The organism is uncultured Ruminococcus sp. (genome assembly GCF_947301925.1).
Classification (GTDB): domain Bacteria; phylum Bacillota; class Clostridia; order Oscillospirales; family Ruminococcaceae; genus Ruminococcus.
Window position 1 is genome coordinate 1 of record NZ_CAMYUE010000005.1, and the last position, 57,108, is coordinate 57,108.

Below are 57,108 nucleotides of genomic sequence, written 5' to 3' on the forward strand. Positions count from 1 at the left end.
CTCAGCAGCAGGGCTATCCTCAGCAGCAGGGCTTCCCTCAGCAGCAGGGCTATCCTCAGCAGCAGGGCTTCCCTCAGCAGCAGGGCTATCCCCAGCAGCAGGGCTTCCCTCAGCCCGCTCCCTACGGCGGCGGCGCTATGCCCAACTCTATGTATCAGCAGAATATGAACGCGGCTCCCTACAGACAGGGATATACAGGTCATTCATTACACGGCGGCAATGTTTACCAGCAGCCTCAGAGCGTGAGCGTTACGCTTACCTCAAAGCCTACAGGCGAGAGCGCTTTCAAGAAGCGTCTCAATAATTTCCTTGGCGACGATATTGAAACTGAAACAGGCGACAGTATGTCGAAGGAGGATATGCTCAAGCAGGCAAAGGACAGGAAGAAAGTCGCAAAAGCTAACCTGAACTTCAAGAAAAAGATGTGATACGCGGATCGGGAGCATATATATCAGGAATATGGCTCCCGCCGATCTGAACTGCCGCATCTTCGTGACTTTGAACGGCATGGTTATGCGGCATGACCATCTGATACCAATGTAGCATTTTTAGTATTGCATTTCATTCTGATCTGTGCTATAATTATTTTATATGATTATAGTCAGGTACTTTACATCAAAGTCATTGACCTGTTTTATATTCTCAGATGCACAGTTAAATTTCGTGTTAAGGAAAGGGATAGCTATGAATTATTTGCTCAATATTGATGAAGCGATAGACCGAAAGTTCCTTGTGACCAAGGCTATGAAGGGTCAGGCTGAGGTAGGCACCATAATCCACGTTATGGACGCTGAGCAGCAGGGACAGTCTGTTATAGTTTACTACCGCGTCACAAGATACAACGAGAAATTCCATGATTATCAGGATTATACGGCAAAGTTCGAGAATCTGTCTGCGTTCTGCAAGTGGGCGCAGCCCGATAACTTCATTGCCCGTAACTATGAGTGCTTCAGTCTCAGAGACATTCAGCACTACATAAAAGTCAAGAACAAGAACTTCACTTCCTTCTGCCTCCCGATCATTCTGATCGCCGCTATTATCATCTGGGTACTCGCACTCTTTGTACTCAAGGGCGTTGTGGGAATAATCGTAGGCGTATTCCTGACATTACTGGCTGCATTTGCAGCACTGTATCTGCTCAAGAAGATCAAGAAGAAGGAAAAGATGCGCCTGTACCGGAAGGTCAGCGCAGGCTGGGGCGTAGTTTTTGAATAAAAGCCCCTTCGCAAGGCTTCATCATTGACCTGATACTATAATTTCCCTTGAACTGTATCATCAATATCAATGCCCCTTTAAGGAGCTATGGTCTCATGCCATAACTGCTTAAAGGGGCATTTTGTATGCATCTGTTCTAAGCTTTCCTGACCTTCATTCCCTCGGCCAGCTTCTTTGAGCTGCTCCTCACCAGCTTTGTATCGGGCGGCAGGGCAAAGTCCGTGACCGCGTAGACATTGTCGTTTTCCTCCACTATCTTCACCGAAGCGGTATGCACCACATACTGCTTCCCGAGAAAGCCCTCTGTCTCCTCAAGGTAGAATATACTTCCCCTGTTGTCGCCGCTGAGGGTCACCGTATCCACGGGCAGACAGGTATACCTTTCCTCGGATATGCAGCTCTTTGTCATCTCGCCGTTTTCTCCCGGCTTCACATCGTCGCTGTCCACTGCAGCCTCTATCCTGTAGCCGTCGCCGTCCTTACCCGTCAGCAGAGTGACTTCGCAGTCCTTCAGGCGCTGCTTGCCGCCGCTGAAGGATATATTCACCTTATCGCCCACGGAGATATACTTCACCTCGTCGGGATCCACCATTCCCGAGAATATCTTCCCGGAGCTCTCATCGGATATGATGAATGCCGCTGTCTCGGCAGTCACGTCTCCTGCACGGAGATTCACCTCCGTCATAAGGCCTCCCACGGGACTGTTTATGTAGCCCTCGTGCTCAGCCGCCTCTTTCAGGGCGTCAATCCTCCGCCGGAGCTGCTCCGCACCGCTGCTGAGCTCGGGAGAGCTGCTGACCAGCGCAACTGCCTGATCGGTAGTCATATCCCCTGCGCCTGCCGCCATGTCCGTGACCACACCTGCTATGGGACTGCAAACCGCGCCGCCGCTGTTATATACGGCATTATAGCGGTCAAGCTCCCGCTGCTTCTCGTCTATCCGCAGGGACAGAGCCTCGGCGGAGCGCTGATCCTCCACTTCGTACATACCGTCGCGGCTGAGCCTGTCCGCCGCAAGCTCGTCCTCCATATCACGGATATGGCTGAGCAGATAGTCGGTATCCAGACGCATGAGCACCTGTCCGCCGTACACGGTATCCCCTTTTCTGACGCAGACCTGCGCCACTCTCAGCCCCGACTCAGTGAATACGGGAGTTTTGCTGCCGCTGTAGGGCGAGCCGTTCTCCATGAACTCCGCCAGCTCCTTTTCCGCAGCTGCGGTCATATCGGCAATATACTCCTTGTCAAGGCGCATGAGATGAGCTCCCTTGCCTATCCTGCCGCCCTGCTTCACGAAGACCTCGGCCACTCTCAGCCCCTCCGCCACAAAAACAGGTGTCTGCCTTTCGGTGGTAAGGGAGCCGCTGCACCTCACCTTGTGGACGATGCTGCTCTCCTTTATGCCTTCGGTAGTTACCACGGGCATTTTCTCGGTTGTCACCATACGGGAGATAAAAGTCATCGCCAGCATAGCCCCGAGGAATATGAGAAAGAGCTTCACAGCTCTGCTTTTTATATTGTTCTTCATAGCTATTCCTTGAGCGCCGAGGCGATTATGCCCCGCTCAAGCTCCTCCTGTCCTATAACGAATACGAACGCCGCAGGTATCAGCGTTACCGCTGCCGCCGCAAGGAGTATCACTCCGTTGCCTGCTCCCAGAGTCGGCAGATAAAGCGACAGCGGATAGAGTCTTTTGTCCCTGAGAAATGTCAGCGGCTGCTCCACCATGTTCCACAGGTCGAGAAAGCATATGACCATACACGAGAGTATCCCCGACTTTCCCAGCGGAAGCCCGATGTACCTCAGCACCTGCCATTCATTTGCACCGTCTATCCTTGCGGAGTCCGCCACATCACGGGGGATATCCGCAAAGCCGCGGTATATGAGGAATACGGGAAATGTCGAGAACACCGCGGGAAGTATCACCGCCAGCCTTCTGTTCATCAGTCCCAGACCGTCTATGACCAGATACTGGGACAGCATGGTGACCTGAAACGGCATCAGCATGAATATGACGTATATATTGAAAAGCAGCTTCCTGCCCCTGAACTCCGCCCGTGCAAAGGCCCATGCTGCAGGCACCGCCGTAAGAGTCTGGAATACAAGTATAGTCCCCACCATGAGCAGCGAGTTCCAGAACACTCTGTAGAATTCGGGAGAATACACTAAAAGCTCCCTGAAATTGGCTATAGTCGGGTACTGAGGGAGAAAGTCCATCTGCGAATACCTGCCGCTGAAGTTCACAAGTGGAGCAAGTGTGTCTCTCAGCTCCTCCTCCGCCTGAAAAGGCAGTATCACAGCAAGCAGCACGGGAAAGAGCACAGCTGCGCACAGCGCCGCCATGACCCCATATACCGGAAAAGCTGCTATACGTTTTTTCATGGTCATGTCTCCTCTCTGTCCCATGCTCTCTGAAGCAGCACTATTGCCGCAAATATCACCGAGAACACTGCCACCGCCGCCGCGGCCATCTTGTCCAGATCCATATTCACGAACCAGTTGTTGAACAGGTGCTGCAACAGGTATATGCTCTTGTGGGGATAGGCTCCTGCAACCAGATATGCCTCGCGGAACACCTTGAAGGAGTTCAGGAAGGATATTATGGTAATGGTATAGAGCGCAGGCTTCAGCTCGGGAAGGACTATCCTGAAAAGTATCTGCCTCTCATTTGCTCCGTCCACCCTTGCGGCGTCCGTAACAGCTGTGGACACGCTCATTATACCTGTCAGCCACAGCAGCACCGTATACCCCAGGTTCTTCCATATATAGCTCCCCACCAGCACCCACAGAGCCTTTGACGAGCCCAGAAAGCTCACCGCCTCATGTCCGTGTGAGGTGAGGATATTGTTTATCCAGCCCGTATCTCCGAAAAGTATCTGCCATATGAGCACAAGAGCCGCCGTAGGTACAGCCAGCGGAAACAGCAGAGCCGACTTTATCAGAGCGATGTGCCTAAGCCTGCTGAGACCGTAGGCTATAAAAAAGGACAGCACTATCAGCAGCGGTATGCAGACCGACGTGAAGAGAAGTGTATTCTTCACGGCAAGACGGAAGGCCTCGTTGCTGAATACTGTCCTGTAGTTGTTTACCCCGACAAATTCTCCCGTCACCGCCGCACAGAAGGATCTGCGCACCGAGTCTGCAAAGGGCAGGAAGGTGAATATGAGGACTCCCGCCATGCTTGGCAGCAGGAATGGTACGAACCATAGCCTTCTGCGCGGTATCTTGCCTTTTATCATAACTATTCCTTCATTCTCAGTTCAAGCTGCTTCACCGTATCCTCCGCAGCCTGCTCCGCAGTCACAGTGCCCTCTATGCACTTCGTTCCTGCGGTTTCTATTATCTCTCTGTCGGCATAGTTTATATATACGGGCTTGTCAAGGCTCCTTATATAACTGTCGAAAGTCTTTACCTCGTCGTTGTCCATACATTTTACCTCTAACGACTCATAAGCGTCGGCAGCCTCGCCGTCCATGCTACTGGATATTCCCATGAAGAAGTCGTTATCCACGTTCATGTTCTTGTCATAGAACCATTTCAGCGCCTTTTCGTTGACTGGGAAGCCGTCATAGTAGTTGCCTGTTTCCTGCGCATCTTCGTCAAAGGCATAGGCCAGGAATTTCAGTGCGGCGTCTCTGTTCTTGCATGACTGAACTATGCCCAGCTGACATACGGGCAGGAAGCTGCGGCTGTCCTCGCCGATACCAAACCTGTAGGCTGTCTTTATAGGAGCATCAGCCTCATCGGACGATGTCAGCACATTGATATCATCCGTTATGCTGCTGACAGCTCCCGTGGCAAGAATATAGTCATTGTAGAATCCCAGCGTGTATCTCGAAGTAAAGATGCAGTCCGTGGTCATATTCTCATCACCGGCACTGGAATACCATATAGCTTTTTCATCGGACAAACACTTATCATTATTGTAAAGACGCTCGCAAGTGTCGAAGAACTCCGCCAGCTTCTCCTTGTCGGGACCATTCCCCAGAAGCTCATTCCCCTCATACATAAGACCTATGCGGATAGGATCGGTCATATCGAAATAGTCCATCAGGGTATACTTCGGGTCATGCTTTTTTCTGTTTTCCTCGCAGATATCAGCAAGATCCGCGTAGCTGTCTATCTTTTTCAGCACCGACTCCTCCGCACCCACAGCAGGAATACGGAACCTGCAGGCAGCGCTGTAAAGCTTGCCGCTGCGGCTGTCCCAGTCGGTGATATTTGTGAGGAGCCCGCCCTCGGGACGCCATTTGTCCTCACAGGCAGCAAGGTCCTCCAGCATATTCTTCTCCGCCAGATTGTCTGTATCCAGTCCGTCAAGTATCATGATGTCGGGAGCGCTTCCCGAAAGTATCTGAGTAGTCAGCTCCTTCATGGCGTCGCTGTAGGTCATACCATCTTTCATGCCCACCTGATGATCCACCTTGATATTCCTGTTATCGGCGGCAAAGTTGCTTATGAGCTTATTCACCGTGGCGCTGTCCTCAAGACTGTAGACCTTCAGCTCCGAGGTTATGGCCGTCTCCAGCTCAGGATCAAACCTGTAGCTGTACATACCGCTGAAAAAGGCTCCGAAGACCGTACCGTCCTCACCGCAGGTAATTGATACCAGGGTATCCGAAGGGTCTCCGAAGCGGCTGATGTAGCCGTCCATGAGCTGCTCCACAAGATTGCCGCCGTTGATATAGCGATACAGACCGTCAGGGCAGCCTATATATATATCGTTATCCCTGCCGCTGCACATATCCATCAAAAGCTCGGTGCCGCTGCTGCGAGGCTTGTAGCCGCTGAGGAAGGACTCCAGCGCCTCGGGGAGCTCCTTCGCGGTGCCGCCTGCGGTATCGCAGCAGTGGGCTCCGTCGCCGTCTATGTAGATAAGATCGCCGTTTATTATATCAAAAGCGGATATCCAGTCCTTGATATCGGCTATCTTGGCAGTGCTGCCATTTTCCGTGTCTATCTCATAGATCGCATCATAGGACGAAGCAAAGAGCTTCCCGTCCTCTGTGAACTCCGCGGTCTGAAAATACGGAAATCCGCTTATCTGCTTTGTGCTGCCGTCGCTTCCGATGAAGAAGGGGCCGCTTTCCTTCTGCACAAGGAAGCCGTGCTCCGAGGCTGCATAAATATTGTATATATTATCGTCATTCTCGCTGTCAAGTCCGTCAAGCACGTCCCTGAACACTCTGTCCCCTTCCTTTGAGATATAGCAGAGCTCATTTGTATAGGGCATTATGGTACCCGTCTTTCCGCCTATATTCACAAACTCGGAAACGTTGCCCAGATCACCGTAGGCGAACTGCATCTTTTCCTCCACATATCCGCCCTTTGAGGTGAGAGCAGTCGCTGCCGCAGGCTTTCTGCCGCTGCACGAAAATGCGGAAGCCGCCATTACAAGTGCTGATATGAATGCTGTTATCTTTATCATTTTTTTCATTTTGCATTACCTCCTGTCCTTATGCTTCTATAATAACACATCAATCTCTAAATCTCCTCTAAATATTCTCTAATTTTTCTCTAATTCTTTCCAGTTTCAGAATTATGTGTTATAATATACATGACAAACCGAAAGGAATGAGGTATATGCGTATACTTATTATAGAGGACGACAGGGAGCAGTGTACTCTTTTGCAGTTCCGTCTGGAAAAGGAGGGCTACTCCTCGGATATATGCTGCGACGGCGACGACGCGGCCTATTATCTAAGCAGCAACGCCTATGATCTTATACTCCTTGACTGTATGCTGCCCCACAAGGACGGCCTCACCATTCTCAGGGAGCTGCGCACGAGCGGTAATACCGTTCCCGTTATAATGCTCACCGCTCTGGGAGAGCTGGGCGACAGGATATCGGGACTTGACTGCGGCGCTGATGACTATATCGTCAAGCCCTACGAATTCGGCGAGCTCATGGCAAGGATACGCTGCCGTCTCCGCAGGAGCTCCGGCATAGAGAGCCTTGACAGGCTCTGCGTGGGGGACATCAGCTTCTCCGCTGAGGAAAAGGTGCTGACAGGTCCCGCGGACAGCTGCACCCTGTCCAACAAGGAGGGCGAGCTCATGGAGCTCTTCCTGCGCAATCCCGACCAGACCATATCCCGCTCCACCATATTGTCAAGGATATGGGGCGCGGACTATGAGATAGAGGACGGCAACCTTGACAATTACATCTATTTTGTCCGCAGACGCCTCAGAAAGGTCAGCAGCACCCTTGCCATAAAGACCGTTCACGGCGTGGGCTACCGCCTTTCAACGGAGGGCTGACCATGTTCAGGAAGGTACACATAAGGCTGACCCTGCTGTTCACGGCGGTCTGCACCCTTGTGATAGCCGTCATGTCGGGGCTTTACCTGTATATCAGCCGCGTAAGCCTGCGGGACAGCGGCTACATGAGCTTCCGCACGGATATAGCTTCATTCAGCGCAAGTCTCTCTGACAGCCGCGTGATATCACAGAACCGGATCAATTCCGTCAGGAACAATTACAGCTACGGCTTCTACATATACGATAACGACAGGCCCCTGCAATTCACCGCCGACGCTGCCGCCTCCGACGGCGGCCTCATAGACAGCATCAGGCAGGAATTCTCTGCAGATATCATGAAGCTGCGCTACACGGGCTCCGTCAGCAGCGAGATCGTATCCTTCAGCCGCGGCGGAAAGAATTACTATGTGGGCATTATATGCCTCAAGGGCGATAACAGCTTCACCGAGATATATATAACGGACTCTCTTGACAGGGAAACAAAGCAGTTCCGCTCCCTGCTGAGCAAATTCATTGTGATAATACTGTCGGCGGCGGCAGCTCTGTTCATATTCTCATACTTCTTCACAAGAAGGCTGCTGCTTCCCATAAAAAAGACCCATGAGCAGCAGGCACACTTCATAGCGGCCGCCTCCCATGAGATACGGAACCCCGTGAATACCATAATCTCTGCCCTTGACGCCATGGACAGCTCAGAGGGACAGCAGCAGAAGGATTTTGCGGATATCGCCCGCAAGGAGGGCAGACGCCTTACCCTGCTCACCGAGGATCTGCTCACGCTGGCAAGATCCGATAACGGCAGCCTTACGGCGCGAACGGCTCCCACAGAGCTGGACACCCTGCTGCTGGACTGCTGCGAGGCATTTACGGCTCCCGCAAGAGAAAAGGATATCAGTATAGATATAAAGCTCCCCGACGAGAACGTGCCCGAGGCAGAGGTGGACGCCGAGCGTATAAAGCAGGTCATATCCGTGATACTCAGCAACGCCGTCAGCTATACTCCCCGGGGCGGCAGGATAGAGGCAGTGTATACCGCCGACCGCTCATGGCACAGGATACGCATATCCGACAGCGGCAGCGGCATTCCCGATGAGGACAAGGAGCGTATATTTGACCGCTTCTACCGCGCCGACCCCTCCCGTGAGGACCGCTCTCATTTCGGGCTCGGTCTTGCCATAGCAAAGGAGATAACCGACCTCCACAACGGCACCATTACCGCAGAGGACAGCCCACTGGGAGGAGCCTCCTTCGTGATATCCCTCCCTGCAAAGGAATAAAACAGACAGCCGCAGAGACAGTGAAAAGTCTCTGCGGCCGTTTTTCTGTAAAAGCAAAAGCTCCGCGTCATGCGAAGCTTTCGGAAGGAATATCAAAGCCCAAGGATATTTCCCCAAGCCTTTTATCATTAATATGCTGCCCCTTGGTTCAGGGAAGGGTCAAGGCGCAGCATGGAGGGGTATCATGCAAAAGCGGTCTTTCTTGCAGACAGCTCCAGGTGCTTGTAAATATCGAGCCAGATGTTCTTGCCGGGCTCGGTCTTTCTTATGCGCTCTCTGCTGGCTGGATCGAAGAACCTCTTGAACTCCGTCAGCTCGTTGAGGAAGCTGTCATTGTACTTGCTGAGCATTATGTCAAGGTTGTTCTTCCACTCGCTGTAGCGCTTGCTGTCAAACTTCTCCTTCTCATAGAGATGGAACACGGCCACACCGGGATTATACTCTATATCCACGCCGTTCTTCATCATACGGTAGCCGAATTCCCAGTCCTCCACCTCATTGCCGAGGTAGTTCTCGTCGATACCGCCGTAGCGTCTTATGCACTCCATGGGTATGGAGAGATTGGAGGTCTGTGTGAATATCATCTTATACTTCACCTTATCGAAGTCATAGCGATAGGGCTCCAGCATTTTCAGACGGATATCCTTGATATAATAATAGCTCTTATGCTTGTCGAGACCGTAGGTCTCGGGCTCTGTGAGCCAGTAGCGTATGCCGTTCTTCAATAACTCGCGGTTCTCAAAGAACACCTCGTCGTTGTCCTCGAACACCTGCTTGGTAAGGCCGAACTGCATAACAGGTCTGCCGTACTTCTTGTATGTATCGTAGTGACCCGAAATGAAGTCCTTTGTAACTATCTCGTCGCCGTTGAGGAAGATGAGAAGCTCTCCCGAGGCACGCCTGATACCCTGATTTTTTGCCTGACCCTCTCCTGCTCCCGTTATGGTGAAGCAGCGCACCCTTACTCTTGAAGGATGCTCCGAGATATGCTCCGAAAGCCCGTCTTTTTCTCCGTAGTTTACAAAAATAAGTTCATACTCATCATGCGGAAAGCGCTGATTCTCCAGCGAGTTATACAGCCTTTCCACTCTGTCGGCAGAGCATGAATAGGATATGATTACGCTGCATTTCATTTTGATTCTCCTGATTCTCTTTGTGTTTTTTGCGGTATCCCCATACCGCAGGCCCTTTTCCCCTGCTTTGAATGCAGACCGGTTTTATCTATGACCAAGTAAAATTATAACTCAATACCCTTGTTAATTTCAAGTAAAATGCGCCAAGTGTAATTTTTGTGCGTGAAATGCATCTTTTTGTTCATGAAATATTCATTTTTACCCGAAAATCTCCCTGTAACCGATTGACAAACTATTTTTTTTATAGTATAATTAATCCGTTACATGTTTTAGCGGAGATGACCGTTCTGCGTTGATTCGTCAGAATTTTAAACATCACCGCGTTCTTACAAGGGGGGATAGGTGCATTGAAGATCGCTGTATGCGATGACGAGAGAAAATTTTTAACTAAAATCAAGGAGGATCTCTCTTCCCTTCAATCCTATGAGGACGAGTTTTCCTTTGACGAATTCAGAACAGGCAGAGATCTCCTTGCCGAGTTCACACGGGACAAATACGCTATCATCATTCTCGATATCGAAATGCCCGGTCTCAACGGTCTGGAAACTGCTGAATTCATCAGAAAAATAGACGATAAGGTCATTATCATATTCCTGACCAGCTATGAAAAATTCGCCTGTCAGGGCTATGCGGTAAGAGCCTTCAGGTATATCCTGAAGAATCAGCCGCACTCCATCTATATGAAGCAGCTTGACGACGCTGTCCGCGAGTATTACCGCAATACGCGCTATATCATCGCATCTGACGGCGACAAGGAGGAAAAGATCCCCACCGACGATATACTCTATATCGAGGTATTCTCCCATAAGCTGCTCATACATACAAAAAACGGTGACTATTTCACCAAAGGCACCCTTTCCGAGCTCGAAGCGCAGCTCTCGGATCTGCTTTTCGCGCGTCTTGACAAAAGCACTCTCGCCAATATCGCCAATATCGACTATATCCGCAAAAACGAGGTCATACTCACCAACGGTGACACTCTTTTTGCAAGCCGGAACCATATCAAGAACATAAAACAATGCTTTATGGACTATAGCAGGAGCAGGTGGAGCTGATGTTTACATCCGAAACTATCATTGAAACTATCAATTGCTTTATCGAGGCAAGTATAGTTGTATTCTATCTTTATCAGATAATGAAGCAGCATTGCAGGTATTCGCCGAAGCTGCTTATACTGCCGACAATCGCAATGTACATCATAATCGAAGCCATGACCGTCACCCACACCAATCCCTGGGTAAAGCTTTTCGTCATGTTCGCCTCGATGATGATAATTGCCGTCACGACATTCAAAAGCAAGCTGCGAAGCATACTTTTCTACTGCCTGATGTTCATTGTGGTCATAGTGGCCTCGGAGATAATACCTATGGGAGCCGTTATGCTGCTGAATCTGGGAACGCCGCAGGAACAGCTTAATTCAGGCATGGGAAGATATATAGGCATGGCCTGTTCAAAGCTGTTCTGCTTCTGGATATGTATTTATATCGCAGAATATCTCAGGCCGAAGCAGAGAGAGCTGCCCTTCAAGAACTGGCTGCTCATCATATTCGTCCCCCTGCTGAGCCTGATAGTGCTCAATGGTATCTTCGTTTCACACTCGCTTTCCCCCAGAAGGACCATCGTTTACCTTATGTCGGTGGCGGGAATATTCCTTCTGAATATATTCGTTTTCGACTTCTTCGATACCTACTCCAATACCATAAAATTGCAGGTAATGGAGCAGCGCCTTAAATCGGAGGAGGAGAATTACAGACTGATAGAGACAAAATACACCGAGATACGCCAGCTCAAGCACGATATCAGCAACCAGCTGGCCGCCGCAAAGCGAATGTTCAGACAGGGCTCGGGCCCAGAGGCCGTTGTGCATCTGGACAGGCTGTATTCAAAGGTCTCTGAGGCCAGCGGTGTGTGCTATACAGGCATATCCGCCGTTGACGCCATAGTCAATATGAAATGGAGCCAGTCACTCAAACTGGGTATCCCCTTCTCATGCAAGGTAATGGTCACCGACCAGATGGATATCGACGAGCTCCTCCTTTGCAGGATAATCGCAAATCTCCTCGATAACGCCATAGAGGGCACTCAGCGTTATGAGAGCGATGATAAATACGTATACATATCCATCATACAGAACAATAAAAAACTGAGGATATGTGTGATGAACCCCTCCGACGAGGTGGACGCGGACAACCTTACCACAAAGAAAGAAGGCTACGGCCACGGTATAGGAGTCAACAGCGTCCGCGAGGCCGTCAGGAAGCTTGACGGTATCCTCTCCTTCAAATGGGAGAAGGGTATCTTCACGGCCGACATTATGATAGCATACTGAAGTAAATGCCGAAAGGCATTTACTTTCTGCTCATTATATTAACAAAGCGTGAACAAAAGCATACATTTCACGCTCAAAACCGACATTTCACGCTTAATACTTGATTTTCTGCTTTCAATGAGGTAATATATTTTTTAGGCCTGTTCCGTCTGTAAACAGGCTTATATCTGCGGCCGTCTGCCGCAGGTAACTCCGCTTAAATGGGCTTTTGTCCCCTGCGGAGACTCCTTTTTGTCATGCAGATGTATTAACCCCCCATACCGAAAAGGAGTCTCCGTGATTGGAAAATTATCGCTGAAAACTGCGGTTTTCTTCTCAGATAACAATATAATAAGCTCTGAGGACGTAGAGGCTTATGCCTATGGACTGGAAATACTTATCTCCACCGTGATAAATTTCATGGCGGCGATTTTTATTGCCCTGCTGACAGGCGAATTCTTCGCCTTCGCTGTATGTCTTACGGCATTCATCACCCTCAGACTCAACGCAGGCGGCTACCATGCCAAGACCCATGCGGGCTGCATATCCGTACTTGTGATCTTTCTGCTGGTGTTCACTGCCGCAGTAAAGCTGCTGCCTCCGCCTGCAAAAACAGTATTTTCTGCAATATTCATGATCGTATCTCTAATTACGATATCATTCTTTGCACCTGTTGAACATCCTAATCATCCTCTTTCCCTGAAATCAAAGAAAAAGCTGAGATCAAAGACACTTATTCTTCTTGGTATGTGGCTCGTTTTATGTATCGCTTTTTATTTTTTAATGCCTGAGATAACATTCTATGCCGCTTCGGGCGTGTTTACCGCTGCGGCTACCATGACAGCTGAAAAACTCAGATCCATTAAGAATAAATTAATAAAGGAAAGGAATATATAAATTGAAAAGGATCAAGACATTTTTATTGAAGCACGGAGCTCTTATTGCTGCAATGGCAATGGCAGCAGGAACTGAATCCATGTCCAAGGCCTGCTGGTTCTGGTTCAATCAGCCCAAGGTACCCGAGGGCATGAAGAAGTTTGCTAAGGAAGAAGCATAATATCAAAACAGGACGGCTTAAAAGCCGTCCTGTTTTTTATTCCTCCGTCATGCTGTCCAGTATCATTGAGGGGATATTGTATCTGCCGTAGGTACGGCGCTCATAATGAGCATACTTCACGTCGTTTATCTCCTCTGCGGTAACTGCGCCCTCGTTAAGAGCGGCAAGGAGACCGTCATCGGACATATTCAGTATGGCGTCGGTATCAAGCTCCTTCAGCTGTCCCGAGCGGTACATCTCCGTGTTGTACTTTGCTATTATCGCCTCGGGACGCGAGAAGCAGAGCACTCCGAACATTATGGTGAATATCACGCATAAATGCTTTGCGAACTTCATGTCAAAGCGGAACTGCTTTATTATCACCATAACGAATATCAGGCTCAGCAGTATCATGAACCAGCTGGTGTAGACTCTCAGCTCTGTAAGACCGTATCTGTCTATATAAAGCACCATCTTGCTCATCGCCGTAGCTATAAGTATAATAGTGAATACGCTTATGATAATGCTGTAGAACTTCAGAGCCTTCGGCTTTTCTCTGCCTGCCTTCTTGGAGTGGAGGCTCATGAAGCAGAGAACGCCCAGATTGATGAGGGCTACCACAAAGAGCTCAAAGAAGCCCTGTCTTGCGTAGTCCGCGTAGGTGAAACCATCGGGCAGATTGCCTGTAAAGGCCGAGAGGAAGTAGTTTGCCTGTGATATGAAGAACATCACATAGAGTATACATATGGGAGTAACTGCCGTATATACTATAAGATTGCTGACAAAGCGCATATTGAATATCTTCTGTGTGCATACATTGGGATCAAGAGCCTTCAGCGGATCGCGGTGGGTATTTGAGTAGAGCATACCGAAAATATACAGCGAGCAGGGCAGAGCCAGACACAGCTGAAGTATGACCGTCCAGATATTCTCGCTGAACAGCCTGTCGAACAAGCCGACAAGCATATCGTTAAGGGCGTCATCTGCGGACATGAGCAGAAGAGCTACTACGATAGTAAGGGGGATCGTCAGTAAAAGTCCTATGATAATGTACTTTATGTTTGAAGCGGTCTTTGAGTCCGAAAGAGAATCCGAAGCTATATCGGTCTGCTTGGTGAATGCGGAGAAGGGCTGGCCGAACAGTGACTTTGCCAGTGCAAAGGGCAGGAAGCGGTCGACCTCCTTGTTGCCTGCTCCCACGGAGTAGACCAGATATGCTATGGCTCCCACAAGGAACATGGAGTCAAGGGTCTTTATGAAGTTATTGGCGGTTATCGAGAAAACGAAGCTGAAAACATAGAGTATTGCCGTCAGCAGCCTGTTGAATCCCGAAAAGCTGCACTCTCTCTTCTTCATGTAGATTATTGCCGCGGTAATAACGGCTATGAAAAGTCCTGTTGTGATAAAGCCCATTGCGTGGAACACAACGTACCTGATGAAGCAGAAGGCTGCTATCATAACAAATACCGAGAGCACCTTTTCCTTCCTGTCATATACCGGCTTTTCCTTTACCCTTTTCACAGGCTGAGCCCCGTACTGCGGATATCGCGGAGGGTAGGGCTGAGGATATGGCTGCGGATAGGGCTGAGGGTAAGGCTGAGGGCAGGGCGGCGGACAAGGCTGTCCCTGCATGATATCGTTTGTGTTGTTATTGTTCTCCATGATCGTTTCCTCCTTGGTCTTTTTCCTTTCTTCTGCCCCTCAGGTATGCAAGAGCTGCGATACCCAGCGCAAAGGGCACTATGAATATAAATGCGGATATAACTTTTCCCGCTATGATATCGCGCACATCATATCTTAGCAGATCATGAGCGGTGATAAGCGTAACTGCGGCAGCTATCACTACAGCTGTTATTGAAAATGGTATGTACGGCCTTGCATTGCGCTTTACCGTTAAGGATATGGCTGCTGTCAGATGACAGATGAGCATTATCCCCGAACAGCAAACCGCTATCCAGCACATGGGGAACATTATCAGCATGACAGCGCATACCGTCAGAACGTACCATATACAAGTCTTTTTCCACTGCTGTTTCATTGCTGCTGCCTCATGCTATGAGAAAATAGTCCGTACCGAACATAAGGAGCATTATCTGGGCAGCTCTGAGGACTGCCGTAACAGCTCCCACTGACGCGGGTACCTGCTCGTCCTTGTAGTACATACGCTTTGCCGCAACAGGCACCAGAGCCATGATGAATGCGATGACTCCCGCAATGTTCAGCCAGGGGCTGCCACCTGCACAGAGCACAGTACATATGAGGAAATTGAGCACACAGAGAGCTATATCCAGCCCGTAGGTGAATTTCAACTCACGCTTTTCAAATACAGCTGTCTTTTTCATAATAACGCCTCCTTATCATATTAAGAATATCTGTATAGTATGTATTGGATTTGCTGCGGTGTGCGGAGGATACCCCGTTTCCCCCTGTCCGGACCTATTCTATTGTCAGGTACACATCACAGGAAATGTCCCTGCTTTCCCCTGCTGCCCATATCGTGACGATGAGCCTTCCTTTTCTGTCCCCTACTATGATCGTTCTTCCGCCGCTCATCAGCGTCAGCTTTTCGTAGGTTCCGCCCTCCCAGCGAACGCGAGTTATCTCAGGATCGGAGCAGTTTTTAAATGTGGCTATGTCGCTTAATTCTATCTCCGATCCCGGGCTGAACACCAGTGACTCATTAGCTATGATAAGCGGCTCCTCTTTTTTGAACCTTGCTATCTGCACTGCGGTAAAGCCCAGAATGATCATTCCGGCGATAAAGATCATTACGACCGTAAGCTTCAGGCATCTCCATATCAATTTCATAGAAGCCTCCTTTACTCACGCTTGAACTCAAGTATATCACCCGGCTGGCAGTCCAGCTCGTCGCATATCCTTTCAAGAGTTGAGAAGCGGACCGCCTTTGCCTTGCCTGTTTTCAGTATGGACAGGTTAGCGGTAGTGATACCCACCCTTTCGGCAAGGTCCTGGGAGGATATCTTCCGCTTAGCCATCATTACATCAAGATTTACTACTATCGGCATGGAAAACACCTCCGTTATATGGTAAAGTCGTTTTCCGACTTTATCTCTACTGCCTTTTCAAATACGTTCTTCAGCACTCTCATGATGAGTCCGAACATTATGGCTGCCATTCCCATGAATGCGAATATGGAGCTCCAGAGGCCGAATAATACCAGTACAGCTCCCGCCCCCATACACAGCCACGATATCCTGCGCAGGCAGGCTGTGTTCTTGGGTATGAACACCTCGTCCCTGCTGATGTTCCTGAGCAGAATATGCAGGTTCCACAGTGCCGCAAGTGCAAGCACTATACATATATAGAGGGTTATGCACATGGGTATCACAATGGTGCTCCTGTCGAATATGCTCACAGTCTCGTATGCCATTTCGTATTTGTACCACTCTGCAATAGTGGGAACGAAAAATGCAACGAAAATGCACACACCTGCTGCCGTTACGGTAAGTATCCTCGAAAGAAAAAGCGATTTATCCTTTGTCCACATAAGTATAAACTCCTTTATAGTATTAATTCAGCGCCATAGATCATAGTCAAGGCTAAGGATATAGTCCGGAGTATCTATATTCTTTCCTATGGTATCCTCTGCCCTGTAAAATATGGGCTGCTGCATTTCGCCGTTTATAAATATCTCCGTAAGATAATTGTCTGTCTCTGTAAGCTGATATATCCTTGCGTTTTTATCCTCAACGCCGTCCTGAACGATATATCCCAGACAATCGCCTACATCTTCGCCTTTCAGCGACCTGCGTATCGTTCCGTAAGGTATAAAACGTCTGCCGCTGTACTCTATGATCTGGTAACCATCGTCCTTGTCTTTTGGGGAAATATAGCTCTGCGTATAGAATTTTATTGGATCATCCGGCAGATCGTAGTTAATGCCTTTTCCGCAGCCCGTCAGGAGAAACATCGTTCCCAGCAGTGCCGCAATACGTTTTATTGCCTTCATATGGCGCTTTCCTTTCTTTTTATCCTGTGTCACATTTCTTACTGTGACTATAGTATATCACATAAAATATCATTTGTCAATAGAAAATTATTGTTTTTCAATAATTTTTTTCTGTTTTTCAAAAGACTTGTACTTTTACGGAAAAAATGCTAAAATAATGTGTCTGATTTTTTCTCTCACTAACGATTATATTAGTGAATGCATTCAATAAAGGAGGAATCCCTGATGACGGACATGGAGCTGCGCCTGCTTATGGGGGAATCTGTGCAGAAATGCCACAGAGCTCTGTTTGACAAGTACTGCAACTATGTTTATGCCATTGTTATCAATATACTCAGAAACTGCGGCAGCCGCGAGGATATGGAGGACTGCGTCAGCGATGTGTTCTTCAAGCTCTACAAGCAGCTTGACTCGGGCATTGAATTTTCAGGCGACCTGAAAAACTATATCGCCGCAATTGCAAGGAATACCGCAATAGACGCCTTCCGTAAAATAAGTCACGGCAGCAGCAGGAACGTTTCCATAGACGACGATACCGTGACCGAGCTCCCCTCGGATGAAAGAGTGGAGGAGAATGCGGATAAGAAAGAACGCTCACGCATTATACTGAGTAAGATAAAACAGCTTGGCGAACCCGATACCACTATTATAATACAGCAGTATTTCTATGACCGTACAGCAAAGGAGATCGCAGAGAGCGTTTCCATGACAGCTGCCGCAGTTCAGAAGCGCAGCAGCCGTGCAAGACAAAGACTGAAGGCCATGCTTTGCGAAGCAGGTCTTGGTAAGGAGGATCTGATATGAAAGATTTTTATCTTTTTGACGACACAGATGATGTGACTCTCGAATCCCTTGCTCAGGACTTTCCCGTACTCACCGATGAAGAAAAGGAGAGGATCTACGCCATGAGCGAGAGAAAGTACAATAACGATACAGAGAAGAAAACAGATGATATATTCGATAATGAAGAAGAAGTCAAGGGCGTTGAGCGCTACAGGCGCCCGAAAATGAGAACGGCCTCCATTGCGGCTGCGGCGGTGCTGCTTATCGGCGCAGGCTCGTTCGGCGGCTACAATATAGCACAGCAGCTGAAAGACGGAAAGGACGGCGACAACGATAACGTCACCACAACTATTGCCGTTGATATTACTCAGTCGGGAACAGAAGCTCCCGAGGATCCCCTTACAGAGGAATACCGCGACGCAGCAGAGGAGCTTCTGGCGGAATACAATGATTTTCTTGTACCATATAACGTTGACGAACTGCCGCAGAGAAAATCAGCCGCTTTAATGCCCTCCGACGAGGAGATCGCAAGTATGACCGCCGAGGAATTTGAAGCCTATGTGGAAGAACAAAACAGAATATCAGACGAGGTGGAAGCGGATTACAACGCCCACCATGACAGGATATGGTTCGATCTTGGTATAGGCGATCCCTATGACCATGTGAATTATGTATTTATCGGCAATTGGAACTACTCTTACTTTGATACGGGAATGAAGTTCAGCAGTACCGATGAAGTGCAGGAAAAGGCCCTTTCCTTTATGTCACAGAGCTGTATCGACAAGATGTTCCCCAAGCTCATCGGCGAGGACCTTACAGGCTATGAACCCGACCGAATCTACAGACAGGATATTGAGAAGTGTCCCGACTTCGGAACATATGCCATGCGCGACGGAAAGCTCTATTGCACCTGCTCAAACGACTTCATTGATGATATGTTCATTGCTGCCTCATACTATTTCTTTAACCGCAAAGACGAGCCTGTAGTTATCACCGATATCACCGAGGATTCATTCACAGCCTGCGTGAAGTACGAATCCACCAGCGTCCCCAACAAGTACGATATGACCATGAAGGTGGTAAAAAACGGCGAAAACTGGATAATAGACGATATTGAACCCACGGGTCCCGAGCTTGACGCGCAGAAGCTGGAAATCGTCAACAAGATGATGAACAGCTGCGATTACTATGACAAAATAAGCGCTAAAAAAGCAGACTTCTACGCTCTCCGCGACGACAACGATCCGGATAAAGGAAAATGCACCGTTCAACTTGAATCCATATACTGCGATAACAGAGCTCCGAAGGAATACAGCTCCGGTTACTATGCAGATGATCTCATCAGCATGGACAGCCCCGAAAATATGGCGAACTCCGCAAGGAAGATATATTCGCCCAAACACGAAAAGGAAACCGAGACCTACTGTGACGGCACAAGATACTATTACTGGAACAATCCCCTTGATCTTGACGGAGACGAGTCCAACGGCAAGGAATACAGCTGGTACGACTGGAACGATGATGTCCCCCATGACGGCGACGCTGAAAAATACAGCAGCTTTGAAGATCTCATGATGACAAGCTACCACCATCTGATATATAACTCATCTTCTTTCAGACCTATGATCTGTCCCAACGGCCGCAGCATGGTGATCAACTATCTCTATGACTTCAGCGCATGGAATATCACAGGTGAGACGGTATTTGAGGGTGTGGACTGCCATATAATAGAATATCATATGCCTTCATACCTGTATAAAGAGAGTGATGAGATATACGGCATCAGTTCCTTTACGGCATATGTTTCAAAAGAAACGGGCATACCCATGGCTACACTTTACTATGGCAGCGACGCAGATGTACAAAGCATGGAAATACTCTATGACGTTAAGTTCAACGGCGACGCAGAACCTGTTCCCGATGTGGATATGAACGCTGTGGGCCTTGAAAAATTCAATTACAAATAATAAATACAATGCCCCTGAGCGCTTCAAAACGCTCAGGGGCTAAACTTTTATATGCACTTTCTTGTACAGGCGCTTATGCCTGCCATGGGATCCTTGTTCCTTACGCCGCTGATTATAGCCTCTATTATCTCGGGCTGTGTGGGTTTCAGCGCCCGCCTGTCAAAAAGACCCAGACCGAATTTTCCGTTGAAACCGTTGTCCCAGTATACGGGAGTCAGACCGTTCTGTGCGGCAGTTCCCGCAACAAAGCCGTCATAATAAGCGCGGTTCTCGTTTATCCTCTCGGGGATATGAGGAGCGCTGTCTGCTCTGTCGATACAGCCGAATTCGCCTATAACAACGGGTATGCCCATATCCACATACATCCGCTTCAGCATCTCGAACTGCGCCCTGATGTGAGCCTCGTCGCCCCAGTCCGCCTTACAGCAGGGATCTGCGCTTTCAAGGTCAACTATCTCCTGCCCCTTTTCGCCCCAGAGGAACACGGTCTTTTTCTCCTCGCCGCAGTAGTCCCAGGGGTCGTAGCAGTGAACGGAGAGAATGAGCCTGCCCTCGGCGCAGGTATTGCCGCTGTCCTCGGGGAAGCGGAAGCCGTAACCGCCGCAGGTATAGTTTATATCGGTGTTCCAGCCTGCGGTCATCAGCCAGCGGTGGGTATTGTTCCCTCCTGTGCTTCTGACCGTATCAACGAATATCTGGTTATAGTCGTTGATATTCTCATAGTATTCCGCAACGGGAGTATGGTATATCCCGTCAAAGACCTCGTTCATGCTCTCAAAAATGAGATGCTCGTCATAGTCGGCAAAGCGGAGAGCTATCTGCCGCCATACCGCGCCGTATTTCTCCTTTATGTAGTTCTGGTCGGTGCTGTCGCACAGCAGCCAGCCGCCCTTTATGGTATGATAGCCGTCGCCGTGTATATTTATGATAACGAACAGATCACGGTTATAGCAGTAGTCAACCACCTCGGCTATCCTGTCCAGCCATTCCCTGTCCACTCTGAAGCCGTTGCTGTCGTCAATCTTGCTGAGAAACGAAACAGGTATCCTTATAGTCCTGAAGCCCGCATCGGCTACGGCGTCCACCATTGCCTGAGAGGCCTTGGGATTGCCCCATACCGTCTCATCGGGAGTTCCCCCGAAATTCGCTTCAAGGGTGTTTCCGTAATTCCACCCTGCCCCCATTTTTCCGGCGATCTCCGCAGCTGAAACAATAAATCCGCCGCTCACATTCTCACCCCCTGCCGCCTTGTAAAAGTTACACTAATTATAGCATAGGAAACTGCTCATTTCAACCGAATACAGGCCATAGAAGATTATATGCAACAAAGAAGCGTTTTTTTTACCCATGTATTGACACGGCATAAAAAAATATGATAATATAGTATAAATCAGCATTTATAATTGCATGAACCGGTGTTTCCGTGCAGGGGACGCCGCCATCTGCGTCACGCTGCAAATTATGATTTACAACAGGAGGTCTTTATGTCATTCTGGCTGATCTTATTCGCCATACTTCTGATACTGGCCATCAGCGGCACAATATATCTTTTCACGCGCTTTCACCGCTTCAGCTTCATCGAAAAGCTCGGCAAAAAGCATAAGCTGCTGTCCTGGCTGGTCTGCCTGATACCCTTCGGCGGACTCGCCTGCTTCGGCTTTATCAACTACTTCACCGTAATAGTGGTGCTTATCCACCTGATGATATTCTGGCTCATAGCCGATATCATCGCCGCCATTATCCGAAAGGCCGCAAAAAAGAAGCGCCGCCTCTATATCGAGGGCGCTGCCGTCGTTCTGTTCACGGCAGTTTATCTTGCTGTGGGCTGGTACAACGCCCACACTGTAAAACGAACAGCCTATGAGCTCCGCACTGACAAGCCCATTGCAGGCGGGAGCCTCCGCATAGTAGGCATAGCGGACTCTCATCTGGGCATCACCCTTGACGGTGAGGACTTCGCCCGCGAAATGGAGCGCGTTCAGGAAGAAAAGCCCGATATTGTCGTTGTGGCAGGAGATTTCGTGGACGACGATTCGTGCAGGGCGGATATGGTCCGTTCCTGCAAGGCGCTGGGGCAGCTCGACACTAAATACGGAGTCTACTTCATATTCGGCAACCACGACAGAGGCTATTACAAGGGCTACCGCGATTTCAACGTCTCCGACCTCTGTCGGGAGCTGGAAAAGAACGGCGTCACCGTCCTTGAGGACGAGACCGCCGAAGTCACCGAGGGCTTCAATATAATAGGCCGCCTTGACAAGAACGACGAGGGACGGCTGGAAATGCCGGAGTACGCAGAAAATATCTCCCCTGCTGCCTTTTCTCTGGTACTGGATCATCAGCCCAACGACTACGCTAAGGAAGCAGAAGCAGGCGCCGACCTTGTATTCTCGGGACATACCCACGGCGGACACCTCTGGCCGTCCGGATATGTGGGACTTCTTCTCGGTGCAAATGATTTCGTGTACGGACATACAAAACGGGACAATACCGATTTTATAGTGACCTCGGGCATTTCAGGCTGGGCTATCCCCTTCAAGACAGGGACCTGCTCCGAATATGTGGTCATTGACGTAAAAAACTGAAAGAGGTGCTGATATGAATAATATAGCTATCGCAAACGAAACCATAAAGATAAACGCCGACGGCTTTTATGAAAAGGACGGAAAGCGCATCGATCTTCCCGGAAAAGGCTATTCCGCAGCTGAGGTATGGACTCCCGTAAAGGGTGCGGAGCTTGCAGGCAGTACTGTGATCCCCGACGGAGAGATGTGCAGCATCACCGTAAATAACTACGATTCGTTCGAGGCTGCAAGCCGTTACGAGAACCCCTTCGTTATGAACTTCGCCAACGCTCACAAGGCAGGCGGCGGCTTCCGTCTGGGCGCAAATGCGCAGGAAGAAGCCCTTTGCAGGTGCAGCACCTTGTATGCCTCCATAACCTCGGAAGCTGCAAGGGAGATGTACCATTATAACAACACTCACCTCAGCGCTGTGGAATCGGACTATATGATATATTCTCCCGAGGTCTGGGTATTCCGCGGCGAGGGCTGCTGTCTCAGGAGCATTCCCTTCAGGGCTTCCGTTATCACGGTGCCTGCTCCCAACAGACGGGGTGCGGCGCTGTTTGCCTCCAATAATAAAATAGCCGAGGCTATGACAGGCCGCATACGCATAATGCTGGCCATTGCGGCAAAGCACGGTCACAGGAACCTCGTTCTCGGAGCATGGGGCTGCGGAGCTTTCGGCAACAAGCCCGATGAAGTGGCGGGATATTTCAGAAAGGTACTTGTGGACGAGGGCTACGGCAGACTCTTTGACAATGTCTGCTTTGCAGTCTACGGCAAGGAGGACGGACGGAATTATCTCAGCTTCAAAAAAGCATTCACCTTATAAATATCCGGTCTGCAATAACATCATCACTTACAAAAAAACGGGTACAACAGTACCCGTTTTTTTATTCTATAGTCAGCATTACGGGGCAGTGATCGCTGCCCATTACATCTGTGAGTATCACGGAATCCTTCACGCGCTCCATAAGGCGCTCTGACACAACGAAATAGTCTATACGCCAGCCTGCGTTCTTTTCGCGTGCCTTAAAGCGGTATGACCACCACGAATATGTAACTGTGTCGGGATAGAGCCTGCGGAAGGTGTCCGCAAAGCCTGCGCCGAGAAGCTCCGTGAACTTGCCGCGCTCCTCGTCGGAGAAGCCTGCATTTCCGCGGTTGGACTTCGGGTTCTTCAGATCTATCTCCTCATGTGCAACGTTGAGATCTCCGCAGTAGATAACCGGCTTTTTCTTATCGAGCTCCGAAAGATAGGCTCTCATGTCGTCCTCGAACTCCATGCGGTAGTCGATACGCCTGAGACCGTCCTGAGCGTTGGGAACATAGCAGCATACAAAGTAAAAGTCCTCATACTCGCAGGTGATGACGCGGCCTTCGTCCGTATGGGTGCCGTTAATGCCGTAGGTCACGGATATTGGCTCTGTTTTGCTGAAAACGGCCGTTCCCGAATAGCCCTTCTTTATAGCGCTGTGAAAGTATATATTATAGCCCTCGGGCCTGAAATCAGCCTGATCGGGCTGCATTTTTGTCTCCTGCAGGCAGAATATATCGGCGTCCGCAGCCCTGAAGAAGTCCTCAAAGCCCTTTTGCAGACAGGCGCGGAATCCGTTGACGTTCCATGATATGAGCTTCATTGTTATACCTCCGGAAAGAATTTCTCCGCAGTCACGACAACTGCGGAGACTTTCCTATATTATAGCATAGTTTTTTATAAATTTCAACTTTCTATCGTTCAATTATCCTGTATTTCTATATATTTATCAAGTATCCCGCGGAGCTTCTCTATATCGCTGTCGTTTTTCAGCTTATAAGAGATATTGCTCTGACTGCCATTCTGAGGATAAACGTAACCATTCCGGCTGATAACAGCTCCTGCAATGTAGAAATCATTGTATACATTATCCATTTCGTCCAGGCAGAACGTCCATTCAAGGTCTGAGATCTCTTTTTTCAGTCTGTCAAAATCAGTTACGGTACACTCCCTGCTTTCCGTGAACTGTCCGTCGTCAGCACGGAACTGGGCCTCACCGCCCTTATAGGATTCGGGGAAGGCGTCCATTATATCATACTTTGAAGCATCCACGCCGGACTCCAGAGGTATAAGATGCTCGTCGCATATCTCTCTGAGCCTTTCAATGCTGCTTTCATTTTTAAGCTTGTATGCGTACTGCCTTGCACCGTCAGTCTTGGGAAGGATATATCCGTTTCTGCTGATAAGCGAGTCCATAGAATAGAAGTCCTTATATATCTCAGCCTCGTCCGTCTCGCAGCTCACCCACTGAAGTGAGGATATTTCCTTCTTGAAGCCGTTGCTGTCCCTGAGGACATATTTCGTGCTCTCTGTGAACTGTCCGCTGTCGGGATAGAAGTCCACCGTTATGCCTTCATACTGGGTAGAAAATGCACGCTTTATGGTGGAGCTGTCAATGGTCCAGTCATACTGAGCCAGACTGAGATGCTTTGCAATGACCAATGACTTGAATGCCTCCAGATCGCTGCTGTTTGCCAGCTTGTAGGTACCGCTGAAGCTATCATTTAACAGCACAAGATAACCCATGTCACTCATCATGAAGTAGGAATTCATTTTATTCAAATTGATCATATACATATTCTTTCCGTATACCGCATATGATGTTTTCCAGTCAAAGCTGAGGATATCCTCCAGCAAGCCGTTGCTGTCGACTTCATATTTGATGTCCCTGCTTTCCTCGGCGCCTTCAGTCAGAGTTGCCTGTCCTGTAACACTGTCAACGATATCCTTCAGATTTTTTTCCAGGTATTCTTTTGAGACCTGTCTCATCTCTTCCATGATCTCACTGCCGACAAACATCTGACCAAATTCGCCATAGTGATTAATTCCGTCATCATAGCTGTAATAAGCTGTGCTTTTCTTGCCGTTTTCGGTCTTTCTCCAGTTAAACGTATCGTTTTCGGAAATTTCAAACTGATATAAGAGATCTTTATCAGTATCTACGGGAGAAAACACTACAGAAATACTGTTTCTGCTTTCGACAACGTAAGGCAGTTCGTAATAGACGTTATTATTCTCCATATAGCTGAAAAACTGATCCTTGTTGATATCAACTATGGATGTATTGCCATTTGTAGGATTCATTACTATCAGCTTTGCGTCATAATCGTCTTTATGCTCCTTGAGCTCATACAAAATGCTGTCACCGGCCTGTGTTTCCTCGATCTTGGTATCCTCATTTATATTTGCAAAGTGGTAGGCTCCGCCGCCTGCGACTCCGCCTATAAGGACAACAACCGCAGCTGCCGCAGCAAATCTTCCCCATCTGCTTTTCTGTGTTATTACCTCTGTACCGCTTACTGTTTCCTCATACTCCGCTTCCTTTGCAGGAGCTTCCTTCAGTTTTTCCTGCATACGGCTGCGGAACTCGTCGCTGCATTTTATCTTGCACAGGAGGTCGTTATACTCGTTAGGTCTCATATACATACCCCTCTCTTTCAAGTTCTGTTTTGAGCTTTTTTCTTCCGCGCTGCAATAATGAGCTGACCGTATTCTCGTTCTTTCCCAGTATTTTTGCGATCTCCCTGATGTTGTACTCCTCAAAGTAGTAAAGGAATATCACCGAAGAATACTTTTTGGGCAGCTCTGATATCATTTCTCTTATCTCGTTGTCCCTCGGTGTGAACTCACAGCTGAGGGTGTTTTCCAGCACCTCGTCAAGTGGAGAGTTTCTCATCATACGGGCGCTTTTCCTGAGATTTTTGCAGCGGTTGATGGCTGAACGGAGCAGCCATGCCTTCATATGTTCATCGGACTCGAATTCCTGCGGTTTTGAATGGAGGTTCAGAAAGACCTCCTGGGTTATATCCTCTGCTTCCTGATAGTTTCCCGTCATAGCAAAGGCCGTTCGCAGGACTGTATCGCCGAATCTGTTGAATGCGTACAGCGCTGAGTTGTCATTCATAGGTTATTCCTCCTTTCTTCTGAAAGCGTCGCTTCATAGATATATACAACGCAGGAGAGTATTTCCGTGCAGAAACAAAAAATTTTTTCTGTATTAACAGCAAAGCTCACCGGTATTCGCGGTGAGCCTTGTTTATCAGAGTCCTAACATATCTATTACGGCTTCCTTGGGGCGAAGGCCTACTGCCTGCTTTACTATGGCGCCGTCCTTTACGACCACCAGCAGCGGTATGCTCTCAACTCTGAAAGCTGCCGCAAGCTCGGGCTGCTCGTCAACATTGACCTTGCATACCTTTACCCTGCCGTCGTATTCGTCGGCTATCTCCTCAACTATGGGAGCCAGCATCATGCAGGGACCGCACCAGCTTGCCCAAAAGTCCATGAGCACAGGCATACCCTTATAGTTGCGTACTTCCTCGTCAAAGTTTTCCTTTGTGATAATTACTTCGTTCATAATAGACCTCCTGTCTGTAAATCCTTGACATAAAGACGGTCAGTGCCGCCTCCGTAATTCACTATATCACGGACATAGCTGTATCCGTATTTCTCGTAAAATCCCGTATACTCCGTGGGAATATAGGTTTTCGTGAAGCCCAGCTCTTTCGCGTATCTGTTGGCGTGCTCTATGAGCTGCCCACTGATACGCTGTCCCCTTGCGCTCTCCGTAACGAAGACGCAGGATATCCAGGGGTAAATATCCGGCAGAGGGTAGTAGTCCGTCTTCATTACAGAAGCCATACCCACTATCTCGCCGTCATGCACAGCGGCAAACATACACTCCCAGTCCGTGAACTCCCACGACCTGAGCATATCAGCGATGTGCTCCTTGACCTCATACCATGAGCAGTTCTCCACGAACCGAAGAAGCTTCTCCGCAAGAGCGGAGCCTCTTTCCACTTTGCTTACAGTAATCAGACCGAAATGCTGTGCAGCCAGCTGAACAGTTTCCTCGACTGTTTTTCCGTTTTTGCGGTCAATATAAAAATAATCGCTGTTTTTTATACTGCTTATGCGTTCTCTGCTCAGTGAACAGAGCGTTTCATTGCAGACCGCCTTTGCCTTCTCCACATCGGATGCACTGTAAATGAAGTCCCTGAAATCTGTATGGTCTATGCGGTCACAGTAAGCATTCACAATATCGGGCGTATCATTTATCAGGAATATCACCCTTGACGTTTCTGTTATCCTTTCAGCTTCCTCGGGAGTCAGATGACAGTCGCATATCACCTTTTTATCCTGCGAAAGTCTCATAAGATCAAGCAGAACAAAATCAAGCTGTTCCCTTGTGTTGTTTATCAGCCATTTTTTATATTCATCTGCACTGCGTCCGAAAAATTCGTCTGCGTCTCTGAACTGCCTGCACATATTCGGCTGATGTTCACTGTCGCAGATCTGCTGATGAGCGGCAAAGGCTTCGTCGATATCATATACGTGGATACCGTATCTTCTGCCAAGCTCCCGTGAAACAGTGGTCTTGCCGCCGCAGGCTGTTCCCGAAATGAAATATACGTTTTTAAGATACTCTTTTACAACATTATCCTGAAATATCATAACAATATTCTCCTCAATAAAATAGTTTTGCTGTGAGAAGCATGAAACTATTTATCAAGTCTCATGCTGTTATGAATTTCTTAATCTGAATAACCCGTTCATGGTCATATCTCCTTTATTTCTGTCATTAGTCTTCAAGCGACTTATAATAGAGCATACAGTGGCAGAAGCCCTCAAATGTGGGATCTGCTATCTGGTCGCGGAACTCCTTGCACATACACTTGTTCTCGGGAGTTTTCGCCAGTCTGCACGGACAGTAGCCGTCCTTCATTTTAAGTCCCTCTTTTACTCTGTCAACAACTTCTTTATCGGGATTGAGCGTAATTTTCATATTCAGTCCCTCCTTTTTTTGATTACCCCGCCTGAGGCGGGGTAAGTAAATATCTGTATTCTTATTTCACAAGTTCGTCTGCAAGAGCCTCTATCTGCTCGATGTTTGCAGCCTTTACCGCAGACTTGATAGATACAGTGGTATCTGTCCATGTGATGTTCTTGGACTTTTCAAACATACCCTTTACTACCTTTGCGGCAGTTGCAGCCCAGCTTCCGTTCTCGATGATACCGATGGTCTTGTTCTGATAGTTTCTCTCGGTAAGGTCGAGAATGAAGTGCTTCATGAAGGGGAAGATATCGGCATTGTACGTCGTTGTTGCGATGACCAGCTTTCCGTAGCGGAATGCGTCCTCAACGGACTCTGCCATATCCTCTCTTGCAAGGTCTGCTATAGCTACCTTGGGGCAGCCCTTTGCCTCCAGTCTCTCCTTGAGGAGCTCTGCTGCCTTCTTTGTGTTACCGTAAACAGAAGTGTAGGCGATGAAAACGCCGTCCGTCTCCACACCGTAGCTTGACCATGTGTTATAGAGTCCCAGATAGTAGTCAAGGTTCTCGGTGAGTATGGGACCGTGAAGTGCGCAGATTATCTTTATGTCAAGAGCAGCTGCCTTCTTCAGTACAGCCTGTACCTGCATACCGTACTTGCCCACTATGCCGAAGTAGTAACGGCGAGCCTCGCAGGCCCAGTCCTCCTCCACGTCAAGTGCGCCGAACTTTCCGAAAGCGTCAGCGGAGAAAAGCACCTTGTCTGTGCTGTCGTATGAGAGCATTACCTCGGGCCAGTGTACCATGGGAGCAAGTATAAATGTGAGCTCATGGCTTCCGAGGCTGAGCTTGTCCCCTTCCTTTACCTCAAGCTTGTTTGCGATGGTGAGATCCTCGAAGAAATTCTCTATCATTCCGAAGGTCTTTGCATTGCCTACAACTGTAGTTTCGGGGTACTTCTCCAGGAAGCTCTTCAGGTTAGCGGAATGATCGGGCTCCATGTGGTGTACTATTATATAGTCGGGCTTGCGGTCTGCAAGCACCTCTGTGATATTGTCCAGCCACTGAGCTGTGAAATTACCGTCAACGGTATCGCATACCGCAACCTTTTCATCGAGTATGATATATGAATTATAAGCCATGCCATTGGGCACGTCGTACTGTCCCTCAAAGAGATCGACCTCGTGGTCATTGACTCCGATATAGTAAATGTCGTTGGTTATCTTATTCATTGGTAATTACCTCTTTTCATCATTCTCAGCTTTTAAGCCTGATATTATAGCATTATTATAACATAAAGACAACATACTTGAAAAGTGGCATTTGCAACAAATTTAAACTTTTTTCTTGTACCTATTTCACTTCCCTCACTCCCCTTATTTTGTTAATTCAAAATCACTATAGCGGTATATGCTGTTGCAGCTCCTACGGAAAACAGCCTTATTCTCCGACAGGGGAGTCCCTCTCTCGGTCATTCTGCGGCGGGGGAGGGGGCGTTTTTTCATAGTCTTTGTGTATTATTACTATTTGAAGATCCTTCTGAAATATTCAGGATCATTCCGCAGCGGATAAGGCATTTTTGTTTCAGAATAACTCATAAAAAAATCATATATCCTACGTTTTCATATTTATTGACATTATTTTTGCCATGTGATAAGATATGTTTATCATCTGAAAAGGAGGAAATGCCATGGCATCATACAAGAAGAAAAACAACCACAAAGACGATAATCAAAGCGATAAAAGTCAGACAAGTAAAGAGAATATCCAACCTCAAAATGACAGCACCGAACAAAAAAAAGCAGAAAAAACACCTCCCGATTATCCGTCAAGCAGCATCATCCTTGACACGATGAAAAGCGAATATGACTATGAGCTCAAGAGGATAACCAAAACTGATACCAAAGTCAATCTGGGTATCACACTTTGCTCTGCTATGTTTCTTTTCATTGTTAAGTTCTTTGATTTTTCAGAGCTGACAAAAATGCTTAACGATGATATCAGCTTGCAGCTCCCATTCAATTTCTATTTCACATTCTGGATAGTAATGACAGTAGCATATGCAGGGGCATTTGTTTTTTTATTTCTCAGTATCAAATCACGACCTTACTCCCAGATCTGTACCGATAAACTGATACGACAGGATCTTCACAAAACCAGCTCAGGTGTCTCTGAGGTCTTCATAGCCGGCTCTTACAGCAATGCCACAAACAAGAACAGAGAAATAACAAACAAAAGAATGAAGTATTTCAATATTGCATTGGTCCTCATCATGACAGTTATTATATGCTCTGTTATTTTAAGCGGTATAAAATATAATTTTTTTCAGTAAAGGAGTTTTTACTATGTGCAGCAATGATTTTTTGGATAAGTTAAAAAGCGGTGACAGTCTCAAGGACTTCAATCCTGATGATACAAATGATTTCCTTCAGACAGTAAATGAAGGCTATTCCCCTGATGATGAAAGCTTATCATACTACACAAATAACACACCAAAAAATGACAAGTAATAATTAAAAGCGGACTTTAAATAGTCCGCTTTTTTGTATATTGTAAGAAAAACCGTACATAATATAAATATATGAGATGAGCGGAGCGGTTCCGCTCCGTCATATTCTATTCAGATAAAGGAGGAAGTCATGCTTGGTTTTCTATTGGGAAGTATGTGCGGAGGCGTGGTTGGCGTCGTAACAATGTGTCTCTGTACAGCGGCAAAGTGGGGCGACGGACATATGTAATGTAGGGGACGCCGTTCCTCTGCCTGCAATAAAAAACAGCATAATTAAAGGGCGGCAAAATGCCGCCCTGCCATCACTTATTTACTTATTACTTCTTCTCGGGTACCTTGATGATATCCTTGCGCATATAAGGCTGGAGAGCCTTTGGTATACGGATAGAACCGTCCTCGTTGAGGTTGTTCTCCAGGAACGCGATAAGCATTCTCGGGGGAGCTACAACTGTATTGTTGAGCGTGTGTGCGAAATACTTGCTTCCGTCCTCAGCCTTTACTCTGATGCCGAGACGTCTTGCCTGTGCGTCGCCGAGATTCGAGCAGCTTCCTACTTCGAAATACTTCTTCTGACGGGGCGACCATGCCTCAACGTCGATGGACTTTACCTTCAGGTCTGCAAGGTCTCCCGAACAGCACTCAAGAGTACGAACGGGTATATCAAGTGAGCGGAAGAACTCAACTGTGTAGCTGTAGAGCTTGTGGAACCAGTCCATAGACTCCTCGGGCTTACATACAACCACCATTTCCTGCTTCTCAAACTGGTGGATACGATACACACCGCGCTCCTCGATACCGTGAGCGCCTACCTCCTTACGGAAGCAGGGAGAATAGCTTGTGAGCGTCTTGGGGAGCTCCTCCTCGGGAACGATAGTATCAATGAACTTGCCTATCATGGAATGCTCAGAGGTACCGATAAGGTAAAGGTCCTCCCCTTCTATCTTGTACATCATGCCTTCCATCTCAGCAAAGCTCATAACGCCTGTAACAACGTTGCTTCTTATCATGAAGGGAGGGATATAATATGTGAAGCCCTTGTCTATCATGAAGTCTCTTGCGTAGGAGAGTATGCAGCTCTGAAGCTGTGCGATGTCTCCGCAGAGATAATAGAAACCGTTTCCGCTGGTCTTTCTTGCGCTGTCGATGTCGATGCCGTTGATCTTTTCCATTATATCAACGTGGTAAGGTACTTCAAAATCGGGAACAGCAGGCTCGCCGAACTTCTCCACCTCAACGTTCTCTGTGTCGTCCTTACCGATCGGAACGCTGTCGTCGATTATATTTGGTATAACAAGCATGATCTCGCGGATATCAGCCTCAAGCTTTACTTCAAGCTGTTCCTTCTCCTCAAGCTCCTTACCGAGAGCAGAAACCTCAGCCTTTATCTTCTCGGCCTCTTCCTTCTGACCGTTCTTCATAAGGCCGCCGATCTCCTTGCTCTTTACATTACGGCTGTTTCTGAGATTATCGCAGGCCAGCTTAGTCTCTCTGTACTGCTTGTCCAGCTCAACTACCTTGTCAACGAGGGCTAACTTGTCGTCCTGGAACTTCTTCCTGATGTTCTCTTTTACCAGCTCGGGGTTTGTTCTTATAAGCTTAATGTCTATCATATTTATTCTCCTTAGTCCTCTTTTGCCAGCTTTTCAGCCAGTGCTGCGAGGTCATTTTTATCATAGAATTCAAGAATGAGTGCGCCCTTGTTCTTGCCGTAGTCCACCTTGACCTTTCTGCCGAGGCGCTCGTTAAGTGAGAGCTCCATTTCCTTGAAGTAATTATCGATCTTTTTGTTTGAAGCCGCCGGTGCAGCCTCCTCGTTATGCTCCGCAGACTTCTGCGCAGCCTTCTCCACCTGACGGACTGTCAGTCCTCCGTCGGCAGCTCTGAGAGCTGTAGCTATCAGCATCTCCTCGTCCTCAAAGCCCAGCAGAGCTCTTGCATGGCCTGCGGAGATATCACCGTTTTCCAGCATTTTCAGCACTCTTTCGGGAAGTGACAGAAGCCTTACAGCGTTTGCAACTGCGGAACGGGAGCGTCCCACCATTTTTGCAACCTTTTCCTGAGTCATGCCGAATTTCTCGATAAGCTCGTTATAACCCGCGGCTTCTTCCACAGGGTTCAGGTTCTCACGCTGAAGGTTTTCGATGATAGCGATCTGCATAGTCTCCAGATCCGTCAGCTCCCTGATATTCACGGGGACCTCGTCGAGACCCAGCATTCTTGCCGCACGCCATCTTCTCTCCCCTGCTACTATCTGATAGCCGCCTGTCTTTATTGGTCTGACAAGTATCGGCTGAAGCATACCGTGCTCGCGGATAGAATCCGCAAGAGCTGTTATAGCTTCATCGCTGAAGGCCTTACGCGGCTGATCGCGGTTCGGCTCTATCTCAGAGGTGCGCAGTGTTTTCTTTACCTGTATATCGCTGCTGTTATCGCTGAACAGAAGCCCGTATCCTGCGCCGAGACCACCTTTTGCCATAATTCAAACCTCATTCGTCAGGACGAATGTTTTCCTTTCTTATGTTTTTTGAAAGAGAAGATCTTCTTCTTTTTCGGGAGCTCCAGCGGCTCGCCAAGTATCTCGTGGCACACCAGCTCATAGGCCTCTGCGCCCTTGGAGGTCCTGTCGTAGTACATCACGGGCTTTCCGTGGCTGGGAGCCTCGGAAATACGCACGTTACGGGGCACCTTGGTCTTGAAAACGCTGTCGGGAAAGTATTTCTCCACCTCTGCCACAACATCGTTGGCAACATTGAGTCTGCCGTCGAACATGGTAAAGAGTATGCCCTCGATCTCAAGAACGGGATTATAATTATTTTTAACTATTTTGATAGTGTTCACAAGCTGTGAAAGTCCCTCAAGCGCGTAGAACTCCGCAAGCATGGGAACGATTATACTATCGCAGGCAACAAGGCTGTTTATGGTGATAGTTCCCAGCGCAGGAGGACAATCGATAAATATATAATCAAAATCGTCCTTGCAGGTCAGGAGCTGCATTTTCAGCCTGTTCACCCTGTTCTCATTCTGTGCCAGCTCAAGCTCGCAGCCTGCAAGATCCTCTGTTGCAGGAACTATTGAGACATTCTTGAACTCGGTGGGGATAATTGCTTCCTGTATGCGGGTCTTGCCTGTTATGACGTCGTAGGTGGACGCAGGTACAGACTTTTTCTTTATACCGAAGCCCGTTGTTGTATTGCCCTGGGGATCGGAGTCAATGCAAAGCACTTTGAAGTCCCGTGAACCGAGATACGCAGCTATATTTATTACGCTGGTGGACTTTCCTACTCCGCCCTTCTGATTGGCAACAGCAATGATCTTGCCCATATTATCTTCCTTTCAGATTTACTTATACTATTATAGCACCTTTTTTCCCTATTGTAAATAAGAAAGGCCGATTTTTTTTTCAAAAAATGTTTCACATGAAACATTTTCGGACAAAAAAATCACATGAAACACCATAAATGTTTCATGTGAAACAATTTCAATCTCTGCTGGTCTTCTGTATCGGTATCCTGACGCGGTACTCGATGTAGTCCTCGTTCTGTATCTTCCGCGAATCTGCGGATATTCCCGCGGCCTGCATAGTCTCCACGGCTTTGTTTATGGTATTCACGAACATCTTCACATTCTGAAACACTGCCGACCGCTTCTTATAGCTGACTCTGCTTCTGTTGCTGCCTATAAACTCGTCGATAAGCTTCTCGGAGCGCTCAACATTAAGATTGTTCCTTATGATCTTTTCTAGTATAAAGAGCCTGTCCTCGGCACTTCCAAGCCTTAGCAGAGCCCTTGCATGGCGCTCTGTAAGTCCGTAGCGGACTATAAGCTCCTTTTCCTTATCCGTAAGCCTGAGAAGTCGAAGTTTGTTAGCAATGGTGCTCTGGGCTCTGCCAAGCTTTGCAGCGGCGTCCTCCTGGGTCATTCCGTAGTGAGTGAGAAGGCGCTCAATAGCCGCAGCTTCCTCAAAAAAAGAAAGATCCTGTCGCTGGATATTCTCCACAAGCGCAAGAATTGCCGAGTGTCTGTCGCTTATATCATAAACGATGCAGGGTACAACGCTCAGATCACAGAGCTTTGCGGCACGAAGCCTCCTCTCCCCTGCTATCAGCTCGTATTTTCCGTCCTTCTTTCGCACGGAAAGCGGCTGGAGAATACCGTTCTGGGCAATTGACTCGGCAAGGGCGGTTATATCCTCGCAAAAATCCGTTCTCGGCTGATAAGGGCTGGGGCAGATCTCGTCAACTCCGATCTCAACCACCTTGTTTACAAGCTTTTCTTTAGTAAAATTCAAAAATCCTGCCATAATGACCTCCGATGCTTTTTTCTTAATTTTAGCACCTGCGGGAAATAGTTTCCATACAAAAAAATCGCCATTTTGGAACAAAATGGCGATCCGTATGTCATTATACGAGCAGTTCAAAGAGTTTTCTTCTTGATCTGACTGCTATTGCGAGGGTATTTTGGCGGAGTCTGCGATATTTTCTTTACAATGACGATCTTCCTTTTCTCATCAAAAAGGTCGTAATCAACTGTTTTTACGACGGAACCGCCGAGAAGCTGCACCGCATTATATCCAAGGCTTATATCTTCATTGGGTCCCTTCATCGCAATGAAGCTGCCGCCTTTCTTCACGAAAGGAATACACAGCTCGCTGAGAAGCGCCATATTGGCAACTGCGCGGGCAGTGGCAAAGTCAAAATTCTCCCTGTACTCTGGTTTTTTTGAAACGTCCTCAGCTCTCCCGTGTATGAATTCTGCTTCAATTTCAAGCCTTTCGCAGAGTTGACGCAGAAAATCTATCCTCTTGTTAAGGCTGTCAAGAAGTGTCAGTTTTATGTCAGGACGGAATATTTTCAGAGGCACAGAAGGAAATCCGGCGCCTGTTCCCACATCAATAAATGACGAATTATCGGGGATTTCTGCGTATTTTGTCAGCAGTATACTGTCAATAAAATGCTTTCTGAGTATCTCCTTCGGCTCTGTTATTGCAGTGAGATTGACATTTTCATTATACTCGACGAGAAAGTCCGAGTATGTCCTTAGCTTGTCATAAACCTCAGCTGTCAATGTCAGGCCGACAGCTCCGAACTCAGAGCAAGATAGTCCATAATCAGGTATCATGACTTTCTCCCTTCTCATGCATGAGCCAGACAGCAAGCATAGAAATATCGGCAGGGGATACACCCGAAATTCTTGAAGCCTGTCCGATAGACAGTGGCTTTATTTTATTCAGCTTCTCCACCGCCTCCAGTCTAAGCCCGTAAATAAGGCTATAATCCATATCGGGCGGCAGCTTCTTGGACTCCATTTTTCTCATCTGCTCGATCTGAGCGAGCTGCTTTTCAATGTATCCCTCATATTTGATCTGAAGTTCGACCTGCTCGCATACCTCCCACGGAAGCTCCGGGCGGCCGCTGTCAAAAACAGCAAGATCGTTATAATTCAGCTGAGGACGGCGTATAAGATCGGACATTTTGCAGCCAGTGGAAAGAGGAGATGTTCCACATGACTCAAGGTAAACATTAAGCTTCTCAGAGGGAGAAATATTCATCTTTGAAACACGTTCGATCTCCTCTCTCGTAAGCCGTTCCTTTTCAAGAAGCTTCTCATACCTATCATTTGAGATAAGTCCGATAGCGTGACCAATAGGCGAAAGGCGCTGATCCGCGTTATCCTGCCTGAGAATAAGCCTGTACTCGCTTCGGGAAGTCATCATTCTGTATGGATCGGAGCAGCCCTTTGTCACAAGGTCGTCCACGAGAGTGCCGATATATGAGCTCGCACGGTCAAGGATCATGGGCTCACGGCCTTTTATCTTCAATGCAGCATTTATGCCTGCCACAAGTCCCTGTGCTCCTGCTTCCTCATAGCCTGAGCTGCCGTTGAACTGGCCTGCGCCGTAGAGTCCCCCTATATTATTGAATTCAAGAGTAGGGGACAGCTGATTCGGGTTGCAGCAGTCATACTCAATGGCGTATGCAGGACGCATTATCTCAACGTCCTCAAGACCGTCTATTGTCCGCAGAAATGCAAGCTGTACATCTTCAGGTAACGATGACGACATTCCCTGCAAATAGTACTCATCTGTGCTTAATCCCATAGGCTCAACAAAAAGCTGGTGCCGCGGCTTATCTGAAAATCTGACTATCTTGTCCTCTATGGACGGACAGTATCTCGGACCCACTCCCTCTATCCTGCCTGAGTACAAAGGCGATCTGTCAAGATTTGCCAGTATTACTTCATGGGTTTTACTGTTTGTATATGTGACATAACAGCTTACTTTATTATCAAGTGTCTCCGAATCAGTCTCAAATGAAAAGGGGACTATTTTCTCGTCGCCGTCCTGTCTTTCCATTATATCAAAATTAATACTTCTTTTGTTGACTCTGCATGGAGTTCCCGTCTTGAATCTGCGGAGCTCAACTCCATTTTCTTCGAGGCTTTTTGACAAGAATTTACTTGGCAAAGCCGCGTCAGGACCGCTTTCATATGAAACCTCGCCTATATGTATCTTGCCTTTAAGATATGTACCGGTCGCAATTATTACTGCTTTGACCTTGTATTCCGCTCCCAGTGAAGTGCGGACTCCTGTTATTTTATTGTCTTCTGTTACTATTTCAGATATTTCAGCCTGCTTCACAAAGAGGTTTTTCTGTTTTTCGCAGACATTTTTCATGTACTCATGATATCTCACGCGGTCTGCCTGGACTCTCAGACTGTGTACGGCAGGTCCTTTTCCGCGGTTTAGCATACGGCTCTGTATAAAGCAGCGGTCCGCGGCTTTGCCCATTTCACCGCCCAGAGCGTCTATCTCACGGACAAGATGGCCCTTTGCAGTACCTCCAATTGACGGATTACAGGGCATATTCGCGATCTGATCCAGTGATATGGTAAACATTACAGTCTTGCAGCCAAGTCTGGCGGCGGCAAGAGCCGCCTCTACGCCTGCGTGGCCAGCGCCCACAACTGCAACGTCAAATTCTCCCATTTTATATGTCAAGCTTATCCCTCCCGATGTTTCACGTGAAACACTTTATTTTCCGACGCAGAAGCGAGAGAATACTTCATCAACAACTGCATCCATAACTTTCTTTCCCGTAAGCTGAAGCAAAGATTGCTCGGCCTCATCAATAAGAACATTCACCGCGTCAAGCATTTCACCGATTTCAAGTGATGAAATAGCACTTTCAATACCTTCAAGTGCATTGTCAATACACTTTTTCTGCCTCTCATTAGCGGCTGTAGCGGTATCAAAATCAGCTTCATTAAGTTGGAATATCTCCTCTATATGCTTGTGGAGCTCCTGAACACCCCTGTTCTCTTTGGCCGATAAATATACAATATGTTGAATTCTGTCCTTCAGAAGGGAAGTGTCAATAAGCTGATCCACATCATTTTTGTTGATAACAGCTATAGTGTTACTTTTATTAATTTTATTAATTAAATAAAGATCGTCCTCCGTCAGCGGACAGCTTCCGTCAAAAACAGCGATCACAAGCTCGGAAGTGGCTATCTTCTTCTCGGCCATCTCCACACCTATACCCTCTATAACATCGTCGGTATCATGGATACCAGCGGTATCGGAGAGCCGCAGAGTGATGTCGCCAACGCGGACAGTCTCCTCGATAACGTCACGGGTAGTACCTGCGATCTCGGTAACGATACTCCTCTCGCAGCCGCTGAGGCAATTGAAAAGGGTGGACTTGCCAACGTTGGGACGTCCGATTATAGCCGTTGCAACTCCCTCACGGAGTATCCTTCCGCTGTCGTAATTCTTCACCAGCGAACGCAGCTCATCGCGGACATCGGTAAGCTCAGCAATAAGAGTTTCAGGTCTCACCTCGGGGATATCCTCCTCGGGATAGTCCGCCCATGCTGCAAGATCTCCCAGTATTTTCAGCAGCTTCTGCGAGCAGCTGTCCGCCTTTCTGAAAGCCGCACCCTCGCGGAGGCTCTCCGCCATTTTAAGCTCACGCTCACCCTTAGCGGAGATTATATCCATGACTGCCTCAGCCTGGGTCAGGTCAAGCTTTCCGTTGAGATATGCCCTTTTTGTGAACTCGCCTGCCTCTGCGTTGACAGCTCCGTTTTTCAGAGCCGCGCGGAGAATCTTCCTTGTTACATAGAGACCGCCGTGGCATGAGAGCTCCGCAACATCTTCACCTGTGTAGCTGTGAGGGGCGCGGAAAACCGTGAGTATGCAGTCGTCAAGGCGTTCATCTCCGTCGTGGGCTATGCCGTATGCGCAGGTATAACCCTCCATATCCGCTACCTTTTTGCCGCCGTAAGGGGAGAACACCTTCTCCGCAACAGTGAGGGCTTCCTCGCCGGATATTCGTATGACAGCTATACCTCCCACGGCGTTTGGCGTAGAAATGGCAGCTATAGTGGACATTATATCACTTCCTAAAAAAACAACGGCATAAAGCCGTTGTTTAAGATATTAAAGTTCGATCTTTCCGTAGAGGCCGCCCTCGATGTTGTCCTCGGGCTTGGGTCTCTTGTAATCCTTTTCAAAGCTTGTTGAGAGGTCAACGCTTCTGCGCTCCATGTTTACCTCTCTGTCGCGGTTTCTTCTCTCGCCGCCGTTTCTTCTGTCATTTCTTCTTCCGCCGCCGCGGCGATCGTCACGGCGTCCGCCGCTTCTTCTGGGGTTATTGGAAGAAATGATTATCTTTCTGTAGGGTTCCTCGCCAACAGAGCGTGAGGAAACGCCCTCAATATTTGAGATAGCAGAGTGGATAACTCTTCTCTCATAGGGATTCATAGGCTCAAGGGGCTGTGATCTGCCTGTTCTGAGAACTGACTTGGCCACCTTTGCTGCCAGCTGCTCAAGAGTTTCCTTTCTCTTGCTTCTGTAGCCGAGGCAGTCAATTGTGATCCTGTAGTAATCCTTGTCGCCCTTGTTTGCGATGATAGAGCAGAGATACTGGATAGCGTCGAGGGTCTCGCCGCGTCTGCCGATGATAGTACCGTTGTTATTGCTTTCGATGTTGATGACAGCTCCTGTCTCGTTCTGATATACAGTGAACTCTGCGTCAACGTCCATAGCTCTGAGTATGCTTGTGATATAGTCCTTAGCCAGCTTTACCTTGGGATTGATGAGAGCCTCGTCCTCGATGAGTGTGAAGTTATCGAGAGAGTAAGCTTCTTCCTCCATCTCCTCGGCAGCCTCTGCTGCGGGAGCTTCTGTAACGGCGGGCTTTACCTCAGCAGCGGGCTTAGGCTCAGCCTTAGTCTCTGTAGTTACAACAGGCTTCTCATTAACGGGAGCCTTTACTGCGGGCTTCTCAGCCTCTGCTGCGGGAGCTGTGGTCACGGGCTCTGCCTTGGGAGCGCTGCTCTGTACTGATGAAACGCTGTCAACGGTAGCCTTTACCTTTGCTTCCTTAGCGCCAAGTCCGAAAAGTCCCTTTTTGCCTTCGTCGATGATCTCGAATCTGATCTCACTGATCTTCCTGCCGAACTTCTTTGCGGCTAACTCCTTAGCCTCTTCGATGGATCTTGCTGTAAAAATTTCAGTCATACTTTTACCTCCCTGAGGACATCAGTCCTCATCATTATCATCATCGTCGTAAGAATCACCGTATTTTTCAGCCATACGCTTTCTTGCTTCCTTGAGCTTGTCGCGGTTCTGCTTGTTCTGTTCGGAACGTGAAATGCCCTTTGCCTTGCCCGAAGAGGACGAACCGCTGTTCTGCTCATCGAGAGCAGCCTGCTGCTCCATCATTTTCTGCATGAATGATTTCTTATTCGGATGTTTTTCTGCGTAAATTCTTGCTTTTTCCTTTTCAGCCTCATTTATGACCTTGATGCGCTCGGGAGTAAAGTAGCAGTTAAGCGCAAAGGTAATGAGGAATGAGAATACTGATGACCATATCCAGTAGAAGCCGACACCTGCGGGTACCTGGAATGCGAACCATACCGAGAGGAGAGGCATACCGAAGGTAAGGACAGCCATACAGCCGCCGGGTGTCTGAGCTGCGGGATTAGTCTTCTTCTGGTGGATCTGGCTGTATACCGATACCAGCATCTGAGAGAGACCTGCAAGTATCGGGATAGCTGCGAGGATTATCATTTCCTGTGTCCAGCCGCCCTTGGGGTGGAGAGTGGGAGTTTTTCCGAGGTTTGCGCCGAATATAGTGAACTTCTCACCGAATTCGGATACCTTCGAGAGGAAATTCTCACCCAGGGAAGCATACTTGTCGCTGTGGTCTCTCAGGTTCTCCATAGTGAGGAGCTCGCATCTCAGGTTCTTCATATTGAGATGTGAATCGCCTGTATTCTCGCCTGCGATGCCTACAGCCTGTTTTATAACGTCCTTGGATATGTTAAGGATATGGGTTATGGGCTTATAGATAACGTCGATAACGCCGAAGAGCAGGAACATCTGTATAAACATGGGGAGACATGATCCCATGGGGTTCACGCCCTCCTGCTGATACAGCTTCTGCTGTTCCTCCTGAAGTCTCTGGGGGTTATTGGCGAAGCTTTTCTTGAGTTTTTCCAGCTTCGGGTTGAGAAGCTGCATTCTTGCGGCGCTCTTCTGTGTCTTGTAGCTGACAGGGAAGAGCAATACCTTTGTAACAACCGTGAATATGATGATAGCCACGGCATAGTTATTGCAAAACGAGTAAATAAGTCTCATCAGATAGCCGAAAGGCACACCGATCAAATCATAAAGTGCGTTCAATATTCATCCCTCTTAGTTCTTTTTGTTGTCTTCATCCTCACCGTAATCAGGGTCAATGAAGTTATACTTTTTCACCCTGAAGGTGAATTTCTCGGGGACATGGTCTATACCGCCCAGTGACCATGGGTTGCAGCGGAGGATCCTCCACACGGCAAGAGCCGAGCCCCGCACAGCGCCGAAGCGCCTGACAGCTTCCAGAGCATAAGTGCTGCAGGTAGGATAATACTTGCATTTAGGGGGAAAAAGCGGAGATATGAACCTTCTGTAGAACTTTATCAGTCCCAGAACTATATATCTCATACGCGCTTTTTACTGCTGTCAAAGCTCCTGAACATCCTGTTGATGTCGGCAGCTCCGTACTTTTCCATATAGCCGCAGTATTCCTGCGATTTGATCTCACATATGGCAGATCTTGCAACAATGACGATATCCATACCCACAGGCAGCTTTACCTCGCAGTTCCTGTAGGCCAGACGGATAAGCCTTTTAGCTCTGTTGCGGCAGACGGCATTGCCCACCTTTTTTCCTGCGGTTATACCGAGGCGATTGAAGGGTCTGCCGTTTGGTCTGACATATATGACCGAATATTTTGAAGCGGCATACCTGCCCTTTTTGTACAGGGCGAGGAAGTCCTTATTGTCGTTCAATATTTCCGTATAAAGCATAATCGCACCTGCAATAGCCGTCCTAACAAAAAAGACCACAAAATTAAGATTTTGTGGTCAGCCTCGTCAGTGAGTTAATCTTGCTCTGCCCTTAGATCTTCTACGAGCTAAAACCTTTCTGCCGTTCTTAGTAGCCATTCTCTTCATGAAGCCGTGCTCCTTCTTTCTGTGGAGCTTCTTAGGCTGATATGTTCTTTTCATATTCAGTGTCCTCCTCTCTGCAAATTGTATACAAGAGCGTTTTCAGCGCTCTGACTGACGTGATCTACGCGCAGGGACACTTCGCCCTGCATTACACTAAATCATTATATATTAAAAAGCCTCTCATGTCAAGCAATTCGCAGAATTTTTTTATCGGGGAGACGATTTTCTGTCTTTTTGACAATTTATTCTGAACCAATGAGGCAGAAATTTCAACACTTTGTCCGATTTTCGCAACAAATCAGCTTCTGATACAAAACAGGACAAAATAGTTGTTTCACTTAAACCATTGTGGAAAAATTCTTATCAACCGACGGGTTTCAACATTTCAAATCACCATAAAACAAGGTAATGGCATAGTTTTTTCAGAGATTTTAAAGGTGTTTCAACACAGTTTTCAACAATATGTCAATTTGTGTGTTGAAAGAGGCCTCATTTTCTATCTCTTAAACAGTGAAATGTGCTTGCTTTTTTTTACCCTTTATGGTATAATTGTCTTATATATTATTAATAGGAGAGCACGTCATTTTTTCTCCAACTATACTTACATACATCCGGAGGTTATTATGAATTCATTTGACGAGGTTTTTGAGAAAGTAAAGAGCTACTGCCTCGAAAACGGAACGATACCCGAAATAGGCATCAAGACATGGATAGATCCCCTCGTTCCCATCGATCTTAAAGGCACTGACGCTATTTTCAGCGTACAGACGGATTTCCAGAAAAATATTGTAATGAGCTCATATTCCAACGCTATCAAGGACGCATTCTTCAACGTTGTGGGCCTCAATGTGGATATCACCATAAATGTTGAATCCGATGAGCCAGAAAAGATCAAGGTCCCCACGGACGCAGAGCTTGAACAGAAGCACGCAGAGCTTGAGCAGTCATATAAATTTGCAAATTACGACTATACCTTCGATACCTTCATCGAAGGACGCTCAAACGAGTTTGCCCTTGCCTGCAGTAAATCCGTGGCAAAGAACTGCGGCAGCAAGGCCGTGCCCGACTATAATCCGCTGTTCATATACGGCCCCTCGGGAATGGGCAAGACCCACCTCATTACGGCTATCGCAAATGAAGTGAGAAAGAACCACCCCGACTTCAATATAGTTTACGTTACCAGCGAGACCTTCGGAAGCGATCTGGTAAACGCTCTCAACAAGAGCAGCATATCCGACTTCCACGACAAGTACAGAAATGCCGATATACTCCTCATAGACGATATACAGTTCTTCTCCGGCAGAGAGCGTATGCAGGAGGAATTCTTCCATACCTTCTACAAGCTACACCAGGAGGGCAAGCAGATAGTCATTACCTCGGATAAGCCTCCGAAGGAGCTCCTTACCCTTGAGGAGCGTCTCCGCACACGCTTCGAGGGCGGCCTTATCGCAGATATCTCCGCTCCCGACTATGAGACGAGACTTGCTATCATCAACAGAAAATCCGAGCTTTTAGAGCTGAAGATGCCCAGCGAGGTCGCAGAATTCATGGCAAACCGCCTGAAGTCAAATATCCGTCAGCTGGAGGGCGCTGTTGTACGTCTGAAGGCTCTCAACCACTTCGCAGGAAGCCCCATAACAATATCCATGGCTCAGAGCGTTATCCGCGACGTACTCACAGACGAGCAGCCCATACCCATCACAGTGGAGAAGATCATCTCCGAGGTTTCCACGGTATACGGCGTATCTCCCGAGGATCTCCGCTCCAGCAAGCGCTCCGCTCAGATCTCAACAGCCCGTAAGGTGGCTATATACGTTGTCCGCGAGATCACTCAGATGCCCCTTGCTTCCATAGGTACAGAGTTCGGCGGCAGAGACCACTCCACTATCGTTTACTCGGTAACAAGCGTTACAGAGTCTATGGAAAAGGACTCTAACCTGAAGAATCTCGTAAACGATATCATCAAGAACATCAAGGACAAGAGCAAGGTCTGAGTCAACGTTTAAAAAGTTGATTGCCGCTCATTCAACAGAGTTTTCAACAGTGTGTTAAAAACTTATTTCAGACTTTATCCGTTGGTTTTTCCCGTGCTGAAAATGATGATCCCGTTTTTATACAAAAGCTGTCGGATATCATTTCAACACAGGAAACATTCAACACTTAACAGCATTGTGAAATTATCACCGTGATGATACAGGATTTTTTCTGTTTCCACTTTTTTCTCAACTTTTTTTCCATTTCAACTCAACAATCATCAACCTTTTTCACACAAAAACGGACAGGCTCTCACGGTTTCCCCAATTTCAAGAATTTCACAACAGTGTCCTGTGGACGAGCTCTGCGGCGTATATCTTGAAATATGCCCTGTTCCAACTTTTCCACCGACACAATAACAACAACAATATATTTATTCTTATCTTATCTCAGCTTATTACAGCCGGGATAAAACGGAGGCTTATACAATGAAATTCATCTGCAACAAGACAGAGATCAGCGAGGCGATAGGAAACGTCTCAAGAGCTGTTTCACAGAAATCCACCATTCCAGCTCTTGAGGGCATAAAGGTCCGCGTTTCACATGGAAGCGTGGAGCTCACAGCATATAACCTGGAAATGGGTATCCGTACTTCCATCACTGCAAATACCGACGGAGAGGGAGAATTCGTGGTAAGCGCAAGACTTTTCAGCGAGTTCACAAGACGTATGTCCGGAGACGAGATAACCTTTGATATCGACGAGAACCTTGTGATAACCATATCCTGCGTGGCTACCGAGTGCAGCTTCCCCGCAATGTCAGCAAGCGAATACCCGGAGCTTCCCAAGGTAGATTCCGCAAGGAGCTTCTCGGTTAAGCAGAGCATACTCAAATCCATGATAAATATGACCAGCTATGCCGCTTCACTCAACGAAAGCAAGCCCGTACTCACGGGAGAACTCTTCGACATAGAGGAAGGAAACTTCAACATGGTGGCAATAGACGGATTCAGACTTGCTATCAGGAGCGAGCTCACCGACTGCACAGAGAAATATCACTTCGTAGTACCCAAAAAGGCTCTCCTTGAAGTTTCCACACTTATCAAGGACGACGATGATGAAAAGCTCTGCACGGTCTGCACCAACGACAGACATATCATCTTCGAGATCGGCAACGTTTTCGTTATATCAAGACTTCTCGAAGGCGTTTTCCATAATTACAAGCTCAGTATCCCCGGCAGCTGCAAGACAGAGGTCATCATCAGCAAGAGGGATTTCTCCACCTGTCTCGAGCGCTGCTCGCTGCTCATCGACGACAAGAACAAGTCGCCCATACGCTGCGAGATCGGAAACGGCGTTATGAAAATAAGCTGCAAGACAGGCATAGGTAAGATAAACGACGCTATATCCGCCGATATTTCGGGAGAGACCGTTACTATCGGCTTCAATAACAAGCTCATTCTTGAGGCGCTCCGTGCTGCGGAGGGCGACAAGGTGCGCATACGCTTCAACGGCGCTATGAAGGTCATCGAGATACTTCCCATGGAGGGCGAGAGCTTCATATTCCTTGTAATGCCCATACAGCTGAAAAACTGAGACCTCAGCGAAGGAGTATTCTCAGCTGCTGATACAGGCAGCTGAAATCATGTAGAAATGACGATAAATAGCCCATGATACGGGTATCTGACCGTAAGAGGTGATATATATGCCTGAAAACAGAATAAAGATCACAACGGAGTTCATAAAGCTTGACGCTCTCCTGAAGTTCGCCTCACTTGTGGGCTCGGGCGGAGAAGCCAAGCAGCTCATACAGGACGGAGAGGTCCTTGTGAACGGAGAGGTCTGCACCATGAGGGGCAAGAAGATACGTCCCGGTGACAGCGTAGAGCTTGACGGACAAAAGGTGACCGTAGAGTGATAATCACCTACGCAGACATAGACGGATTCAAGAACCTGAAAGGCATATCCTTTGCCCCCGATCCTAAATATAACATCATCGTGGGGCCGAACGCCCAGGGCAAGACAAATCTCCTTGAGGCTATGTGGATACTTTCGGGGTGCAGGAGCTTCCGCGGCTCAAAGGAAAAGGACTATATCAGTCTCGGCGGCAGCAGGATGTCGTCGAAGATAAAGATTCTGGACAGCGTCCGCGAACAGAAGATAGCCTTCGATATGTCAAGGAGCGCTGCGAACAGCAAGTCCATAATCCTTAACGGCGTGAAGCAGAAAGGAACGAGAGCTCTTTTCGATGTGTTCAAGTGTATAGCCTTCATACCCGATGATGTTGATATCATCAAGGGCTCACCGGAGAAAAGACGAAATTTCGTGGATATGGCCGCTTCGCAGCTGAATCCGGTCTTTGTCATGCACATAAACAAGAACAACGCCATAATGAACCAGCGCAATGCCCTGCTGAAGGGCATAATGCAGGGCGTCACCGACAGGAGCAGCCTTGAGATATGGGACAGGCAGGCCGCCAGCGAGGGCGCTGTCATATCATATATGCGCCATGAGTATATACAGCGTTTCAACGGTATATGCGGTCAGCTTTACCGCACTATATCGGGAGGAACGGAGAAACTGGGACTGGAATACAAGTCCAATGTTTTCCGTCCCGAGGACTTTGAGAAGCCCTGCGGCGATGAGGCATACGAGCAGTATTACAGGAAGCTGTCGGAGACTGCGGATTACGATATCAGAACGGGAAGCACCCATTCGGGAGTGAACCGCGACGAGATACTCATAAAGATAAACGGCGTCAGCGCCAGGGACTACGGTTCGCAGGGACAGATAAAGAGCGCCGCCCTTGTGATGAAGCTGGCGCAGGCAGAGATATTCATGCAGCGTTCAAAGGAAGCTCCCGTAATATTCCTTGACGACGTCATGGGCGAGCTTGACGAGAGCCGTCAGAGGTTCGTGTTTGATATCATCAGGGATATGCAGGTATTCATAACGACTCCCAACGAAAGTGCGCTGCTTCCCGAGATAAAGGGAAAACTGCTGAGGATAAGCGGCGGCAGAATAGCGGAGGAGGAAGAAAATGTATCTTCACATAGGGAATAACTACTCCGTAGATATAAGAGATATAGTGGGAGTTTTCGACATTGAGAATACAACTGTTGAAAAGTGTACCAAGAAGCTGCTGGAAAGAGCCGAAAAGGAGCACAAATGCGTGTATACCACCTATGAGATGCCGAAAAGCTTCATCATAACCGTGAAGAACGGCAGAGAGAGGGTATATATATCCCAGCTTTCGGCAGCGACATTGCGGAAGCGCCTGAAAAATGGCGGAGGGTTCTGATGGAGCAAAATGAACGAAAGCTCAACAGGCTTACAAATTTTGATTATTCGCGGAATGGTCTGTATTTCATTACCATTTGCACGAAAGAACGTAAAAAATGCCTTTCGGAAATACTGGATGTAGGGGACGGCGTCCTCGACGTCCCTATTGTTCGATTGACAGATTACGGAAAAATTGTAAATGACCAGATAAATGAGATAAATTCGGTTTATGCGAAATTGAAGATCATGAAATATGTTATCATGCCGGATCATCTGCACATGATAATATATTTATTTGATGAAAATAACGTAATTGTCGGGACGTCGAGGACGCCGTCCCCTACAAATGCCGTGATTCCATCATTGATATCGGTTTTCAAAAGATTCGTTAACAAGAAAACTGGATGTAATATCTGGCAGCGTTCCTATCACGACCACATAATCCGCAATGAGAAGGAATTTCTCGAAATCTGTGATTACATCGACAATAACCCCGTAAACCGGGTAAATGACATATACAACCAAAATCATTGGAGGTAAATCATGAGTCAGCAGAACAACAACTACGATGAAAACGACATACAGGTCTTGGAGGGACTTGAAGCAGTCCGCAAAAGACCCGGTATGTACATCGGTTCAACAGGTCCCGGGGGACTCCACCATCTGGTTTACGAGATAGTGGACAACTCTATCGACGAAGCCCTTGCAGGCTACTGTACCGAGATAACCGTAGAGATACTTGAGGGCGATATAATCCGCGTTTCCGACAACGGACGAGGCATACCCGTAGGTATCCACCCCAAGGAGGGAATATCGGCGGCTACAGTAGTTTATACCATACTCCACGCAGGCGGCAAGTTCGGCGGCGGCGGATACAAGGTATCGGGCGGTCTTCACGGTGTCGGCGCCTCGGTAGTAAACGCTCTTTCCTCATGGCTCGAACTCACCGTAAAGGACGGCGAGCACGTTTACTTCCAGCGCTTTGAGCGCGGTCACTACGACGAGGAGCTGAAGATCATCGGCGATACCACCGAGACAGGTACCAGCGTAATGTTCAAGGCTGACGACGAGATATTCGAGAGCACCGTATATGAATACGAGGTACTTCTGAAGCGTCTCCGCGAGCAGGCCTTCCTCAATGCGGGAATAAAGATAGTATTCACCGATAAGAGAAACAAGACCGAGACTATCGGCGAGACCCTCCACTATGAAGGCGGTATCCGCCAGTTCGTGGAGCACCTTAACGCAGTACGCGGAAATGAAGCCATAAGCGGCGATGTAATATATGTTTCGGGTATGCAGGGCGACGCCTTTGCGGAAATAGCCATGCAGTACAACGACAGCTACAATGATGTGGTATTCTCCTTTGCCAACAATATCCACACAAAGGACGGCGGTACCCATGAGACAGGCTTCAAGAACGCTCTCCTCAAGGTCATAAACGAATACGGAAGGAAATTCGGCAAATTCAAGGAGAAGGAAAGCTCCAAGAAGGGCAAGGACGCTCCTAAAAAGGAGATAGAGAGCCTGAGAAAAGAGGACGTTCTGGAGGGCCTTACCGCTATCGTATCGGTTAAGCTCACAGAATGCGAGTTCGAGGGACAGACCAAGGGCCGTCTCGGAAATCCCGAGGTGAAGCCCTTTGTGGAGAAGCTCGTCACCGAAAAGCTCATGAACTTCCTGGAAGAAAATCCCGATACCGCCAATATCATATTCGAGAAGTGCCTTTCTGCTTCAAGAGCAAGAGAAGCTGCTAAGCGTGCAAGAGAGGCCGAGCGCAAGAAGAATGCCTTCGGAAATTCTTCCATGCCCGAAAAGCTTGCCGACTGCTCAGAGCGCGATGCGAGATACACGGAAGTATACATCGTCGAGGGAGATTCTGCGGGCGGCTCTGCGAAGCAGGGACGCGACAGGCGTTATCAGGCCATACTTCCTCTGTGGGGAAAGATGCTCAACGTTGAAAAAGCACGTATCGACCGTATCTACGGCAACGACAAGCTGGAGCCGGTCGTTACTGCTCTGGGTACTGGCATAGGCGAGGACTTCGATATAGAGAAGCTCCGCTACGGCAAGGTAATAATCATGGCCGATGCCGATGTTGACGGTATGCACATCAGAACTCTCCTGCTCACCTTCTTCTTCCGCTATATGAGACCTCTCATCACCAACGGAAACGTTTATATCGCACAGCCTCCGCTCTTCAAGGTGGAGCGTAAGAAGAATGTGCGTTACGCATTCTCTGATGAGGAAAGGAACAGATTCATCGAAGAGCTTTCCGAGAACGGAAAGTACAATGACGTTGCGGTGCAGCGCTACAAGGGTCTTGGTGAGATGGATCCCGAGCAGCTCTGGGAAACTACTATGGATCCCGAGCACCGTACCATCGTAAGGATAGGCATGGAGGACGCTCTCAAGGCGGACGAGACCTTCAGCATACTCATGGGCGACAAGGTAGAGCCCCGACGCAACTTCATCGAGAAGAACGCTAAGTTCGCACAGGATCTCGATATATGATGGGAGTCAAAATGGAAGAAAACTACAAGCTCAAAAAGGAATACAAGATATCGTCCGACCTTTTCAACAGATCATACCTTGAATTGCAGAAGAGGTTCGTTCTCCCGAAAAGCAGGCTGTATACGGCAATATTCGTGATACTTGCCATAGCGATACTTCTGTTCGGAATAATCGTCATGAAAGACGGTACGACCAAGCAAAAATACATGATATATCTGGGCTTTGCCATTTCCTGCGCCTTTGCGGCAAAGGAGTGGTACGACCCGAAGAAGCTCCGCAGGAACCTTACCGAGTCCATAAAGACTTTAGGCGAACCTACATACTGTATCGGCATTGCCGATAAGTATGTGGATATATCCACGGTAGCCGACGATCTCAGCAATATCCCCGAGGAGGAAAGGGAGGAAGCCGCAGAGGCGGACCCCCTTCCCGAAAAGACAAGGATAAATATTGACGAAAACTTTCAGCTCATAGAGCATGACGACTTCTTCATGCTGCTGAAGGGCAAGGAAATGTTCTATGTGCTCCCCAAGGAATATTTTTCCGAGGACGAGCTGGAAATAGTAAGAAAGCTGAAAAAATGATCCGCATAAAAGCGAATGACCATAAAAACTAATTCTCTCAGGAGGAAAAAATGCTTTACACTGACAACTCAAAGGTAATAAATACCGAGATAGTTGATGAAATGGAAAATTCCATGCTCAATTACGCCATGTCGGTAATTGTTTCCAGAGCGCTCCCCGATGTAAGAGACGGTCTGAAGCCCGTACACAGAAGGATACTGTATACGCTCCATGAAAACGGTCTTACTCCCGAGAAGCCCTACCGTAAGTGCGCCGATACAGTCGGTGCGGTACTGGGACGTTATCATCCTCACGGCGACGCGTCGGTATATGACGCACTTGTAAGACTTGCGCAGGACTTCTCTATGCGCTATCCCCTTGTTGACGGCCACGGAAACTTCGGCTCCATCGACGGCGACGGCCCTGCGGCCTACCGTTATACCGAGGCAAAGATGGCAAAGCTCACCCTTGATATGCTTACTGATATCAACAAGGAGACCGTCGATTTCGTATCAAACTACGACGACCGTCTCAAGGAGCCCTCTGTGCTCCCGTCCCGTTTCCCCAACCTTCTGGTAAACGGCTCTGTAGGTATCGCCGTAGGTATGGCTACAAATATCCCTCCCCACAATCTGGGCGAGGTCATCGACGCCCTCCAGCTCATGATAGACGACCCCGACTGTACTCTTGAACAGCTCATGGAGCATATACAGGGTCCCGACTTCCCTACAGGCGGCATAATCATGGGCAGAGCGGGTATCCGCGCAGCCTACGCTACTGGAAAGGGCAAGATAATACTCCGCAGCCGTACCCACTTTGAGGAGATAAAGGGAAGAAACTGCATCATCATCGACGAGATACCCTATATGCTCCGGAAGGAAAGGCTCCTCAAGAGCATAAACCAGCTTGCAAGAGACAAGCGCATAGAAGGCCTTTACGACCTCCGCGACGAGTCCGACAAGGAAGGTATGAGAGTAGTTATCGAGCTGAAAAAGGACGCTGTTCCCAATATCGTCCTCAACAAGCTCTTTGCGCTGACACAGCTTCAGGATACAGTGGGCATCATCATGCTGGCTCTGGTAAACAACGAGCCAAAGATACTCACACTGAAGCAGATGCTCCAGCACTATCTGGATTTCCAGGTGGACGTTATCCAGAGAAGAACACGCTTCGATCTCCGCAAGGCACTGGAAAGAGCTCACATATTACAGGGCTTCGTGCTGGCTGCGGACCATATCGACGAGGTAATAGAGATCATACGCTCCAGCTCTACGGTCCAGGAGGCAAAGGACCGCATGATCGAGCGATTCAAGGACGTGGATATGTCCGCGCTTCTTGACCGCGCACAGTATGACCTTACAGGTCTCCATGTGGAGCATCAGACAGGTCTCTCTCAGGAACAGGCCGAGGCTATCGTTCAGATGCGTCTGGGACAGCTGACTGGTCTGGAGAGACAGAAGATAACCGACGAACTCTACGGACTTCTCACAAAGATCTCCGACTATGAGGATATTCTTGCAGATGTGAATAGAGTTTACGCTATAATCATGGACGACCTCAACGCTATCCGCAAGAAGTTCAGCGACAAGCGCCGCACCGATATCGAAAATGTCAGCGGCGAGGTGGATATCGAGGATCTTATCCCCGAGGAGGATTGCGTTGTAACTCTTACCAACAACGGCTATATCAAGCGTATGCCGCTGACGGAGTACAAGACCCAGCACCGCGGCGGACGCGGTATCACGGGAATGAAGCAGCGTGAGGAGGACTTCGTGGAGGAAATGTTCATCTGCGGCTCTCACGACAATATCCTGTTCATCTCCAACAAGGGCATAATGTACAAGCTGAAATGCTATGAGATACCCGACGGCTCAAAGGCTTCAAGAGGCTTCAACCTCATAAACCTGCTTCCTCTCACGGAAAATGAGAAGATAGCCGCCATGATAAAGACCACGGACTTCAATGACGACAAGTTCATCACCATGGTCACAAAGAACGGCAAGATAAAGAGGACTAACCTCTCGCTTTACAGGAACGTCCGCAAGAACGGTCTTATCGCCATCGGTCTTGACGAGGGCGACGAGATTGCAGGCGTCCGCATGACGGACGGCAGCGCACAGCTCTTTGTAGCTACCCACAATGGTATGGCTATCCGCCTCGAGGAAGAAAAGATGAGAGCTCTCTCACGTTCCGCTCACGGCGTAAGAGCTATAAAGCTCCGTGACGGAGACTATGTGGTAAGCATGGCAAGAGTCCGCGAGGGCGCTTCGCTCCTTACAGTCACCGAGAACGGCTACGGCAAGAAGACCTCTATCGACAGCTACCGCATACAGAACCGCGGCGGCTTCGGACTCACCAACTACAAGGTGGACGATATCCGCGGACACGTCTGCGGCATAAAGATCGTTGACGAGGAGGACGATATAATCCTCGTATCCAGCGACGGCATCATCATCAGGATACTTGCCAGCGATATCCGTATAATGGGGCGTATCGCAAAGGGCGTCCGCGTCATGAGAGTAAACGAGGGAGCAAACGTTGTGGCATTCACCCGTGCCGAGCATGACGACAACGCCGAGACCGAAAAGGTCGAGCAGCTCACCGAGGAGCAGATAAAGGCCGCTGAGGCAGAGGCTGCCCTTGAGGAGCAGAACGAGGTAGTCGTTGAGGCTGAGCCCGAGGACGAGGAGAATGAGGAATGATAAGGAACGGAGCTTTCTCAGGTTCCGTGAAAGACCGTTTACCGCACTTGCAGTAACGGCGGCAAGCCTGTTCTGCCAGTGGCTCAACTGGTTCGTATATGAAAAGATAAACTACGCATGGGGCATCACTCTGGTGACGCCCCTCGTGCTATGTATGATGTATCATTTCGTACAGCTGGACAGCGGACAGGAGGGAAGCTTTTCAGGGCGTTTCCTGTTCATATTCGCTGTGGCAGTCCCGCTGATGTCAGGTATAATACTGACAGTGATAATGCTGCTGGCGGCTCCCGAAATAAGCGTGTTCTCTCCCGACGCTGAGTACAGAGGCACGGTCAGGGAGACCATAGCCACATATGCGGGAAGATTTGTGTTCACCTCGCTGTATCTGCTGATTTTCGGGGTAATTGACGCACTGATACTTAAAAAACACGGGCAGGACAGCCGCAGAGAAAGGAAATGATAGCTATGGGCGGAGTTATAGAGCGTAAAAAGATGCACCCGAACAATATCATGTATGCGGGCTGGTCTCCTGCACTGAATATGTATGTGATGAATACGCTTGAGAACGACAGCTTCATGTATTACAGCGATTATTATGAGATAGACGAGTATACCTACGAGCATTTCTGCGACGAGGGTTTTAAGCCTCAGCCCATAAGACTGCTGTTTTCGGGAAGTCCCCATAGAATACCCAAGGGCGAGGAGAGAAGGTTTCACGACCTGTTTTTTGGAGAGAGAAATTGATATATATTATACTTTTAGTAGCAATTCTACTTGCCGTATATGCGGCAGCGGAGAACCTTTACATCCTCACGGTCAGGCGTGAGAAGCTGGGAAGCGGCATTAAGATAGCCCATCTTTCCGATCTCCACAGGCGGAGCTTCGGCAGTGACAACAGCAGGCTCATCAGCAGGGTGAGGGCTGAAAACCCCGACCTTATCATTTTCAGCGGCGACCTTGTTTCCAGGGACACCGACAGCCTTGAAATCGCGAAGAAAACTCTCGATCAGCTCTGTGATATTGCTCCCGTATACATGATATACGGCAACCACGAGCAGAGCATTTCCGCGGAAATGAAGCCTCAGCTGGAGGCTATGTTCGCTGAGACAAGGGCTGTGCTGCTGAGAAATCAGCATACAACGGTGAGTATAAATGGCAGGGAACTGAAAATATACGGTCTCCTTGAAAATTACGGTGTGTACAAGAAAAACGGAGGCTACCGCGGTCTTGATTCCGTTACCTGTGCAGACCTTGAAAAGCTGCTGGGAAGCTGCCCCGATGGGGAGGTGCTGCTCATTGCCCATAATCCGTTCTTTGCAGAGGCCTATGCGGAATGGGGAGCAAAGTACACCTTCAGCGGCCATGTACACGGCGGTATAGTAAGGCTTTTCGGAGTGGCCATGTTCTCTCCCGAGAGAAAAATGTTTCCCGCCTATTCCAAGGGAGTATATACGAAAGGCAATATGAAGCTGCTGGTATCGGCAGGTCTGGGAAAGCTGAGGCTATTTGACCCCGCCGAGATAGTTATATACGAGATCTAAGACTGAAATACGGCGAATATTATGAGAAGTACTCCTCCCGCCCATGAGAGATCATGCCGCAGGGAGGATATTTTTCTGCCTGTGAGGCCTCCCAGTATTATTGCGGCAGCTCCGCACAGAAGCGTGAACAGGGAAGCCGCTGCCGCCGACATACCGCTGCAGCCGCAGCTCAGACCCGTTGCGGCGGAATCAAAGGAGCTTGCCAGCGCCAGGGCGGCAGCCTCCCCTGCGGACAGTACCATGGAGCGGTCCGCATCTGCGGCGGTATCGTCTATGCAGAGCTTGACCATAAGGGGACTGCCCTTCATTTTCAGCAGCAGCTCCCCCTTGTCGGTGACGCGGCGGACAAGGCTGCGGAAAAGGCTTTTCGCTATGGTGGCTGCGCCGATGATTATGAGGACCGCTTCTCCCGCGGTGCGGCACAGCTCCATGGGAAAAATATGGCTTATAATGTCGGAAAATGTCATGGAAATACCCAGCACCGCCGCAGATATAAGGTCTATGAGCAGGGCGGACAGGAGCGGTATCCTTATGCCGCTGTTGCAGCAGGCCGCTGCCGCAAGGAATATGTCTATACTTACGATAAAGGAGATAAACAGCTCTTTCAGCAAAACACCACACCTCCGCTGTATAATATGCAGATATTGCGGAAACTGTGAATTTTCGGGAAAATTTTATTTTGCCTGTTGCTTTATCATGAAATGTATGATATAATGAATGCAAAAGCATTCATTATAAATTATTTTAATGTCCTTGCAGATACGCAGATCAAAGATCTGCTTCCTGCAATCGGACAATTATATCATAACGCTTCGCTTATATGATATAATATATAAAATTTATGCAGAACAGGAGATGAGAATAGAGATGGACGGTGCCCCTGACGGCAGTAATCCTGATAATTACGGAATAGACTCCGCTGAATATATGATTTCAAGGCATGGTCTGCACTATCGTTTGTGTTAGGCTGTGCCTTTATGAGGTTATGGAGAAAAAATATATTAAACGGAGGATATGAAATGATAGGGCAGATAATTCTGCAGATTATACTTATTGCGCTGAACGCGGTCTTTGCCTGTGCGGAGGTCGCTGTTATTTCCACAAATGATATGCGCATTGAAAAGCTTGCCGCAAGCGGCAGCAAAAAAGCGGTAAGGCTGAAAAAGCTGACGGACAGCCCCACCCGCTTCCTTGCCACTATACAGGTGGCCATCACCCTTGCAGGCTTTATCGGAGCGGCCTTTGCCGCAGACAGCTTTTCGGAATACCTTGTGTCCGCTATCTCAAAGACGGGCACAGGCATACCGTCGGCAGTGATAAAAAAGGCATCGGTAGTTGTTATAACGCTGATACTCTCATATTTCACCCTTGTTTTCGGCGAGCTCATACCAAAACGCGCCGCAATGAAGGATCCCGAGAAGATAGCCCTTGCCATGAGCGGAGCCATCAACTTTGTGTCAAAGCTCTTTGCGCCTATGGTATGGCTGCTGAACGCTTCCGCAAACGGCATACTCAGACTTATGGGCATTGATCCCGAGAGCGACGATGATACCGTCACCGAGGAGGAGATCCTCATGATGTCCGATGCAGGCGCCGAAAAGGGTACTATCGACGAGGACGAGAACCGCATTATCAAAAACGTTTTCGCCTTCGACGATATGACGGCAGAACAGGTATGCACCCACAGAACAGACGTTGATGTGCTGTGGAGCGCCGACGATATCAGCGTGTGGGAGGAGACTATCCACCGCACCCGTCATTCCGCCTTCCCCGTATGCGGTGAGAGCGTGGATAACGTCATCGGAGTCCTCAACGCAAAGGACTATTTCCGCCTTGAGGACAAGAGCAGGGACAATATCATGGCTAACGCTGTCCGCGAGCCCTGCTTCGTCCATGAGAATATGAAGGCTGACCGCCTCTTCGACCAGATGAAGCAGAGAGGCGCAGACCACTTCGCCGTAGTAGTTGACGAATACGGCGGCATGAGCGGTATCATCACCATTACCGACCTCGTTGAGGAGCTGGTGGGCGATTTTGCCGACGACCCCGAGGACGAGCCTGCTGCAAGGCTTGAAAAGACAGGGGATAACGTCTGGACAGTTCCCGGCATAACCTCTCTCAGCGATGTCTGCGAGGAGCTTGAAGTCACGCTTCCTGCGGATAAGTACGAGACCTTCGGCGGCTACGTCATAGCCGAGCTGG

Annotated in this window: 60 protein-coding genes and 1 pseudogene (1 of these 61 only partly in view); 28 read left to right on the top strand and 33 right to left on the bottom strand. The window is 48.4% G+C overall.

All coding sequences use genetic code 11. The annotated features are described in order from the left end of the window. A pseudogene (locus tag Q0Y65_RS07915) lies at positions 1–428 on the top strand (hypothetical protein); the annotation flags it as partial. A gap of 256 nt (positions 429–684) precedes the next feature. After that, a complete protein-coding gene (locus Q0Y65_RS07920) occupies positions 685–1,215 on the top strand; it encodes a hypothetical protein (protein ID WP_297958707.1) in 531 nt (176 codons plus the stop codon). A 136-nt stretch (positions 1,216–1,351) separates the two neighbouring features. Here the strand turns inward: Q0Y65_RS07920 and Q0Y65_RS07925 are convergent, their stop codons facing one another. From Q0Y65_RS07925 to Q0Y65_RS07940, 4 genes are read right to left on the bottom strand one after another with little or no spacing between them, the layout of a single operon-like run. After that, positions 1,352–2,743, bottom strand: a complete 1,392-nt coding sequence (locus Q0Y65_RS07925; protein ID WP_297958709.1) for a hypothetical protein — start codon at positions 2,741–2,743, stop codon at positions 1,352–1,354. A 2-nt stretch (positions 2,744–2,745) separates the two neighbouring features. Further along, the gene (locus Q0Y65_RS07930; RefSeq protein WP_297958711.1) at positions 2,746–3,597 is read right to left on the bottom strand and encodes a carbohydrate ABC transporter permease; all 852 of its coding nucleotides are present in this window, start codon (positions 3,595–3,597) and stop codon (positions 2,746–2,748) included. Positions 3,598–3,599: 2 nt separating this feature from the next. Beyond that, the gene (locus Q0Y65_RS07935; RefSeq protein WP_297958713.1) at positions 3,600–4,454 is read right to left on the bottom strand and encodes a carbohydrate ABC transporter permease; all 855 of its coding nucleotides are present in this window, start codon (positions 4,452–4,454) and stop codon (positions 3,600–3,602) included. A 2-nt stretch (positions 4,455–4,456) separates the two neighbouring features. Further along, positions 4,457–6,652 carry an ABC transporter substrate-binding protein gene (locus tag Q0Y65_RS07940; RefSeq protein WP_297958715.1) on the bottom strand — a complete coding sequence of 732 codons (2,196 nt, stop codon included), beginning with the start codon at positions 6,650–6,652 and terminating at the stop codon, positions 4,457–4,459. A gap of 146 nt (positions 6,653–6,798) precedes the next feature. Here Q0Y65_RS07940 and Q0Y65_RS07945 point away from each other — a divergent pair, with 146 nt between their 5' ends. Together Q0Y65_RS07945 and Q0Y65_RS07950 are read left to right on the top strand one after the other, a co-directional pair. Then, positions 6,799–7,476 (top strand): response regulator transcription factor, encoded by a 678-nt coding sequence (locus tag Q0Y65_RS07945; RefSeq protein ID WP_297958717.1) that lies wholly within the window; start codon positions 6,799–6,801, stop codon positions 7,474–7,476. Positions 7,477–7,478: 2 nt separating this feature from the next. Next, on the top strand, positions 7,479–8,753 hold the full coding sequence (locus Q0Y65_RS07950) for a HAMP domain-containing sensor histidine kinase (protein ID WP_297958719.1): 1,275 nt from the start codon (positions 7,479–7,481) through the stop codon (positions 8,751–8,753). A 182-nt stretch (positions 8,754–8,935) separates the two neighbouring features. Here the strand turns inward: Q0Y65_RS07950 and Q0Y65_RS07955 are convergent, their stop codons facing one another. Further along, entirely contained in the window at positions 8,936–9,886 is a 951-nt protein-coding gene (locus tag Q0Y65_RS07955; RefSeq protein WP_297958721.1) for a glycosyltransferase family 2 protein, read from the bottom strand. Positions 9,887–10,233: 347 nt separating this feature from the next. Here Q0Y65_RS07955 and Q0Y65_RS07960 point away from each other — a divergent pair, with 347 nt between their 5' ends. From Q0Y65_RS07960 to Q0Y65_RS07975, 4 genes are all read left to right on the top strand, one after another. Then, complete coding sequence (locus tag Q0Y65_RS07960; protein ID WP_297958723.1) at positions 10,234–10,941, top strand: LytTR family DNA-binding domain-containing protein; 708 nt, start codon at positions 10,234–10,236, stop codon at positions 10,939–10,941. Beyond that, entirely contained in the window at positions 10,941–12,215 is a 1,275-nt protein-coding gene (locus tag Q0Y65_RS07965; RefSeq protein WP_297958725.1) for a sensor histidine kinase, read from the top strand. The genes Q0Y65_RS07960 and Q0Y65_RS07965 overlap by 1 nt, the downstream gene beginning before the upstream one ends. A 276-nt stretch (positions 12,216–12,491) precedes the next feature. Beyond that, positions 12,492–13,091: an accessory gene regulator ArgB-like protein gene (locus Q0Y65_RS07970; RefSeq protein WP_297958728.1), complete on the top strand. Its 600-nt coding sequence runs from the start codon at positions 12,492–12,494 to the stop codon at positions 13,089–13,091. A gap of 1 nt (position 13,092) precedes the next feature. Continuing rightward, positions 13,093–13,251, top strand: a complete 159-nt coding sequence (locus Q0Y65_RS07975; protein ID WP_297958729.1) for a cyclic lactone autoinducer peptide — start codon at positions 13,093–13,095, stop codon at positions 13,249–13,251. A gap of 36 nt (positions 13,252–13,287) precedes the next feature. On the opposite strand, the gene Q0Y65_RS07980 is transcribed toward Q0Y65_RS07975, so the two are convergent. The 7 genes from Q0Y65_RS07980 to Q0Y65_RS08010 all read right to left on the bottom strand — a co-directional run bounded on the left by Q0Y65_RS07980 (position 13,288) and on the right by Q0Y65_RS08010 (position 17,200). Then, entirely contained in the window at positions 13,288–14,892 is a 1,605-nt protein-coding gene (locus tag Q0Y65_RS07980; protein ID WP_297958731.1) for a DUF4153 domain-containing protein, read from the bottom strand. Next, a complete protein-coding gene (locus Q0Y65_RS07985; protein WP_297958733.1) occupies positions 14,879–15,268 on the bottom strand; it encodes a hypothetical protein in 390 nt (129 codons plus the stop codon). The genes Q0Y65_RS07980 and Q0Y65_RS07985 overlap by 14 nt, the downstream gene beginning before the upstream one ends. 10 nt (positions 15,269–15,278) lie before the next feature. Beyond that, the gene (locus tag Q0Y65_RS07990; RefSeq protein WP_297958735.1) at positions 15,279–15,572 is read right to left on the bottom strand and encodes a hypothetical protein; all 294 of its coding nucleotides are present in this window, start codon (positions 15,570–15,572) and stop codon (positions 15,279–15,281) included. A 94-nt stretch (positions 15,573–15,666) separates the two neighbouring features. Continuing rightward, positions 15,667–16,038 carry a hypothetical protein gene (locus Q0Y65_RS07995; RefSeq protein ID WP_297958737.1) on the bottom strand — a complete coding sequence of 124 codons (372 nt, stop codon included), beginning with the start codon at positions 16,036–16,038 and terminating at the stop codon, positions 15,667–15,669. An 11-nt stretch (positions 16,039–16,049) separates the two neighbouring features. Beyond that, complete coding sequence (locus tag Q0Y65_RS08000) at positions 16,050–16,256, bottom strand: helix-turn-helix transcriptional regulator (RefSeq protein ID WP_297958739.1); 207 nt, start codon at positions 16,254–16,256, stop codon at positions 16,050–16,052. 14 nt (positions 16,257–16,270) lie between these two features. Then, positions 16,271–16,738 (bottom strand): DUF2975 domain-containing protein, encoded by a 468-nt coding sequence (locus tag Q0Y65_RS08005; RefSeq protein ID WP_297958740.1) that lies wholly within the window; start codon positions 16,736–16,738, stop codon positions 16,271–16,273. A gap of 27 nt (positions 16,739–16,765) precedes the next feature. After that, positions 16,766–17,200: a lipoprotein gene (locus tag Q0Y65_RS08010; RefSeq protein WP_297958741.1), complete on the bottom strand. Its 435-nt coding sequence runs from the start codon at positions 17,198–17,200 to the stop codon at positions 16,766–16,768. 225 nt (positions 17,201–17,425) lie between these two features. Here Q0Y65_RS08010 and Q0Y65_RS08015 point away from each other — a divergent pair, with 225 nt between their 5' ends. Both Q0Y65_RS08015 and Q0Y65_RS08020 read left to right on the top strand, forming a co-directional pair. After that, a complete protein-coding gene (locus Q0Y65_RS08015) occupies positions 17,426–18,004 on the top strand; it encodes an RNA polymerase sigma factor (protein WP_297958743.1) in 579 nt (192 codons plus the stop codon). Continuing rightward, positions 18,001–19,950, top strand: coding sequence for a hypothetical protein (locus Q0Y65_RS08020; protein WP_297958745.1), 1,950 nt, complete (start codon positions 18,001–18,003; stop codon positions 19,948–19,950). Before Q0Y65_RS08015 ends, Q0Y65_RS08020 begins: the two co-directional genes overlap by 4 nt. Before the next feature lie 47 nt (positions 19,951–19,997). Here the strand turns inward: Q0Y65_RS08020 and Q0Y65_RS08025 are convergent, their stop codons facing one another. After that, on the bottom strand, positions 19,998–21,179 hold the full coding sequence (locus Q0Y65_RS08025; RefSeq protein ID WP_297958746.1) for a glycoside hydrolase family 5 protein: 1,182 nt from the start codon (positions 21,177–21,179) through the stop codon (positions 19,998–20,000). A 255-nt stretch (positions 21,180–21,434) separates the two neighbouring features. On the opposite strand from Q0Y65_RS08025, the gene Q0Y65_RS08030 reads away from it, so the two are divergent. Together Q0Y65_RS08030 and Q0Y65_RS08035 are read left to right on the top strand one after the other, a co-directional pair. Beyond that, a complete protein-coding gene (locus tag Q0Y65_RS08030) occupies positions 21,435–22,535 on the top strand; it encodes a metallophosphoesterase (protein WP_297958748.1) in 1,101 nt (366 codons plus the stop codon). A 13-nt stretch (positions 22,536–22,548) separates the two neighbouring features. Further along, positions 22,549–23,346 (top strand): TIGR02452 family protein, encoded by a 798-nt coding sequence (locus Q0Y65_RS08035; RefSeq protein ID WP_297958750.1) that lies wholly within the window; start codon positions 22,549–22,551, stop codon positions 23,344–23,346. Positions 23,347–23,407: 61 nt separating this feature from the next. Here the strand turns inward: Q0Y65_RS08035 and Q0Y65_RS08040 are convergent, their stop codons facing one another. From Q0Y65_RS08040 to Q0Y65_RS08070, 7 genes are all read right to left on the bottom strand, one after another. Next, the gene (locus Q0Y65_RS08040) at positions 23,408–24,154 is read right to left on the bottom strand and encodes an exodeoxyribonuclease III (protein WP_297958752.1); all 747 of its coding nucleotides are present in this window, start codon (positions 24,152–24,154) and stop codon (positions 23,408–23,410) included. A 98-nt stretch (positions 24,155–24,252) separates the two neighbouring features. Beyond that, entirely contained in the window at positions 24,253–25,971 is a 1,719-nt protein-coding gene (locus Q0Y65_RS08045) for a hypothetical protein (protein WP_297958753.1), read from the bottom strand. Beyond that, entirely contained in the window at positions 25,961–26,455 is a 495-nt protein-coding gene (locus Q0Y65_RS08050; protein ID WP_297958755.1) for an RNA polymerase sigma factor, read from the bottom strand. Before Q0Y65_RS08050 ends, Q0Y65_RS08045 begins: the two co-directional genes overlap by 11 nt. Before the next feature lie 135 nt (positions 26,456–26,590). Then, positions 26,591–26,908 (bottom strand): thioredoxin, encoded by a 318-nt coding sequence (trxA, locus tag Q0Y65_RS08055; RefSeq protein ID WP_297958757.1) that lies wholly within the window; start codon positions 26,906–26,908, stop codon positions 26,591–26,593. Beyond that, complete coding sequence (locus Q0Y65_RS08060; RefSeq protein ID WP_297958759.1) at positions 26,905–28,005, bottom strand: GNAT family N-acetyltransferase; 1,101 nt, start codon at positions 28,003–28,005, stop codon at positions 26,905–26,907. Before Q0Y65_RS08060 ends, trxA begins: the two co-directional genes overlap by 4 nt. 127 nt (positions 28,006–28,132) lie before the next feature. After that, on the bottom strand, positions 28,133–28,336 hold the full coding sequence (locus Q0Y65_RS08065) for a ferredoxin-thioredoxin reductase catalytic domain-containing protein (protein ID WP_297958760.1): 204 nt from the start codon (positions 28,334–28,336) through the stop codon (positions 28,133–28,135). A gap of 61 nt (positions 28,337–28,397) precedes the next feature. After that, entirely contained in the window at positions 28,398–29,555 is a 1,158-nt protein-coding gene (locus tag Q0Y65_RS08070) for an FprA family A-type flavoprotein (protein WP_297958762.1), read from the bottom strand. Between the two features lie 458 nt (positions 29,556–30,013). On the opposite strand from Q0Y65_RS08070, the gene Q0Y65_RS08075 reads away from it, so the two are divergent. The 3 genes from Q0Y65_RS08075 to Q0Y65_RS08085 all read left to right on the top strand — a co-directional run bounded on the left by Q0Y65_RS08075 (position 30,014) and on the right by Q0Y65_RS08085 (position 31,061). Further along, positions 30,014–30,655 (top strand): hypothetical protein, encoded by a 642-nt coding sequence (locus Q0Y65_RS08075; RefSeq protein ID WP_297958764.1) that lies wholly within the window; start codon positions 30,014–30,016, stop codon positions 30,653–30,655. Between the two features lie 13 nt (positions 30,656–30,668). Then, positions 30,669–30,833, top strand: coding sequence for a hypothetical protein (locus Q0Y65_RS08080; RefSeq protein WP_297958766.1), 165 nt, complete (start codon positions 30,669–30,671; stop codon positions 30,831–30,833). 129 nt (positions 30,834–30,962) lie between these two features. Further along, positions 30,963–31,061, top strand: coding sequence for a DUF3789 domain-containing protein (locus tag Q0Y65_RS08085; protein ID WP_297958768.1), 99 nt, complete (start codon positions 30,963–30,965; stop codon positions 31,059–31,061). A gap of 88 nt (positions 31,062–31,149) precedes the next feature. Here the strand turns inward: Q0Y65_RS08085 and serS are convergent, their stop codons facing one another. The 12 genes from serS to rpmH form a co-directional block, all read right to left on the bottom strand. Continuing rightward, a complete protein-coding gene (serS, locus tag Q0Y65_RS08090) occupies positions 31,150–32,442 on the bottom strand; it encodes a serine--tRNA ligase (RefSeq protein WP_297958769.1) in 1,293 nt (430 codons plus the stop codon). 11 nt (positions 32,443–32,453) lie between these two features. After that, positions 32,454–33,308: a ParB/RepB/Spo0J family partition protein gene (locus Q0Y65_RS08095; RefSeq protein WP_297958771.1), complete on the bottom strand. Its 855-nt coding sequence runs from the start codon at positions 33,306–33,308 to the stop codon at positions 32,454–32,456. Between the two features lie 17 nt (positions 33,309–33,325). Further along, positions 33,326–34,153 (bottom strand): ParA family protein, encoded by an 828-nt coding sequence (locus tag Q0Y65_RS08100; protein ID WP_297958773.1) that lies wholly within the window; start codon positions 34,151–34,153, stop codon positions 33,326–33,328. A gap of 157 nt (positions 34,154–34,310) precedes the next feature. Next, positions 34,311–35,132 carry a ParB/RepB/Spo0J family partition protein gene (locus Q0Y65_RS08105; RefSeq protein ID WP_297958774.1) on the bottom strand — a complete coding sequence of 274 codons (822 nt, stop codon included), beginning with the start codon at positions 35,130–35,132 and terminating at the stop codon, positions 34,311–34,313. Between the two features lie 113 nt (positions 35,133–35,245). After that, complete coding sequence (gene rsmG / locus Q0Y65_RS08110) at positions 35,246–35,950, bottom strand: 16S rRNA (guanine(527)-N(7))-methyltransferase RsmG (RefSeq protein ID WP_297958776.1); 705 nt, start codon at positions 35,948–35,950, stop codon at positions 35,246–35,248. Continuing rightward, complete coding sequence (gene mnmG, locus Q0Y65_RS08115; protein WP_297958778.1) at positions 35,940–37,829, bottom strand: tRNA uridine-5-carboxymethylaminomethyl(34) synthesis enzyme MnmG; 1,890 nt, start codon at positions 37,827–37,829, stop codon at positions 35,940–35,942. The genes rsmG and mnmG overlap by 11 nt, the downstream gene beginning before the upstream one ends. 33 nt (positions 37,830–37,862) lie before the next feature. After that, on the bottom strand, positions 37,863–39,224 hold the full coding sequence (gene mnmE, locus Q0Y65_RS08120; protein WP_297958779.1) for a tRNA uridine-5-carboxymethylaminomethyl(34) synthesis GTPase MnmE: 1,362 nt from the start codon (positions 39,222–39,224) through the stop codon (positions 37,863–37,865). 48 nt (positions 39,225–39,272) lie between these two features. Next, positions 39,273–40,355 (bottom strand): RNA-binding cell elongation regulator Jag/EloR, encoded by a 1,083-nt coding sequence (gene jag, locus Q0Y65_RS08125; RefSeq protein WP_297958780.1) that lies wholly within the window; start codon positions 40,353–40,355, stop codon positions 39,273–39,275. A 21-nt stretch (positions 40,356–40,376) separates the two neighbouring features. After that, the gene (locus tag Q0Y65_RS08130; RefSeq protein WP_297958781.1) at positions 40,377–41,522 is read right to left on the bottom strand and encodes a YidC/Oxa1 family membrane protein insertase; all 1,146 of its coding nucleotides are present in this window, start codon (positions 41,520–41,522) and stop codon (positions 40,377–40,379) included. Between the two features lie 12 nt (positions 41,523–41,534). After that, positions 41,535–41,822 carry a membrane protein insertion efficiency factor YidD gene (yidD, locus tag Q0Y65_RS08135; RefSeq protein WP_297958783.1) on the bottom strand — a complete coding sequence of 96 codons (288 nt, stop codon included), beginning with the start codon at positions 41,820–41,822 and terminating at the stop codon, positions 41,535–41,537. Beyond that, the gene (gene rnpA, locus Q0Y65_RS08140) at positions 41,819–42,187 is read right to left on the bottom strand and encodes a ribonuclease P protein component (protein ID WP_297958785.1); all 369 of its coding nucleotides are present in this window, start codon (positions 42,185–42,187) and stop codon (positions 41,819–41,821) included. Before rnpA ends, yidD begins: the two co-directional genes overlap by 4 nt. A gap of 66 nt (positions 42,188–42,253) precedes the next feature. Continuing rightward, a complete protein-coding gene (rpmH, locus tag Q0Y65_RS08145) occupies positions 42,254–42,388 on the bottom strand; it encodes a 50S ribosomal protein L34 (RefSeq protein WP_009986162.1) in 135 nt (44 codons plus the stop codon). Positions 42,389–42,954: 566 nt separating this feature from the next. Between rpmH and dnaA the strand changes: the two genes are divergently transcribed. From dnaA to Q0Y65_RS08205, 12 genes are all read left to right on the top strand, one after another. Further along, positions 42,955–44,325 (top strand): chromosomal replication initiator protein DnaA, encoded by a 1,371-nt coding sequence (gene dnaA, locus Q0Y65_RS08150; RefSeq protein WP_297958786.1) that lies wholly within the window; start codon positions 42,955–42,957, stop codon positions 44,323–44,325. 468 nt (positions 44,326–44,793) lie between these two features. Then, positions 44,794–45,900 (top strand): DNA polymerase III subunit beta, encoded by a 1,107-nt coding sequence (gene dnaN, locus Q0Y65_RS08155; RefSeq protein WP_297958787.1) that lies wholly within the window; start codon positions 44,794–44,796, stop codon positions 45,898–45,900. A 109-nt stretch (positions 45,901–46,009) separates the two neighbouring features. After that, complete coding sequence (yaaA, locus tag Q0Y65_RS08160; protein WP_297958788.1) at positions 46,010–46,222, top strand: S4 domain-containing protein YaaA; 213 nt, start codon at positions 46,010–46,012, stop codon at positions 46,220–46,222. After that, positions 46,219–47,367: a DNA replication/repair protein RecF gene (gene recF, locus Q0Y65_RS08165; protein ID WP_297958789.1), complete on the top strand. Its 1,149-nt coding sequence runs from the start codon at positions 46,219–46,221 to the stop codon at positions 47,365–47,367. Before yaaA ends, recF begins: the two co-directional genes overlap by 4 nt. After that, positions 47,345–47,605 (top strand): extracellular matrix regulator RemB, encoded by a 261-nt coding sequence (remB, locus tag Q0Y65_RS08170; RefSeq protein WP_297958791.1) that lies wholly within the window; start codon positions 47,345–47,347, stop codon positions 47,603–47,605. Before recF ends, remB begins: the two co-directional genes overlap by 23 nt. Beyond that, positions 47,605–48,126, top strand: coding sequence for a transposase (locus Q0Y65_RS08175; protein ID WP_297958792.1), 522 nt, complete (start codon positions 47,605–47,607; stop codon positions 48,124–48,126). The genes remB and Q0Y65_RS08175 overlap by 1 nt, the downstream gene beginning before the upstream one ends. Positions 48,127–48,129: 3 nt before the next feature. After that, complete coding sequence (gene gyrB / locus Q0Y65_RS08180) at positions 48,130–50,100, top strand: DNA topoisomerase (ATP-hydrolyzing) subunit B (protein WP_297958793.1); 1,971 nt, start codon at positions 48,130–48,132, stop codon at positions 50,098–50,100. 11 nt (positions 50,101–50,111) lie between these two features. Then, positions 50,112–50,684: a YcxB family protein gene (locus Q0Y65_RS08185; RefSeq protein WP_297958794.1), complete on the top strand. Its 573-nt coding sequence runs from the start codon at positions 50,112–50,114 to the stop codon at positions 50,682–50,684. A gap of 50 nt (positions 50,685–50,734) precedes the next feature. Then, positions 50,735–53,365 (top strand): DNA gyrase subunit A, encoded by a 2,631-nt coding sequence (gyrA, locus tag Q0Y65_RS08190; RefSeq protein ID WP_297958795.1) that lies wholly within the window; start codon positions 50,735–50,737, stop codon positions 53,363–53,365. Further along, entirely contained in the window at positions 53,355–53,825 is a 471-nt protein-coding gene (locus tag Q0Y65_RS08195; RefSeq protein WP_297958796.1) for a hypothetical protein, read from the top strand. Before gyrA ends, Q0Y65_RS08195 begins: the two co-directional genes overlap by 11 nt. 5 nt (positions 53,826–53,830) lie before the next feature. Continuing rightward, positions 53,831–54,109, top strand: coding sequence for a hypothetical protein (locus Q0Y65_RS08200; RefSeq protein ID WP_037298555.1), 279 nt, complete (start codon positions 53,831–53,833; stop codon positions 54,107–54,109). Next, on the top strand, positions 54,106–54,906 hold the full coding sequence (locus tag Q0Y65_RS08205) for a metallophosphoesterase (RefSeq protein WP_297958797.1): 801 nt from the start codon (positions 54,106–54,108) through the stop codon (positions 54,904–54,906). Before Q0Y65_RS08200 ends, Q0Y65_RS08205 begins: the two co-directional genes overlap by 4 nt. Here Q0Y65_RS08205 and Q0Y65_RS08210 read toward each other — a convergent pair. Next, positions 54,903–55,517 (bottom strand): manganese efflux pump, encoded by a 615-nt coding sequence (locus tag Q0Y65_RS08210; protein ID WP_297958798.1) that lies wholly within the window; start codon positions 55,515–55,517, stop codon positions 54,903–54,905. The genes Q0Y65_RS08205 and Q0Y65_RS08210 overlap by 4 nt on opposite strands. 408 nt (positions 55,518–55,925) lie before the next feature. On the opposite strand from Q0Y65_RS08210, the gene Q0Y65_RS08215 reads away from it, so the two are divergent. Continuing rightward, positions 55,926–57,108, top strand: partial view of a hemolysin family protein gene (locus Q0Y65_RS08215; RefSeq protein WP_297958799.1) — the 5' portion only. 143 nt of this gene lie beyond the right edge of the window; 1,183 of the gene's 1,326 nt are visible here — the first part of the coding sequence; its start codon is at positions 55,926–55,928; its stop codon lies beyond the right edge, outside the window.

Bases quoted from the DNA above. Each gene is read 5' to 3' on its own strand.
- Q0Y65_RS07920 (WP_297958707.1), top strand. From the start codon at position 685: ATGAATTATTTGCTCAATATTGATGAAGCGATAGACCGAAAGTTCCTT.
- Q0Y65_RS07925 (WP_297958709.1), bottom strand. From the start codon at position 2,743: ATGAAGAACAATATAAAAAGCAGAGCTGTGAAGCTCTTTCTCATATTC.
- Q0Y65_RS07930 (WP_297958711.1), bottom strand. From the start codon at position 3,597: ATGAAAAAACGTATAGCAGCTTTTCCGGTATATGGGGTCATGGCGGCG.
- Q0Y65_RS07935 (WP_297958713.1), bottom strand. From the start codon at position 4,454: ATGATAAAAGGCAAGATACCGCGCAGAAGGCTATGGTTCGTACCATTC.
- Q0Y65_RS07940 (WP_297958715.1), bottom strand. From the start codon at position 6,652: ATGAAAAAAATGATAAAGATAACAGCATTCATATCAGCACTTGTAATG.
- Q0Y65_RS07945 (WP_297958717.1), top strand. From the start codon at position 6,799: ATGCGTATACTTATTATAGAGGACGACAGGGAGCAGTGTACTCTTTTG.
- Q0Y65_RS07950 (WP_297958719.1), top strand. From the start codon at position 7,479: ATGTTCAGGAAGGTACACATAAGGCTGACCCTGCTGTTCACGGCGGTC.
- Q0Y65_RS07955 (WP_297958721.1), bottom strand. From the start codon at position 9,886: ATGAAATGCAGCGTAATCATATCCTATTCATGCTCTGCCGACAGAGTG.
- Q0Y65_RS07965 (WP_297958725.1), top strand. From the start codon at position 10,941: ATGTTTACATCCGAAACTATCATTGAAACTATCAATTGCTTTATCGAG.
- Q0Y65_RS07980 (WP_297958731.1), bottom strand. From the start codon at position 14,892: ATGGAGAACAATAACAACACAAACGATATCATGCAGGGACAGCCTTGT.
- Q0Y65_RS07985 (WP_297958733.1), bottom strand. From the start codon at position 15,268: ATGAAACAGCAGTGGAAAAAGACTTGTATATGGTACGTTCTGACGGTA.
- Q0Y65_RS07990 (WP_297958735.1), bottom strand. From the start codon at position 15,572: ATGAAAAAGACAGCTGTATTTGAAAAGCGTGAGTTGAAATTCACCTAC.
- Q0Y65_RS07995 (WP_297958737.1), bottom strand. From the start codon at position 16,038: ATGAAATTGATATGGAGATGCCTGAAGCTTACGGTCGTAATGATCTTT.
- Q0Y65_RS08000 (WP_297958739.1), bottom strand. From the start codon at position 16,256: ATGCCGATAGTAGTAAATCTTGATGTAATGATGGCTAAGCGGAAGATA.
- Q0Y65_RS08005 (WP_297958740.1), bottom strand. From the start codon at position 16,738: ATGTGGACAAAGGATAAATCGCTTTTTCTTTCGAGGATACTTACCGTA.
- Q0Y65_RS08010 (WP_297958741.1), bottom strand. From the start codon at position 17,200: ATGAAGGCAATAAAACGTATTGCGGCACTGCTGGGAACGATGTTTCTC.
- Q0Y65_RS08015 (WP_297958743.1), top strand. From the start codon at position 17,426: ATGACGGACATGGAGCTGCGCCTGCTTATGGGGGAATCTGTGCAGAAA.
- Q0Y65_RS08020 (WP_297958745.1), top strand. From the start codon at position 18,001: ATGAAAGATTTTTATCTTTTTGACGACACAGATGATGTGACTCTCGAA.
- Q0Y65_RS08030 (WP_297958748.1), top strand. From the start codon at position 21,435: ATGTCATTCTGGCTGATCTTATTCGCCATACTTCTGATACTGGCCATC.
- Q0Y65_RS08035 (WP_297958750.1), top strand. From the start codon at position 22,549: ATGAATAATATAGCTATCGCAAACGAAACCATAAAGATAAACGCCGAC.
- Q0Y65_RS08040 (WP_297958752.1), bottom strand. From the start codon at position 24,154: ATGAAGCTCATATCATGGAACGTCAACGGATTCCGCGCCTGTCTGCAA.
- Q0Y65_RS08045 (WP_297958753.1), bottom strand. From the start codon at position 25,971: ATGAGACCTAACGAGTATAACGACCTCCTGTGCAAGATAAAATGCAGC.
- Q0Y65_RS08050 (WP_297958755.1), bottom strand. From the start codon at position 26,455: ATGAATGACAACTCAGCGCTGTACGCATTCAACAGATTCGGCGATACA.
- trxA (WP_297958757.1), bottom strand. From the start codon at position 26,908: ATGAACGAAGTAATTATCACAAAGGAAAACTTTGACGAGGAAGTACGC.
- Q0Y65_RS08060 (WP_297958759.1), bottom strand. From the start codon at position 28,005: ATGATATTTCAGGATAATGTTGTAAAAGAGTATCTTAAAAACGTATAT.
- Q0Y65_RS08065 (WP_297958760.1), bottom strand. From the start codon at position 28,336: ATGAAAATTACGCTCAATCCCGATAAAGAAGTTGTTGACAGAGTAAAA.
- Q0Y65_RS08070 (WP_297958762.1), bottom strand. From the start codon at position 29,555: ATGAATAAGATAACCAACGACATTTACTATATCGGAGTCAATGACCAC.
- Q0Y65_RS08075 (WP_297958764.1), top strand. From the start codon at position 30,014: ATGGCATCATACAAGAAGAAAAACAACCACAAAGACGATAATCAAAGC.
- Q0Y65_RS08080 (WP_297958766.1), top strand. From the start codon at position 30,669: ATGTGCAGCAATGATTTTTTGGATAAGTTAAAAAGCGGTGACAGTCTC.
- Q0Y65_RS08085 (WP_297958768.1), top strand. From the start codon at position 30,963: ATGCTTGGTTTTCTATTGGGAAGTATGTGCGGAGGCGTGGTTGGCGTC.
- serS (WP_297958769.1), bottom strand. From the start codon at position 32,442: ATGATAGACATTAAGCTTATAAGAACAAACCCCGAGCTGGTAAAAGAG.
- Q0Y65_RS08095 (WP_297958771.1), bottom strand. From the start codon at position 33,308: ATGGCAAAAGGTGGTCTCGGCGCAGGATACGGGCTTCTGTTCAGCGAT.
- Q0Y65_RS08100 (WP_297958773.1), bottom strand. From the start codon at position 34,153: ATGGGCAAGATCATTGCTGTTGCCAATCAGAAGGGCGGAGTAGGAAAG.
- Q0Y65_RS08105 (WP_297958774.1), bottom strand. From the start codon at position 35,132: ATGGCAGGATTTTTGAATTTTACTAAAGAAAAGCTTGTAAACAAGGTG.
- rsmG (WP_297958776.1), bottom strand. From the start codon at position 35,950: ATGATACCTGATTATGGACTATCTTGCTCTGAGTTCGGAGCTGTCGGC.
- mnmE (WP_297958779.1), bottom strand. From the start codon at position 39,224: ATGTCCACTATAGCTGCCATTTCTACGCCAAACGCCGTGGGAGGTATA.
- jag (WP_297958780.1), bottom strand. From the start codon at position 40,355: ATGACTGAAATTTTTACAGCAAGATCCATCGAAGAGGCTAAGGAGTTA.
- yidD (WP_297958783.1), bottom strand. From the start codon at position 41,822: ATGAGATATATAGTTCTGGGACTGATAAAGTTCTACAGAAGGTTCATA.
- rnpA (WP_297958785.1), bottom strand. From the start codon at position 42,187: ATGCTTTATACGGAAATATTGAACGACAATAAGGACTTCCTCGCCCTG.
- rpmH (WP_009986162.1), bottom strand. From the start codon at position 42,388: ATGAAAAGAACATATCAGCCTAAGAAGCTCCACAGAAAGAAGGAGCAC.
- dnaA (WP_297958786.1), top strand. From the start codon at position 42,955: ATGAATTCATTTGACGAGGTTTTTGAGAAAGTAAAGAGCTACTGCCTC.
- dnaN (WP_297958787.1), top strand. From the start codon at position 44,794: ATGAAATTCATCTGCAACAAGACAGAGATCAGCGAGGCGATAGGAAAC.
- yaaA (WP_297958788.1), top strand. From the start codon at position 46,010: ATGCCTGAAAACAGAATAAAGATCACAACGGAGTTCATAAAGCTTGAC.
- remB (WP_297958791.1), top strand. From the start codon at position 47,345: ATGTATCTTCACATAGGGAATAACTACTCCGTAGATATAAGAGATATA.
- Q0Y65_RS08175 (WP_297958792.1), top strand. From the start codon at position 47,605: ATGGAGCAAAATGAACGAAAGCTCAACAGGCTTACAAATTTTGATTAT.
- gyrB (WP_297958793.1), top strand. From the start codon at position 48,130: ATGAGTCAGCAGAACAACAACTACGATGAAAACGACATACAGGTCTTG.
- Q0Y65_RS08185 (WP_297958794.1), top strand. From the start codon at position 50,112: ATGGAAGAAAACTACAAGCTCAAAAAGGAATACAAGATATCGTCCGAC.
- gyrA (WP_297958795.1), top strand. From the start codon at position 50,735: ATGCTTTACACTGACAACTCAAAGGTAATAAATACCGAGATAGTTGAT.
- Q0Y65_RS08195 (WP_297958796.1), top strand. From the start codon at position 53,355: ATGAGGAATGATAAGGAACGGAGCTTTCTCAGGTTCCGTGAAAGACCG.
- Q0Y65_RS08200 (WP_037298555.1), top strand. From the start codon at position 53,831: ATGGGCGGAGTTATAGAGCGTAAAAAGATGCACCCGAACAATATCATG.